61 protein-coding genes (2 of these 61 cut by a window edge) are annotated in these 55,192 nt (G+C 70.8%); 31 read left to right on the forward strand and 30 right to left on the reverse strand.

Translation table 11 applies throughout. The annotated features are described in order from the left end of the window. The 3 genes in view from DFR72_RS02255 to DFR72_RS02265 are tightly spaced (at most 13 nt apart) and all read right to left on the reverse strand, a layout consistent with a single transcriptional unit that may run on beyond the window. Positions 1–737 carry the 5' portion of an FAD-dependent oxidoreductase gene (locus DFR72_RS02255; RefSeq protein WP_090064264.1) on the reverse strand. The gene continues 388 nt to the left of window position 1, outside the view, so only the first 737 of its 1,125 coding nucleotides appear in the window; its start codon is at positions 735–737; its stop codon lies off the left edge, out of view. Positions 738–750: 13 nt separating this feature from the next. After that, positions 751–1,704, reverse strand: a complete 954-nt coding sequence (locus DFR72_RS02260) for a cyclase family protein (RefSeq protein ID WP_090064263.1) — start codon at positions 1,702–1,704, stop codon at positions 751–753. Then, positions 1,701–2,678: a fumarylacetoacetate hydrolase family protein gene (locus DFR72_RS02265; protein ID WP_090064262.1), complete on the reverse strand. Its 978-nt coding sequence runs from the start codon at positions 2,676–2,678 to the stop codon at positions 1,701–1,703. Before DFR72_RS02265 ends, DFR72_RS02260 begins: the two co-directional genes overlap by 4 nt. 106 nt (positions 2,679–2,784) lie before the next feature. Between DFR72_RS02265 and DFR72_RS02270 the strand changes: the two genes are divergently transcribed. Beyond that, positions 2,785–3,690, forward strand: a complete 906-nt coding sequence (locus DFR72_RS02270) for a LysR family transcriptional regulator (RefSeq protein WP_090064261.1) — start codon at positions 2,785–2,787, stop codon at positions 3,688–3,690. 41 nt (positions 3,691–3,731) lie between these two features. After that, complete coding sequence (locus tag DFR72_RS02275; protein ID WP_211335268.1) at positions 3,732–4,094, forward strand: VOC family protein; 363 nt, start codon at positions 3,732–3,734, stop codon at positions 4,092–4,094. A 195-nt stretch (positions 4,095–4,289) separates the two neighbouring features. Here the strand turns inward: DFR72_RS02275 and DFR72_RS02280 are convergent, their stop codons facing one another. Both DFR72_RS02280 and DFR72_RS02285 read right to left on the reverse strand, forming a co-directional pair. After that, positions 4,290–5,321: a beta-ketoacyl-ACP synthase III gene (locus DFR72_RS02280; protein ID WP_090064260.1), complete on the reverse strand. Its 1,032-nt coding sequence runs from the start codon at positions 5,319–5,321 to the stop codon at positions 4,290–4,292. A gap of 216 nt (positions 5,322–5,537) precedes the next feature. Further along, the gene (locus tag DFR72_RS02285) at positions 5,538–6,425 is read right to left on the reverse strand and encodes a LysR family transcriptional regulator (RefSeq protein WP_090064259.1); all 888 of its coding nucleotides are present in this window, start codon (positions 6,423–6,425) and stop codon (positions 5,538–5,540) included. 61 nt (positions 6,426–6,486) lie between these two features. On the opposite strand from DFR72_RS02285, the gene DFR72_RS02290 reads away from it, so the two are divergent. The 6 genes from DFR72_RS02290 (at position 6,487) to DFR72_RS02315 (ending at position 10,670) form a co-directional block, all read left to right on the forward strand. Next, positions 6,487–6,816 (forward strand): DoxX family protein, encoded by a 330-nt coding sequence (locus DFR72_RS02290; RefSeq protein WP_090064258.1) that lies wholly within the window; start codon positions 6,487–6,489, stop codon positions 6,814–6,816. 43 nt (positions 6,817–6,859) lie between these two features. Then, positions 6,860–8,416 (forward strand): HD domain-containing phosphohydrolase, encoded by a 1,557-nt coding sequence (locus DFR72_RS02295; RefSeq protein WP_170176096.1) that lies wholly within the window; start codon positions 6,860–6,862, stop codon positions 8,414–8,416. 77 nt (positions 8,417–8,493) lie between these two features. Beyond that, entirely contained in the window at positions 8,494–8,859 is a 366-nt protein-coding gene (locus tag DFR72_RS02300; protein WP_090064257.1) for a DsrE family protein, read from the forward strand. Positions 8,860–8,980: 121 nt separating this feature from the next. Next, positions 8,981–9,346, forward strand: a complete 366-nt coding sequence (locus DFR72_RS02305) for a hypothetical protein (RefSeq protein WP_177224514.1) — start codon at positions 8,981–8,983, stop codon at positions 9,344–9,346. After that, positions 9,343–10,230 (forward strand): WXG100 family type VII secretion target, encoded by an 888-nt coding sequence (locus DFR72_RS02310; RefSeq protein WP_090064256.1) that lies wholly within the window; start codon positions 9,343–9,345, stop codon positions 10,228–10,230. Before DFR72_RS02305 ends, DFR72_RS02310 begins: the two co-directional genes overlap by 4 nt. Further along, positions 10,227–10,670 (forward strand): hypothetical protein, encoded by a 444-nt coding sequence (locus tag DFR72_RS02315; RefSeq protein WP_090064255.1) that lies wholly within the window; start codon positions 10,227–10,229, stop codon positions 10,668–10,670. Before DFR72_RS02310 ends, DFR72_RS02315 begins: the two co-directional genes overlap by 4 nt. A 105-nt stretch (positions 10,671–10,775) precedes the next feature. Here the strand turns inward: DFR72_RS02315 and DFR72_RS02320 are convergent, their stop codons facing one another. After that, the gene (locus DFR72_RS02320; RefSeq protein WP_090064254.1) at positions 10,776–11,525 is read right to left on the reverse strand and encodes an SDR family oxidoreductase; all 750 of its coding nucleotides are present in this window, start codon (positions 11,523–11,525) and stop codon (positions 10,776–10,778) included. Between the two features lie 91 nt (positions 11,526–11,616). On the opposite strand from DFR72_RS02320, the gene DFR72_RS02325 reads away from it, so the two are divergent. After that, positions 11,617–12,216, forward strand: coding sequence for a TetR/AcrR family transcriptional regulator (locus DFR72_RS02325; protein WP_090064253.1), 600 nt, complete (start codon positions 11,617–11,619; stop codon positions 12,214–12,216). Positions 12,217–12,223: 7 nt separating this feature from the next. Here DFR72_RS02325 and DFR72_RS02330 read toward each other — a convergent pair whose 3' ends face one another. After that, entirely contained in the window at positions 12,224–12,511 is a 288-nt protein-coding gene (locus DFR72_RS02330; protein WP_170176097.1) for a DUF3040 domain-containing protein, read from the reverse strand. A 156-nt stretch (positions 12,512–12,667) separates the two neighbouring features. On the opposite strand from DFR72_RS02330, the gene DFR72_RS02335 reads away from it, so the two are divergent. The 7 genes from DFR72_RS02335 to DFR72_RS02365 all read left to right on the forward strand — a co-directional run bounded on the left by DFR72_RS02335 (position 12,668) and on the right by DFR72_RS02365 (position 18,613). Continuing rightward, the gene (locus DFR72_RS02335) at positions 12,668–13,048 is read left to right on the forward strand and encodes a hypothetical protein (RefSeq protein ID WP_090064251.1); all 381 of its coding nucleotides are present in this window, start codon (positions 12,668–12,670) and stop codon (positions 13,046–13,048) included. Then, positions 13,041–13,445 carry a hypothetical protein gene (locus DFR72_RS02340; protein ID WP_090064250.1) on the forward strand — a complete coding sequence of 135 codons (405 nt, stop codon included), beginning with the start codon at positions 13,041–13,043 and terminating at the stop codon, positions 13,443–13,445. The genes DFR72_RS02335 and DFR72_RS02340 overlap by 8 nt, the downstream gene beginning before the upstream one ends. Before the next feature lie 213 nt (positions 13,446–13,658). Then, a complete protein-coding gene (locus tag DFR72_RS02345) occupies positions 13,659–14,567 on the forward strand; it encodes an ABC transporter ATP-binding protein (protein WP_211335332.1) in 909 nt (302 codons plus the stop codon). Further along, positions 14,564–15,352 carry an ABC transporter permease gene (locus tag DFR72_RS02350; RefSeq protein WP_090064248.1) on the forward strand — a complete coding sequence of 263 codons (789 nt, stop codon included), beginning with the start codon at positions 14,564–14,566 and terminating at the stop codon, positions 15,350–15,352. The genes DFR72_RS02345 and DFR72_RS02350 overlap by 4 nt, the downstream gene beginning before the upstream one ends. Positions 15,353–15,354: 2 nt before the next feature. Further along, entirely contained in the window at positions 15,355–16,476 is a 1,122-nt protein-coding gene (locus DFR72_RS02355) for a hypothetical protein (protein WP_245982437.1), read from the forward strand. After that, a complete protein-coding gene (locus DFR72_RS02360; RefSeq protein WP_170176098.1) occupies positions 16,455–17,165 on the forward strand; it encodes a response regulator transcription factor in 711 nt (236 codons plus the stop codon). The genes DFR72_RS02355 and DFR72_RS02360 overlap by 22 nt, the downstream gene beginning before the upstream one ends. Beyond that, complete coding sequence (locus DFR72_RS02365; RefSeq protein WP_245982439.1) at positions 17,159–18,613, forward strand: sensor histidine kinase; 1,455 nt, start codon at positions 17,159–17,161, stop codon at positions 18,611–18,613. Before DFR72_RS02360 ends, DFR72_RS02365 begins: the two co-directional genes overlap by 7 nt. On the opposite strand, the gene DFR72_RS02370 is transcribed toward DFR72_RS02365, so the two are convergent. Continuing rightward, on the reverse strand, positions 18,614–19,093 hold the full coding sequence (locus tag DFR72_RS02370) for an FHA domain-containing protein (protein ID WP_090064246.1): 480 nt from the start codon (positions 19,091–19,093) through the stop codon (positions 18,614–18,616). It abuts the gene before it with no gap. Between the two features lie 163 nt (positions 19,094–19,256). Here DFR72_RS02370 and DFR72_RS02375 point away from each other — a divergent pair, with 163 nt between their 5' ends. The 4 genes from DFR72_RS02375 to DFR72_RS02390 all read left to right on the forward strand — a co-directional run bounded on the left by DFR72_RS02375 (position 19,257) and on the right by DFR72_RS02390 (position 23,950). After that, positions 19,257–20,249: a BtrH N-terminal domain-containing protein gene (locus tag DFR72_RS02375; RefSeq protein WP_090064245.1), complete on the forward strand. Its 993-nt coding sequence runs from the start codon at positions 19,257–19,259 to the stop codon at positions 20,247–20,249. 349 nt (positions 20,250–20,598) lie between these two features. After that, complete coding sequence (locus DFR72_RS02380; protein ID WP_090064244.1) at positions 20,599–22,296, forward strand: RICIN domain-containing protein; 1,698 nt, start codon at positions 20,599–20,601, stop codon at positions 22,294–22,296. A 171-nt stretch (positions 22,297–22,467) separates the two neighbouring features. Continuing rightward, a complete protein-coding gene (locus tag DFR72_RS02385) occupies positions 22,468–22,965 on the forward strand; it encodes a GNAT family N-acetyltransferase (protein WP_245982440.1) in 498 nt (165 codons plus the stop codon). A gap of 130 nt (positions 22,966–23,095) precedes the next feature. Further along, a complete protein-coding gene (locus DFR72_RS02390) occupies positions 23,096–23,950 on the forward strand; it encodes a DUF6585 family protein (protein ID WP_090064243.1) in 855 nt (284 codons plus the stop codon). A gap of 9 nt (positions 23,951–23,959) precedes the next feature. On the opposite strand, the gene DFR72_RS02395 is transcribed toward DFR72_RS02390, so the two are convergent. The 6 genes from DFR72_RS02395 to DFR72_RS02420 form a co-directional block, all read right to left on the reverse strand. Beyond that, a complete protein-coding gene (locus DFR72_RS02395) occupies positions 23,960–25,021 on the reverse strand; it encodes a glycerate kinase (RefSeq protein ID WP_090064242.1) in 1,062 nt (353 codons plus the stop codon). Continuing rightward, positions 25,009–25,818: a sugar phosphate isomerase/epimerase family protein gene (locus DFR72_RS02400; RefSeq protein WP_090064241.1), complete on the reverse strand. Its 810-nt coding sequence runs from the start codon at positions 25,816–25,818 to the stop codon at positions 25,009–25,011. Before DFR72_RS02400 ends, DFR72_RS02395 begins: the two co-directional genes overlap by 13 nt. Then, the gene (locus DFR72_RS02405) at positions 25,815–26,963 is read right to left on the reverse strand and encodes a dihydrodipicolinate synthase family protein (protein ID WP_090064240.1); all 1,149 of its coding nucleotides are present in this window, start codon (positions 26,961–26,963) and stop codon (positions 25,815–25,817) included. Before DFR72_RS02405 ends, DFR72_RS02400 begins: the two co-directional genes overlap by 4 nt. Further along, entirely contained in the window at positions 26,960–28,111 is a 1,152-nt protein-coding gene (locus DFR72_RS02410) for a Gfo/Idh/MocA family protein (RefSeq protein ID WP_090064239.1), read from the reverse strand. Before DFR72_RS02410 ends, DFR72_RS02405 begins: the two co-directional genes overlap by 4 nt. 142 nt (positions 28,112–28,253) lie before the next feature. After that, complete coding sequence (locus tag DFR72_RS02415; RefSeq protein ID WP_245982441.1) at positions 28,254–29,207, reverse strand: glycoside hydrolase family 6 protein; 954 nt, start codon at positions 29,205–29,207, stop codon at positions 28,254–28,256. 117 nt (positions 29,208–29,324) lie between these two features. After that, complete coding sequence (locus DFR72_RS02420; protein ID WP_245982443.1) at positions 29,325–31,538, reverse strand: glycoside hydrolase family 9 protein; 2,214 nt, start codon at positions 31,536–31,538, stop codon at positions 29,325–29,327. Between the two features lie 307 nt (positions 31,539–31,845). Here DFR72_RS02420 and DFR72_RS02425 point away from each other — a divergent pair, with 307 nt between their 5' ends. The 4 genes from DFR72_RS02425 to DFR72_RS02440 all read left to right on the forward strand — a co-directional run bounded on the left by DFR72_RS02425 (position 31,846) and on the right by DFR72_RS02440 (position 36,309). Beyond that, complete coding sequence (locus DFR72_RS02425; RefSeq protein ID WP_090064236.1) at positions 31,846–33,129, forward strand: ABC transporter substrate-binding protein; 1,284 nt, start codon at positions 31,846–31,848, stop codon at positions 33,127–33,129. A gap of 65 nt (positions 33,130–33,194) precedes the next feature. Further along, positions 33,195–34,166, forward strand: coding sequence for a carbohydrate ABC transporter permease (locus tag DFR72_RS02430; protein WP_245982444.1), 972 nt, complete (start codon positions 33,195–33,197; stop codon positions 34,164–34,166). A 2-nt stretch (positions 34,167–34,168) separates the two neighbouring features. Next, positions 34,169–34,990, forward strand: coding sequence for a carbohydrate ABC transporter permease (locus DFR72_RS02435; RefSeq protein ID WP_090064235.1), 822 nt, complete (start codon positions 34,169–34,171; stop codon positions 34,988–34,990). Beyond that, a complete protein-coding gene (locus tag DFR72_RS02440; protein WP_090064234.1) occupies positions 34,987–36,309 on the forward strand; it encodes a GH1 family beta-glucosidase in 1,323 nt (440 codons plus the stop codon). The genes DFR72_RS02435 and DFR72_RS02440 overlap by 4 nt, the downstream gene beginning before the upstream one ends. Before the next feature lie 15 nt (positions 36,310–36,324). Here DFR72_RS02440 and DFR72_RS46680 read toward each other — a convergent pair whose 3' ends face one another. Beyond that, the gene (locus DFR72_RS46680; protein WP_245982446.1) at positions 36,325–37,581 is read right to left on the reverse strand and encodes an RNA-guided endonuclease InsQ/TnpB family protein; all 1,257 of its coding nucleotides are present in this window, start codon (positions 37,579–37,581) and stop codon (positions 36,325–36,327) included. Between the two features lie 164 nt (positions 37,582–37,745). On the opposite strand from DFR72_RS46680, the gene DFR72_RS02450 reads away from it, so the two are divergent. After that, positions 37,746–38,747: a LacI family DNA-binding transcriptional regulator gene (locus tag DFR72_RS02450; RefSeq protein ID WP_090064233.1), complete on the forward strand. Its 1,002-nt coding sequence runs from the start codon at positions 37,746–37,748 to the stop codon at positions 38,745–38,747. Here DFR72_RS02450 and DFR72_RS02455 read toward each other — a convergent pair. The 6 genes from DFR72_RS02455 to DFR72_RS02480 all read right to left on the reverse strand — a co-directional run bounded on the left by DFR72_RS02455 (position 38,731) and on the right by DFR72_RS02480 (position 44,598). Continuing rightward, positions 38,731–39,429, reverse strand: coding sequence for a DsbA family oxidoreductase (locus DFR72_RS02455; RefSeq protein ID WP_090064232.1), 699 nt, complete (start codon positions 39,427–39,429; stop codon positions 38,731–38,733). The two genes, DFR72_RS02450 and DFR72_RS02455, sit on opposite strands and share 17 nt — an antisense overlap. 18 nt (positions 39,430–39,447) lie before the next feature. After that, positions 39,448–40,659 carry a zinc-dependent alcohol dehydrogenase gene (locus DFR72_RS02460; protein WP_090064231.1) on the reverse strand — a complete coding sequence of 404 codons (1,212 nt, stop codon included), beginning with the start codon at positions 40,657–40,659 and terminating at the stop codon, positions 39,448–39,450. 86 nt (positions 40,660–40,745) lie between these two features. Beyond that, positions 40,746–41,123 carry a sensory rhodopsin transducer gene (locus DFR72_RS02465; protein ID WP_090064230.1) on the reverse strand — a complete coding sequence of 126 codons (378 nt, stop codon included), beginning with the start codon at positions 41,121–41,123 and terminating at the stop codon, positions 40,746–40,748. Between the two features lie 10 nt (positions 41,124–41,133). After that, on the reverse strand, positions 41,134–41,541 hold the full coding sequence (locus DFR72_RS02470) for a four-helix bundle copper-binding protein (RefSeq protein ID WP_245982447.1): 408 nt from the start codon (positions 41,539–41,541) through the stop codon (positions 41,134–41,136). A 72-nt stretch (positions 41,542–41,613) separates the two neighbouring features. Beyond that, positions 41,614–42,585: a Ppx/GppA phosphatase family protein gene (locus tag DFR72_RS02475; protein WP_090064229.1), complete on the reverse strand. Its 972-nt coding sequence runs from the start codon at positions 42,583–42,585 to the stop codon at positions 41,614–41,616. 450 nt (positions 42,586–43,035) lie between these two features. Then, on the reverse strand, positions 43,036–44,598 hold the full coding sequence (locus tag DFR72_RS02480; RefSeq protein WP_484169025.1) for an aminotransferase class I/II-fold pyridoxal phosphate-dependent enzyme: 1,563 nt from the start codon (positions 44,596–44,598) through the stop codon (positions 43,036–43,038). Between DFR72_RS02480 and DFR72_RS02485 the strand changes: the two genes are divergently transcribed. Continuing rightward, entirely contained in the window at positions 44,597–44,989 is a 393-nt protein-coding gene (locus DFR72_RS02485) for a hypothetical protein (protein WP_425459865.1), read from the forward strand. The genes DFR72_RS02480 and DFR72_RS02485 overlap by 2 nt on opposite strands. Before the next feature lie 73 nt (positions 44,990–45,062). On the opposite strand, the gene DFR72_RS02490 is transcribed toward DFR72_RS02485, so the two are convergent. The 3 genes from DFR72_RS02490 to DFR72_RS02500 all read right to left on the reverse strand — a co-directional run bounded on the left by DFR72_RS02490 (position 45,063) and on the right by DFR72_RS02500 (position 48,256). Continuing rightward, positions 45,063–45,860, reverse strand: a complete 798-nt coding sequence (locus tag DFR72_RS02490; protein WP_090064227.1) for a hypothetical protein — start codon at positions 45,858–45,860, stop codon at positions 45,063–45,065. Positions 45,861–46,058: 198 nt separating this feature from the next. After that, positions 46,059–47,546 carry a PP2C family protein-serine/threonine phosphatase gene (locus DFR72_RS02495; protein WP_245982449.1) on the reverse strand — a complete coding sequence of 496 codons (1,488 nt, stop codon included), beginning with the start codon at positions 47,544–47,546 and terminating at the stop codon, positions 46,059–46,061. Further along, positions 47,534–48,256 (reverse strand): GAF and ANTAR domain-containing protein, encoded by a 723-nt coding sequence (locus DFR72_RS02500; RefSeq protein WP_090064226.1) that lies wholly within the window; start codon positions 48,254–48,256, stop codon positions 47,534–47,536. Before DFR72_RS02500 ends, DFR72_RS02495 begins: the two co-directional genes overlap by 13 nt. Positions 48,257–48,553: 297 nt before the next feature. Between DFR72_RS02500 and DFR72_RS02505 the strand changes: the two genes are divergently transcribed. The 4 genes from DFR72_RS02505 to DFR72_RS02515 all read left to right on the forward strand — a co-directional run bounded on the left by DFR72_RS02505 (position 48,554) and on the right by DFR72_RS02515 (position 50,561). After that, positions 48,554–49,330: an ANTAR domain-containing protein gene (locus DFR72_RS02505; RefSeq protein WP_342768627.1), complete on the forward strand. Its 777-nt coding sequence runs from the start codon at positions 48,554–48,556 to the stop codon at positions 49,328–49,330. Positions 49,331–49,335: 5 nt separating this feature from the next. Further along, positions 49,336–49,464 carry a hypothetical protein gene (locus DFR72_RS47415; RefSeq protein WP_256238188.1) on the forward strand — a complete coding sequence of 43 codons (129 nt, stop codon included), beginning with the start codon at positions 49,336–49,338 and terminating at the stop codon, positions 49,462–49,464. A 103-nt stretch (positions 49,465–49,567) separates the two neighbouring features. After that, positions 49,568–49,933: a hypothetical protein gene (locus DFR72_RS02510; RefSeq protein ID WP_090064225.1), complete on the forward strand. Its 366-nt coding sequence runs from the start codon at positions 49,568–49,570 to the stop codon at positions 49,931–49,933. A gap of 61 nt (positions 49,934–49,994) precedes the next feature. Further along, positions 49,995–50,561 (forward strand): DUF2231 domain-containing protein, encoded by a 567-nt coding sequence (locus DFR72_RS02515; RefSeq protein WP_245982451.1) that lies wholly within the window; start codon positions 49,995–49,997, stop codon positions 50,559–50,561. 37 nt (positions 50,562–50,598) lie between these two features. On the opposite strand, the gene DFR72_RS45300 is transcribed toward DFR72_RS02515, so the two are convergent. The 6 genes from DFR72_RS45300 to DFR72_RS02540 all read right to left on the reverse strand — a co-directional run bounded on the left by DFR72_RS45300 (position 50,599) and on the right by DFR72_RS02540 (position 54,055). Then, entirely contained in the window at positions 50,599–50,757 is a 159-nt protein-coding gene (locus tag DFR72_RS45300; RefSeq protein ID WP_170176099.1) for a hypothetical protein, read from the reverse strand. 251 nt (positions 50,758–51,008) lie between these two features. Beyond that, positions 51,009–51,485, reverse strand: coding sequence for a MarR family winged helix-turn-helix transcriptional regulator (locus tag DFR72_RS02520; RefSeq protein ID WP_211335269.1), 477 nt, complete (start codon positions 51,483–51,485; stop codon positions 51,009–51,011). A gap of 4 nt (positions 51,486–51,489) precedes the next feature. Next, positions 51,490–52,083 carry a nitroreductase family protein gene (locus DFR72_RS02525; protein WP_090064223.1) on the reverse strand — a complete coding sequence of 198 codons (594 nt, stop codon included), beginning with the start codon at positions 52,081–52,083 and terminating at the stop codon, positions 51,490–51,492. A gap of 21 nt (positions 52,084–52,104) precedes the next feature. Next, positions 52,105–52,746, reverse strand: a complete 642-nt coding sequence (locus DFR72_RS02530) for a GTP cyclohydrolase II (RefSeq protein ID WP_090064222.1) — start codon at positions 52,744–52,746, stop codon at positions 52,105–52,107. 93 nt (positions 52,747–52,839) lie between these two features. Beyond that, on the reverse strand, positions 52,840–53,547 hold the full coding sequence (locus DFR72_RS02535) for a YqjF family protein (RefSeq protein WP_090064570.1): 708 nt from the start codon (positions 53,545–53,547) through the stop codon (positions 52,840–52,842). A 67-nt stretch (positions 53,548–53,614) separates the two neighbouring features. Then, the gene (locus DFR72_RS02540) at positions 53,615–54,055 is read right to left on the reverse strand and encodes a hypothetical protein (protein WP_090064221.1); all 441 of its coding nucleotides are present in this window, start codon (positions 54,053–54,055) and stop codon (positions 53,615–53,617) included. A gap of 137 nt (positions 54,056–54,192) precedes the next feature. Between DFR72_RS02540 and DFR72_RS02545 the strand changes: the two genes are divergently transcribed. Further along, a protein-coding gene (locus DFR72_RS02545; RefSeq protein WP_425459866.1) for a cytochrome P450 crosses the window boundary here: on the forward strand, positions 54,193–55,192 show its 5' portion. 209 nt of this gene lie beyond the right edge of the window; the window shows 1,000 of its 1,209 coding nt (coding positions 1–1,000); the start codon lies at positions 54,193–54,195; the stop codon falls past the right edge of the window.

Raw genomic sequence — 55,192 nt, forward strand, 5'->3', positions numbered from 1 at the left:
TACCCCTGCGCCAGTCGCAGCATCTCCTCGGCGTGGGCCGACGGGTCGATGGTGTCGCGGTCGCGGTTGCGTTCGACCAGGTACGCGTAGGCGGTGTCCGGGCCGGTCGGGCAGCAGCCGGCGATGAAGCAGTGCCCGCCGTAGATCATCTGGGTGTGTTCGAGGCCGGTCGGTCGAGGCACCGGGGCGCGCCAGATGGCCATGCCGGTGGGCACCGGCCGTTCCTCGATGCCCATCAGCGCGCGGGTCGCGGAGTTGAGGCCGTCCGCGCCGGCGACGAGGTCGTAGCGGCCGGTCGTGCCGTCGCTGAAGCCGACGTCCACGCCGTCGCCGTCCTGGTCGATGGTGGTGGCGGTGAGGCCGAGGCGCACCGAGGCGCCGGACGCGCGGACGGCGTCGATGAGGATCTGCTGCAGGCGCGGGCGTTGCATGCCGAGGGTGCCGGGCAGGTCGTCGCCGCCGATGCGGGCGGTCGGCTGCACGGTCAGCACCGCGCCGGTCGGGGCGAGGATGCCCAGCTCGTCGAACGGGAACCCGTCGCCGAGCACCTCCTCGATCACGCCGACCTCGCGCAGGACGCGCAAGGCGTTGCCCTGCAGGGTGATGCCGGATCCGGCGGTGGCGTTCCAGTCGGGCCTGGCCTCCACCAGGTCGACGGCGAGTCCGGCGCGGCGCAGCAGGACGGTCAGGGCGTTGCCGGCGGTACCACCGCCGAGGACGAGCACGGTGCGGGTCATCAAGGCTCCTCGGTCACTTCACGGCGACGGGGTTCACCGGCGAGCCGACGGCTCCCGTGATCGGCAACGGCGCGGCGGTCAGCCAGAACTCGTGCACGCCGTCCTCGGCGCAGTCCGCGGCCAGCGCGTCCAGGTCCCACATCTCCCCCACCAGCAACCCGATGTGCGGGATGACGACCTGGTGCAACGGCTGGAAGGCGTCGTCGAACTCGTTGGGCCGCACCTCGAAACCCCACGTGTCGGTGGCGATCGCGGCGATCTCGGTGCGGTGCAGCCACGGCGCGGTGGTGAACGACAGGCCGGGCGCCGGCCCGCCCGCGTAGTCGCCCCAGCCGTCCCGCCTGGCGCGGGCCAGTTGCCCGGTGCGGACGAGCACGATGTCGCCGGGTCCGACGTCGACGCCGTGGGCCTCGGCGGTGGCGGCGAGGTGGGTCTCGGTGATGGCGAAGCCGTCGGGCAGTTCGCCACCACCGACGACTCGGCCGACGTCGAGCAACACGCCGCGGCCGGCCACGTGGGCGGCCATGTGCTCGATGCCGGTGATCAGGTCACCCGCGGACGTCACGGTGGTGGCGGCGTCCCGGCCGTTCCAGGCCCTGCCGTGGTCGAAGATGTGCCCGAGGCCGTCCCACTGCGTCGAGCACTGCAACGGCATGGAGATCACGTCGTCCGCGCCGCCGATGCCGTGCGGGAAGCCCTGCAGTCCCGCGGCCGCGTCGGTCCCGGTGTCGAGCATCGTGTGCACAGGGTTCGTGCGGCGGCGCCAGCCCTTCTGCGGGCCGTCCACGTCGAACCGCTGGGACAGCGAGAAACTCACGCCCCTGCGGATCAGCGTGGCGGCGGCACGACGCTTGTCCTCGGTGAGGTGGTTCAGCGTGCCGAGGACGTCGTCCTCGCCCCAGCGGCCCCAGTTGGAACACTTCGCGGCGGCCTCGGCGATGGCGGACTCGGGATCGGCGCGGTTCACGCCCGCTCCTCGGCGACGCAACGGGTGCGCTGGGCGCCCAGGCCGGTGATGGTGCTCTCCATGACGTCGCCGTCACGCAGCAGACGTCCGTGGTGCATGCCGTTGCCGGCCGGAGAACCGGTGAGGACGAGGTCGCCCGGCAGCAGCGTGGTGGTCTGCGAGACGCAGGAGACCATGCGGGCGACGTCGAAGATCATGTCCTTTGTGGACTCGTCCTGCATGGTGTCGCCGTTGAGCTTGAGGGTCAGCCGCAGGTCCGACGGGTCGGGCACGAACTCCACCGGCACGAGGTACGGGCCGAGCGGGGTGAAGCCGGGCGCGTTCTTCGACCGCAGCCAGTCGGTGCCGATCTCCCGCATGTCCTTGCGGAACACCAGATCGCGGGCCGTGAGGTCGTTGGCGATCGTGTAGCCGGCGACGTGCCGCAACGCTTCCTCCGGCGACACGCGGTGGGCCGGAGTACCGATCACGGCGGTCAGCTCCAGTTCCCAGTCCGGCTGCTCGCACCACGACGGCAGCACGACGTCGTCGTGGGGTCCGGTGATCGCCGACGGCAGACCGATGAACACGTACGGCTGGTCTTCGCGTGCACGACGGTCCATCAGCTCCGCCGCCCGCGCCCGTGCCTGCTCCTCGCTCTCGGCGGAGTCCGCCGGGCGGTGCGCGACCACGAGGTCGATGACGTGCTGCCGGTAGTTGGCCCCCGACTGGAAGACCTGCCGCGGCGCGACCGGCGCGTGCACGCGCAACCCGTCCAGCGGCAGCCACTCCCGCGCCTCGCTCGCCAGGCGGCGCAACGAGGGCAGCACCTCCGTCCACCGCTCGAGGACGTCGAGCGTCGAGGCCGGCCGCCACTGCAGGGCCTGGCCGAGGTCGGCCACGCGGTCGTCCACCACGAGGCCGGGGAACGGCGAGCCGCCCGCCGCGGAGAAGGTGCCGAGCGCGAACCGGACGGGTTGCGGCGGTGTTGCCATGAGGTGTCCTCCCGTGTCGTGAGGACTACTGTGGCCGCCACCCGAGGATCACGGAAATGAATGTTCTTGATGCTCTCCATCCACAGCGTGGATGACTGGAGGTGCGGTGAACCTGTCGAATCTCGACCTCAACCTGGTTGTGGCCCTGCGGGCCCTGCTGGAGGAACGCAACGTCACCAGGGCGGGGCAGCGGATCGGCCTGACGCAGCCGGCCATGAGCGCGGCCCTGGCGCGCCTGCGCCGCCACTTCGACGACCCGCTGCTCTCCCGCACCGGCTCGCTCTACAGCCTCACCCCGCTCGGCGCGGTGCTCCGCGACCGCGCCGCCACCGCCTGCGACGTGCTGGAACGCGTGTTCACCAGCCAGGCCACGTTCGACCCCGCCACCGACACCCGCGAGTTCACGCTCGTCAGTTCCGACTACGGCGCCACGGTCCTCGGCGTACCTCTGGCCCGAGTGCTGCACGACGAGGCGCCCGGAGTGCACCTGACCTTCCACCAGACGTCCCCGACGTTGCTCGACAGCCTCGGCACGCTGCTGAGCACGGTGGACGGACTCCTGCTCCCGCACGGCGTCATCGACGGCTTCCCCGCGGTCGAACTGTTCAGCGACCAGTGGGTGTGCCTGGTGGCCGCCGACAACCCCGAGGTCGGCGACGAGCTCACCCTCGGCCAGCTCGCGGACATGCCGTGGGCGGTCTACCAACGCGCCTACGACGCGCCCGTCACCCGGCAGCTCAGCATGCTCGGCATCAGTCCCCGCGTGGACGTCTCGGTCCCGTCGTTCCACCTGCTGCCGATGCTGGTCGCCGGCACCAGGCGGGTCGCCCTCGTGCAGCGACGGCTGGTCGAGCTCTCCCCGATGCCCGGTGTCCGCGTCCTTCCGTCGCCGTTCCCCTCGGTGCCGCTCCAGGAAGCCATGTGGTGGCATCCGGTGCACGCCCAGGACGCGGGACACGCGTGGTTGCGCCAGGTGATCAAGGAAGTCGGTCAGGCCGTGGACAAGGGGTGAACCGCTACCTCAGCGGTGGATGCGGCGCGTACGGTGTGGCCGTGGCCGACGCCGTACTGCGAGGGGTGACCCTGGACTGTGCCGACCCGCGGACGCTGGCGGGGTTCTACGGCGCACTGACCGGGATGCGCGAACTCTTCAGTTCGGACGAGTTCGTCGCTCTGACGGGCGGCTCCGGTTGCGACCTGGGATTCCAGCGAGTCGACGGCTACCGGGCTCCGCAGTGGCCGGGTCAGGACGTGCCGCAACAGTTCCACCTGGACCTCCGCGCCGACGACCTCGACGCGGCGGAAGCGCTGGCGCTGGAACTCGGAGCGGCCAAGCCGGACCACCAGCCCGGCGACGGGCGCTGGCGGGTGCTCCTGGACCCGGCCGGCCACCCCTTCTGCCTGACGTCGTCCTGACACCACGGCCCGTCAGACGCCGGAACCGCAGGGCTTAGGGCGTGTCCCGTAAGTCCGTTCGATGAGAGTCACGGTCGAGAGACCCGGAGGCGGTGCCGCCGCAATGCCCTCATACCGGGCGTATTCGGGCTCTGCGGCGGTGCCGCCTCCGGGGCCCTCGACCACGACTGTCGCGGACGAGACTTACGGAACGCCCTAGCCGACCTCCGGCCACACCAGCACGGCGGAGCCCCAGGTGAGGCCGCCTCCGAACGCGGTCAGCAGCACCTTCTCCCCGGCGTGGATCTCCTGACGTGCCACGGCATCCGCGAGTGCGAGCGGGATGGACGCGGCACCGGTGTTGCCGACCCTCTCGATGTTGCCGACGACCTTCTCGTCCGGAATGGACAGCCGGCTGCCGACCGACGAGAGGATCCGGGCGTTGGCCTGGTGTGCGACGACACGATCGACGTCCGCCGTCGTCCACCCCGCGCTCTTCAGCACGGCGAGGGAAGATTCGGTCATCCGGGCGACGGCGTGCTGGTAGACCTCGCGCCCGCTCATGCGGAAGTGGCGGTCCTGCTCGCCGAACCGGCCCGGCTCCGCCCGGTCGCGCGCACCGCCGCCCGGCACGGTGATGAGGTCGTGGCCCGTGCCGTCGCTGCCCAGGTCGAAGCCGAGGACCTCGCCCGGTTCGCCGCGCTCACCCGCGCGCAGGACCACCGCACCGGCTCCGTCGCCGAACACCACGCCGGCGCTGCGGTCGTCCGGGCCGATCAGCGTCGAGTAGACGTCGGCCGCGACCAGCAGCACCCGTTGGGCGATTCCCGACGCGATCATCCCGCTCGCCGTGGCGAGCCCGTACACGAAACCGGTGCACACCGCGGAGACGTCGAACGCCGCGACGCCGGCCAGCCCCAGTTTCGCGGCCAGCGCGGGTGCCATCGCCGGGATCGGGTGGTCGGGCGTGGACGTCGTCACGAGCACCAGGTCCACCGACCTGGTCTCGCACTTGGCCAGCACGGCTTCGGCAGCGGTCAGCGCCAGGTCGCCCGTGGACGTGCCCTCCCCCGCCCAGTGCCGGGTGCCGATCCCGGTGCGCCTGCGCACCCAGGCGTCGCTGGTCTCCCAGTGCTGCGGCAGTTCGTCGTTCGACACCGCCCTGGGCGGCACGCAGCCCGCTACGGCTTCCAGGACGGGAATCGGGCGCGGGGCGTGCTCGGTCAACGGGTCGTCTCTTCTCAGCATGTGGATGAACCAAGGCCGAAAGTACCCGAGCCGGACGGGGTGGGGGCACGCCCGGTGCGGTTCATCACGTGGCGACCGGTGGTTACTCGTCGGTAGCGAATCCGTTGGCGCACAAGGAATGCCGACATGAAAGCCACTCAGGTTCGTGTCGTCCACAGTGCGACAGACACCCCTACTCGCCGGTACGACTCCCTGACGTGCACGCCTGCCCGCCGGTCACACCTCGGCGCCTGCCCGGGCGAGTGCCAGGCAGCACCGGACGAAGTCGGCGACGGTCTCGTCCGCGTCCGGTTGCCACGCCACACCGGCCTCGCTGGGGCTGACGCCGGTTACCGGGCGGTACACCACACCGGGCCGCGCGTAGAAGCGGGCGGCGGACGCGGGAACCAGCGCGACGCCGTACCCGTGGGCGATCGCGCTCAGGAACTCGTCGGGTTGTTCCGTCACGGCACCGACGCGCACTTCACGACCCTCCCTTTCGGACATCGCGAGCCAGTGGTCGCGCCAGACCCCGTCGCCTCCCGGCGCGGCGACGACCGGCTCGTCCAGCAGCTCGGCGAAGGCGATCTCGTCGCGTCCCGCCAGCGGATGCGTGGAAGACAAGGCGGCACAACGAGGTTCGCGGAACAGCGACCGCACGCCGAACGACTCCTGGCCGGGGAAGGGCAGGCGCAGCAACGCGACCGGCACCTCCGCGGCGGCGAGACCCGCCGTCGGATCCGACCACGGCGCCTGCCGCATGTCGACCCGCCAGCCCTGCCGCCGCTCGCGGAACGCCGCGACGATGTCCTGGGTCGCCTCGTTCGCCGCGCTGGACAGGAACCCGACGCGCAGCACGCGGGCGGCCGTCCTCGTCTCGGCCACCGCCTCGTCCCAGGCACCGAGCAACGCCGGCACACGGGCGGCGAGCGCACGGCCCGCGCCGGTCAGCGTCATGCCCGTGCTGGACCTCGTGAACAGCCGCACGCCCAGGTGGGACTCCAGGTGCTTGAGCTGCTTGGTCAGCGCCGGTTGTGACACGAACAGGCATTGCGCCGCGCGCGTGAGGTTGCCCTCCTCGGCGATGGCGGTGAAGTAGCGCAGCAGCCTCGTGTCCACGTCCATTCCGCCAGGTTATGGCGGCGGGTATTGGACGGGCACCTGATCCCCCGCCGACAGTGGGACCATGATCGTCGAACTGGTCACCATCGCACTCAACGCGGCCGCGGCCACCGCGGACTTCGCGGGCGCCGAGTTCGTGCGGGACAACGCGAGGAAGCTGGACCTGCCGTCCAGGTGGATCCTGCCGCTCGGTGTGCTCAAGGCCGCCGGCGCCCTGGGGTTGGCCGCAGGACTGGCCGGGGTGCCCTGTGTCGGTGTCGCCGCGGCGGGCGGGCTGACGTTGTTCTTCGTCGGCGCGGTGGCGTTGCACGTGTGGCGCAAGGCGCTGCGCGACATCGGCTACCCCGCCGCGTTCCTGGGGCTCGCCATCGCGTCGCTCGTCAGTCAGTGGTGACGTCCACCCGGTCGGAGCGACGTCGCGGAGCTACCCTTCGCCGATGGAGGTTGCCGACCGGGACGCCGGGATCCACCTGGCCGAGCTGCTCGCGGCGTTCTCGCTGGCGACGGACCTCGGGCTGGGTCAGCCGATGGAGCACGTGCTCCGGTCGTGGCGGATCGCGGAACGGCTCGCCGGGCGCATGGGCCTGCCGGAGGACCAGCGGCAGTCGCTGTTCCACGTCTCGATGCTCGCCTGGGTCGGCTGCGTCGCGGACTCCCCGGAGGTGGCCGCGTCGTTCGGCGACGACATCGCGTTCCGCGCGGACAGCTACGGTGCCGATCTCGCCGGGCTGGAGGGGTTCGGCTTCTTCCTGCGCCGGGCCGGTCGCGGCGGGCCGACGTGGCACCGGCTCCGGGTGGCGGCGACGATCCTGACGACCGGCGGCCAGAACGTCGTGCGGGGCATGCAGTCGCACTGCACGACGACGTCGACGCTGGCAGATCGGCTCGGGCTCGGCCCGGACGTGGTGACGGCGCTGCGGCAGTTCTTCACCCGCTGGGACGGGCGCGGGGTGCCGGACGGGGTGGGCGGCGAGGACATCGCGCCGATCGTCCGCCTGCTGCACCTGGCCGACGTGGTCGAGGTCCGGTACCGGACCGGCGGGATCGACGCCGCGCTCGAGGTCGCCCGAGCACGGCGGGGCCGCCAGTTCGCGCCCGGCGTGGTCGACGCGTTCGTCGCGCACGCGCCTGAGGTTCTGGCCGGCGCCGGTGCCGGGATCGACGTGCTCACAGCGGATCCACGGCTGCGGCGCCCGCTGACGGAGGGCGAGCTCGACACGGCGCTGGAGGCGTTCGCCGACTTCACCGACCTGCGCTGCGCCTCGCGGGCCGGGCACTCCCGTGGTGTCGCGGACCTCGCCGGCGCGGCGGCCCGGTCGATGGGGCTCCCCGCCGGCGACGTCATCGCCATCCGGCGCGCGGGCCTGCTGCACGACATCGGCCTGCACGGCGTACCGGCGACGATCCTGGACCAGCCGGGACCGCTGTCGGCCACCGACTGGGAACGCGTGCGGCTCAGCTCGTACTACACCGAGCGCGTCCTCGCCCGTCCGGCGGCGCTGGCCAGGCTGGGCGCGATCGCGGCGACGGCCCACGAACGCATGGACGGCAACGGTTACCACCGCGGCCTGTCCGGCGCGGCGGTGCCGATGACCGGGCGCCTGCTGGCCGCGGCGTGCGCGTACCGGGCGATGCTCGAACCGAGGGCGCACCGACCGGCGTTGACGGACAAGCAGGCCGTCAGCGCGGTGCGGGACGCGATCCGGAGCGGCGCACTCGACGGTGACGCGGCCGAGACCGTCCTCGCCGCCGCGGGCAACGGCGCCCGGCGGCGGGTGTCGGGCCCGGCCGGGCTCACCCCGCGCGAGGTCGAGGTGCTGGTCCTGATCTCGCGCGGCGCCCAGACCGGCGAGGTCGCCGAGCGGCTGGGGATCTCGCGCAAGACGGCGGGCACGCACATCGAGCGGATCTACACCAAGACCGGGGCGTCCTCCCGCTCGACCGCGACGTTGTTCGCGCTGCGCAACGGTCTGCTCGACCCGCTCGATCTGTAGGGAGAACGCCCGACGACACGGGGTCTTCCCACTCCTAGCGTTCTGCTTCCGACGAACGACGAACCAGGGAGCGGACCATGTCGAACAAAGCAGTCATCAGCCTGTCGACGGGACTCGAGGACGCGGAGAAGGTGACCGTCGCGTTCCTCGTCGCGATCGGCGCCGCCGAGACCGGCCGCGAGACGCTGATGTTCCTGTCCAAGGAGGCGGCACGCCTCTCGGTGGCCGGCACCGCCGCCGGCGTCGCGTGCGACGGCTGCCCTCCGCTGAGAGACCTCTTCCAGCGCTACGAGGCGGCCGGCGGGCGCTACTACGTCTGCCCGCTCTGCTTCAACGCCAAGCAGCTCGACGCCGGGCAGCTCATCCCCGGCGCGGAGGTCAACGGCACCATCCCGCTGTGGAAGTGGATCGGCGACGAGCCCGCGACCACGTTCAGCTACTGAAGGTGCCGGCAGCAGGCGGAGAGGCCGTCGTGCGGACGGCTTCTCCTCTTCGTCGTGACCGCGCGATTCGAGTTGCCTATGGGGCTGAATGCGAAGGAACCACACATCGGGGTCAGGCGTCATGAGCGCCATGGGAGAGAAGTTCCACGTCGAGCCGGACGAGCTGCGTGGCTACAGCGGGCTGCTGGAACGTCAGGCCGAGCACTTCCTGACGATCCGGGAGCACGCGATCGTCAAGGGTGGGGACACGTCCGGGTTCACCGGGCTGCTGTCGCTGCTCGACCCCGTCGTGACCGGGGTCGCGCAGTTGTACGGGGAGACGCTCGAGGCCGCCAGCAAGAAGATGGGCCAGGACGCCGAGGCGTTGGTCAAGTCGGCACGCGCCTACGAGAAGGCGGACGAGGTCGGGGTCTGCCTGATCGACGTCGCGGGCAGCAGGATGGAGCCGCCGTCCTGGCTGGAGCGGTTCCTGGGGGTGGGCGAATGACCGGCGGGGTCTGCAACGGCTACCAGGACGTCGAGGATCCGAACGTCGCGCTGCGCGCCGCGCCCGACGACCGGCCCGGCCGGCAGTCCGTCAAGGAGCTGATCGAGGCCGCCGGGTGGAAGATCCAGGGCGTCAACTGGATCTACCAGCAGGTCACCGGCGACGACCTGGTGCGCGACCTGGTCATGCCGCTGGCGGGCGACTTCGAGAAGATCGACGCGAACGCCGCGGCGTGGGACCGGATCGCCAAGTCGCTCGACAACGTGCGGCACAACGTGAACAACGGCATCGAGGAGCTCTCGCCGAGCTGGGACGGCGGCGCCGCGCAGAGCTTCGAGAACCGCATGCGCCGCACGTGGACCACGGCGATCGAGTGGGACTCGCAGGTCGCGAAGTTCATCGGTGACCGGTTCAAGAACATGGCGAGCTCCTGCCGGTCGGCCGCGAAGCTCGCGCTGACCCTGCTCGACAAGATCTGCGACAAGCTGATGAAGGCCGCGATGACCGCGTGGATCCCGCTCGTCGGCTGGGGCCGCGCGGTGTGGATGGTCTACGACGTGGTCAACATCGTCGACCAGGTGCGCAAGCTCATCCAGTCCATGAAGACCCTCATCGAGGGCGTCCAGGGCATGATCAACGGCATCAAGCTGATGGGCACCGCGCTCGCCAGGATCCCGGACGTGCGGGACGTCAACGACTTCTTCGACGTGGTCGACACCTGGCAGGACGGCACGGAGAAGTTCGGCGACGGCGCGGCCGCCGCGGGCAGTGGCGCGTGGGGCATGGCCAAGGGCGCGTACAAGGCGCACGACAAGTACGTCGACGCGTCGAAGGAGAAACGCTGGGCGGAGCCCAGTCCTTCGAGTTCGGGTGGTGCGGAATGACGTTCCCGTACGACAGCGCCCGCCGGCAGGTGCAGGCGTGGCAACAGGATCTCGACGCCAAGGGGGCGCGACTGGAGAAGGTCGCCCTCGAAGCGTCCCAGGTGCAGACCCGCGGCGGCGACCTGTCCCCCGCGGACATCGCCGCGATCGAGAAGTTCGCACGCTCGAAGGACGCGCCGAACGCGCTGAAAGACCTGCAGCGCAAGGTCGACTCGGGCGCGATGTCCTGGCAGGACATCGCGTCGGGCAGGGCTGTCGGCGATCCCGACGTGCAGCGTGCGATGCAGACCAGCATGCCGTCGCTGAAGCGGGCGTACACGGCGATCAAGGAGGGCCAGAACCTCGACGAGGTCGTCGCGGCGGGTCAGCAGCGCACCCGGCGGTCGCACGGCGACTTCGACGACGACATGCCGAGCGACTTCACCGAGGACGCCTTCTAGGCCGAGCGGTACAGCTTCCGCGTCCCACGCGCGCCGGCCCGTCGTCACGGGATGGCGCGCGTGGGACGTTTCCGCGACGCTCAAGCGCTCCGTCCCCGGGCCGGGTCAGATCTGGTTCTCGCCACCGTCGACGTAGAGGTTGGCGCCCAGCATGAAGCTGCTGTCCGCGGAGGCGAGGAAGGCCACCGCGGCCGCCACCTCGTCCACGTGCCCCATCCGCCCGATGGCGATCCGGGCGGCCTCGCCCGCCTTGAACGCGGTCGCGTTCTCCTCGCCGACGAGCTCGGTGATCCCGGAGGTGTCGGTCGGTCCCGGCGAGATGGCGTTCACCCGGACACCGCGCCCCTTGAGCTCGTTCGCCCAGGTGCGCGTGAACGTCCGCAGGGCCGCCTTGGAGGCTGCGTAGGCGCCGAACGACGCGGTGCCCCGGTCGGCCGCGGTGGAGGCGTTGATGATCACCGAGGCGCCTTCGTTGAGCAGCGGCAGCGCCTTCTGCAGCGTGAACAGGGTGCCCTTCACGTTGACGCCGAAGACCTGGTCGAAGTCCTGCTCGGTGATCGTCTCGATGGTCGCGAACGACGCCGTGGCCGAGTTGGCGAACAGCACGTCCAGCCCCTGACCGCGAGCGGCGACCACCTCGTAGAGCCGGTCCAGGTCGGCCATGTCCGTGATGTCGCCCGGCACCGCGGTCACGTTCTCGCCGATGACCTCCACCGCCTCGTCCAGCTCGGTCTTGCGTCGGCCGGTGATGAACACGTGCGCGCCCTCGGCCACCAGCCGCGCCGCGGTGGCCCTGCCGATCCCCCGCGTGCCGCCACCGGTCACCACTGCGGTCCTGCCTTCCAGCCTGCGCATTCCCTGACCTCCACGCTTTTGTGCACCGATCGGTGCATAATCCGACCGTAGCACTTCAGCACCGATCGATGCAGAAGGGTAGGATGCGGAGGTGGAGAAGGCGCAGATCGGTCGGCCGCGTGAGTTCGACGCCGAACAGGCCCTCCAGAAGGCGGTGGTGGTCTTCTGGGAGCAGGGCTACGAGGGCGCGAGTCTCGCCGCCCTGACCGAGGCGATGGGCATCTCCCGCAAGAGCATGTACGCGGCCTTCGGCAACAAGGAGGAGCTCTTCCGCAAGGCGTTGCAGCGCTACTCGGAGGGCACGGTCTCCTACATCGTCGACGCACTCGAGGCGACCACCGCACGTGAGGTGGCGGAGGTGTTCCTCACCGGCTCGGTCCGCGCCAACACCCGGCCCGGCTGCCCCGCCGGCTGCCTCGGCGTGCAGGGCGCGCTGGCCGTCGGCGAGACGGGCCGGGTCGCGCGCGACGTGCTGACCGAGTGGCGCGCCGGGGGCCAGGAGCACCTGCGCGACCGGTTCCAGCGGGCCGTCGAGGAGGGCGACCTGCCCGCGGGCTCCGACCCGGACCTGATCGCCCGCTACGTCATGACGATCGCGAACGGCATGGCCGTGCAGGCGGCGGGCGGTGCGACGCGCGAGGAACTGCTGCGCGTGGCCGGCGCCGCCCTGCTGAACTGGCCGCCTGCCTGAGCCCTGGTCAGACCTGCTTCTCGCGCTCCCGCCAGACCCGGACCGCGAACCCGCCGAACACCCCGAGGACCACGCAGGCGCCGACCGCGACGAGCACCACGGAGGACGTGGTCACCCCGGCCATCACGAAGAGCAGGCCGATCACGTGCAGCGCCAGCAGTCCGCCGACGACCATGGTCCGGCGCGGCACCTTGGGCGCCGGGCGGGTGAGCTTGGCGGCCAGCTTCGGGTCGTCCTCGGCGAGACGGCGCTCGATCTCGTCCAGTTCCTGCTGCTCGTGGTCCGGCAGTTTCACGTCCGGTCCTCCCGCTGGGTTGCTCAGGGCTTCACCAGAGTCAACGCACGGGACCGGCCAAGGTTCCCGGCCGCACGTGACTGTCACGCTGCACATCGGTCCGGCAGCGGCGGACGCTACATTCCGCGGTAGATCCTTCGTCGTCGGAAGAGCCCCATGATCGATGTCCTGCCCACGGTCCTGACCGTGCTCGCACTCCTCGCCGCCGCGTGGTCGGTGCTGCTGATCGCACTCGACACGCCGTTGCTGCCGCTGAAGAAGCTGTCCTGGACCCTGGTGGGCGGCCTCGCGGTGCTGGAACTGGGCCTGCTCGTCCAGGCCGTCGCCGGCATCGTGTCGTTGCTCGGCACCGACCGCGACATCGAGCGCTGGTCGTTCATCGGCTACCTGGCCGGCCCGGTGGTGATCCTGCCCGTCGCGGTCCTCTGGTCGGCCGCCGAACGCACCCGGTGGAGCGCCGGTGTGCTGGTGGTGGCGTGCCTCAGCGTTCCTGTGATGATCCTGCGCCTCGGCCAGATCTGGGCAGGTCATGCCTGACACCCGCCAAGGCCCCGGCCGGATGCTGATCACCGTCTACGGCGTCTTCGCCCTGGCCGCCGCGTCCCGTTCGGCCGTGCAGATCGGCACCCGCTTCTCCGACGCACCGGTCGCGTACGTGCTGTCGGCGTTCGCCGCCGTCGTGTACGTGCTGGCCACCATCGCCCTCGCGCGGGACAGCCGCCGGATCGCGTACGTCGCGTGCTCCGTCGAACTGGCCGGCGTGCTGCTGGTCGGGGTGGCCAGCCTCCTCGTACCGCAGGCGTTCCCGGACGCGACCGTGTGGTCGTCCTTCGGCATCGGGTACGGGTTCGTGCCGCTCGTGCTGCCGGTCCTCGGCCTGTGGTGGTTGCGGAAGACGGCCTCGTCCGCGCCGCCTGTTCGAGGAACTCGGTGAAGCAGACGTAGAGGCCACCGGTGAGCCGGGAGTACCCGCCGAGGTAGCGCCGCCGGAGTGGGCCGTCGTCCACAGTGCACCGGCCAGCGCGCGCCTCTGGGTGTTCTCTGTGAATGCGCCGGCACGACCGTGACCGGGAGCGGATTTCTCCGGGTTCTCACAGGACTTCCCAGGAATCGGTCAGGCCGGGTGGCGAGGCTCGGTGCCATGACGATGATCGACGTGCGGGGGCTGACCAAGCGGTACGGCCTCGACACCGTGGTGGACGACCTGTCGTTCACCGTGGAGGCCGGCCAGGTGACCGGGTTCCTCGGGCCGAACGGCGCGGGCAAGTCCACGACCATGAAGATGATCCTGGGGCTGGCCGCGCCCACCGGGGGTTCCGTGACGGTCGGCGGGCGCCGTTACCGCGACCTGCCCGTGCCGCTGACCGAGGTCGGCGCACTGCTCGACGCGGGTGCCGTGCACGGTGGGCGAAAGGCCCGCGACCACCTGCTGGCGCTCGCCGCCGGCAACGGCCTGCCGCGGCGCCGGGTGGACGAGGTGCTCGCCAGGACAGGGCTGGAAGGCGTGGCGCACAGGCGTGCGGGCGGGTTCTCGCTCGGCATGCGGCAGCGGCTCGGCATCGCGGCGGCGCTGCTCGGCGACCCGCGGGTGCTGATCTTCGACGAACCGGTGAACGGGCTCGACCCCGAGGGCATCCGCTGGATCCGCGACTTCATGCGTTCCCTGGCCCGCGAGGGTCGCGCGGTGCTGGTCTCCAGCCACCTCATGAACGAGATGGCGCAGACCGCCGACCACCTGGTCGTGATCGGCCGCGGCAGGCTCATCGCCGACACCGGCGTGGACGAGTTCCTGCGCGGCCGCGGTGAGGGCACGGTGCTCGTCCGCACTCCCGAACCCTCCGAGTTCGCGCGGCGGCTGACCGCGACCGGCGCCACCGTGCGGGAAGGACCGGACTCGTCGCTGGTGGTCTCCGGCCTGGCGAGCGAGGAGATCGGCAAGCTCGCCGCCTACCACGGCACCGTGCTCGGCGAGCTCACCCCGCAACGGCCCTCGCTGGAGGAAGCCTTCATGGAGCTGACCCAGGACAGCGTCGAGTACCACGGGGTGACCGCATGAGCGCGCGAGTGGTGTTCTTCGGCCATGCCCTGCACGCGGAATGGGTCAAGCTGCGCAGCCTGCGGTCCACTTGGTACACGCTCGCGTGCCTGTTCGGCGTCGGGCTCGGCATCACGGTCCTCGCGACGGGACGGGCGGGCGAGGTGTACGGGAGCGCGTCGGCCGCCGAACGGCTGGCGTGGGACCCGACGGAACGCAGCCTGACCGCGTACCTGGTGGCACAACTGGTGATCGGCGTGCTCGGGACGCTGGTCGTGACCTCCGAGTACGCGACCGGGCTGGTGCGGACGTCCCTGGCCGTCACTCCGCGCAGGCACCGGTTGCTGGCGGCCAAGGTGGTGGTGGCCGCCGCGGTCGCCGTGGTGGCGGGCCAGGTGCTGATGTTCGCCACTTTCCTCGTGGGCCAAGGGCTCTTCGCCTCTCAGAACGTGCCGCACGCGCGGCTCGGCGATCCCGGTGTGCTGTCCGCCGTCGTGGGCGGCGGGCTCTACCTCGCGGCGATCGCGGTGCTCGCGATCGGTCTCGGCACGATCATGCGTGCCACGGCGGGCGCGCTCACCGCGGTGGTGGGCATCGTGTTCCTGGTGCCCGCCCTGGCCGGTCTGTTCCCGTCGTGGTTCCAGGGCCTGCTCGACTTCTGGCCGTCGCAGGGCGCCGCGGCGGTGTTCGCGACGGTGCCGAATCCCGCCTACCCGCATCCCTGGCTGAACCTGGGCGGCATGTGCCTCGGTGTGGCCGTCGTACTGGCGTCCGCGTTCGTCGTCTTCCAGCGGCGTGACGTGTGATGGTGACGAAGAGGGACGTGGGGCACGGCGTGACGGCGGCGGTGGCGGCTCTGGGAGCCATGGCCGCCACCGCCGCGGCCGGGGTGCTGCTCCTCGACGCCGGCCGGTTCGGCGGGTTCGGCAGGGTGACGGCGGCGATGGTCGCCGTGGCCGTGGGCGGCTCGGCCGAGTTCGGCGCCGTCCCGGCTGGTGGCACGCCGGTCGCGGTGAGCGGCAGCGTCGACGTGATGCCCCTGGGCGTCGCGCTGGCCGGCGCCGTGGCGCTGGGGTGGCTGTTGCTGCGGCACCGGGACGGGCTGCTCGTGCGTGGCGCGGCGGCGGCCGTGGCGTTCCCGGCCGGCGCGATGGCGGTCGCGATGGCGGCTCGGGGCGAGGTGATACCGCCCGGTGCGGCGGCGGCGGGTGGGATCTCCGGTGTCTGCGGGCTTCCCGCGATCGGGCCGTTGGGCCGTGGCAGGTCCGTGGACGCGCTCAGCGTCGGGGTCTCCGTCCCCGTCTGGCCGGTGCTGGCCGGCGCGGTGGTCGGGGTGCTCGCCGTCGTCGGCGTGTGCCGGCTGGTCGTGCGGTTCCAGATTGCCGCGCATCGTGCTTTGTGGACGGTGGGCGGGCTCGTTGCCGCATGCCTGCTCGTCGCGTGGGCGTTGGGCGGCCCGGCGGTGGCGGGCGGCGTCCTGCTCCTGTTGCCGCACATCGTGTTCGGTGTGCTGTCGCTCGGGCTGGGCGTGCCGTGGACGGTCAGTTCGGAGGGCGCGCTCGCGTGCGTCCTCGACGGTGTCGCGCCGCCCTCGCCGGGTGGACCGCTGACGTGGGTCGCGGCTGCTTTGTTGCTGGTCCTCGGCGCTCTGACCGTCCGGGGTGGTCGTCCGCTGCACCGGGCCGCGTGGCTGGGCGCGGTGGTGGGTGTGGTGCTGGGAGGCCTGGCGTTGTTGTCACGGGTGTCGGTGCGGCTGGGCATCGGCGCGTTCGGGTTCTCGGTGCCGGTGCTCGACGCAGGGGTGGCGGCGAACCCGCTGGCCGCGCTGGCGCTGGGGGGTGCGGGTGCTGCCGCGGCGGGTCTGCTCGCCGGAGGGCTTCTCAGGTTGGCGTCCGTATCGTGGCCCGCGTGGAGGGATCGGGCCAGGTGACGACGCTGCTGGTGGTGGACGACGAGGCCACGGTGCGCGAGCTGCTGTCCGCGACGCTGCGCTTCGCGGGGTTCCAGGTGACGTCCGCGGCGACGGGTGCGGAGGCGGTCGCCGCGGCCGTCGCGGAACCGCCCGACCTCGTGCTGCTCGACGTGATGCTGCCCGACGTGGACGGGTTCGAGGTGGTCCGGCGGCTGCGCGAGCAGCGCGCACAGGGGCGCCGCGGACCCGTGCCCGTCCTGTTCCTCACCGCCAGGGATCGCAAGTCGGACAAGGTGACCGGCCTGTCGCTGGGTGCCGACGACTACGTGACCAAGCCGTTCGACCTGGAGGAGCTGATCGCCCGGATCCGGGCGATCCTGCGCCGCACCTCCGGCCACCGGGAGGGCCTGCTGACCGTGGACGCGCTCGCGCTCGACACCGAGGGCCACCGGGTGACCAGGGCCGGGTTGCCCGTCCGGGTGTCGCCGACGGAGTTCCGGCTGCTGCGCTACCTGATGGAGAACGCCGGGCGGGTGGTGTCCAAGACGCAGATCCTCGACCGGGTGTGGCGCTACGACTTCGGCGGTGACGCCGGCATCGTGGACACCTACATCTCGTACCTGCGGCGCAAGGTCGACGCCGAGGACCCGAAGCTGATCCACACCGTGCACGGCGTGGGGTACGTGCTGCGGGACCCCGCGTGCTGAGCAGGTTCTCCCTGCGCACCAGGCTGTTGCTGCTCACCGCGAGCCTGTTGCTCGCCGGGCTCGGCCTGGTCGGTGCGGTCGTGTCCGACCAGCTGGAGCGCTACCAGCTGGACCGGGTCGACGCCCAGCTGCGGTCGCTGGGCGAGATCCTCTCGCGCGTGCCCGCCGCCGGGCCGCCCGGCGCCGTCGGTTCCACGCCCCGGCCCGACCTCCTCGACCCCGCCCTGCGGCTGATCGGCGCGCCCTACCTCGTGTACCTGGGCGCGGACGGCACCGTGGCGGGCGGGCTGCACTCCAGCCGCCTGGACGGCGCCTCCCTGCCCGGTCCCGGTGAACTGCGCACCGTGCCCTCCAGCGGCGAGCCCGCCGACCTGCGCGCCGCGGACGGCTCGGGACGCTGGCGCGCGACCGCGCGGCCCACCACCGGGTGGGACGGGGTGGTCGTCATCGCGGCATCGCTGGCCGAGGCCGACGCCACCACCGCCCGGCTGCGGACGACGAGCCTGGTCAGCGGCGCGGTGCTGCTCGCGCTGCTGACGGCGGCCGGCTGGTTCGCCCTGGGGCGGGGCCTGCGGCCGCTGCGCCGCATCGAGCACACCGCCGCCGCGATCGCCGACGGCGACCTCACCCGGCGCGTCCCCCTGCTCGCGGCGCCCACCACGGAGGTCGGGCACCTCGCGACCTCGCTCAACACGATGCTCGGCCAGCTCGAACGAGCCTTCGCCGACCGGTCCGCGTCCGAGGCGCGCATGCGGACGTTCCTCTCGGACGTGAGCCACGAACTGCGCACCCCGTTGTTCGGCATCAAGGGCTCGACCGAGCTGTACCGGATGGGCGCGATGCCCGAGCGCGCCGACGTGGACGAGGCGATGCTCCGCATCGACCGCGAGGCCACCCGGCTCACCAGCCTCACCGAGGACCTGCTCCTGCTGGCCCGGCTGGACGAGGCGCCGGAGGCCCAGCTGGACCCCGCGCCGATGGACCTGCGCACCCTGGCCAACGACGCCCGGCACGACCTGCGCGGCCTCGACCCGTCCCGCCCGGTCGAGCTCACCGGACCGGGCGGCCTCGGACCACCGGGGCCCGCCCCCTTGCACGCCGACGAGGACGGCCTGCGCCGGGTCGTCACCAACCTGATCGGCAACGCCGCCACGTACACCCCGCCGGGCTCCGCGGTCCGGATCGGCGTGGGCACGGCGAACGGCCGCGCGGTGCTGGAAGTGGCCGACCGCGGTCCCGGCCTGCCCGCCCACCAGGCGGCCCGCGTCTTCGACCGCTTCTACCGCGCCGACCACTCGCGCAACCGCGCGGACGGCGCCAACGCCGGACTGGGCCTGGCGATCGCCCTCGCCCTGGCCCGTGCGCACGACGGGACCGTCGAGCTCGACACGACCCTGGGCGAGGGCGCCTGCTTCCGCCTCGTCCTGCCGCTGCTCGACCGGCAGTGATCAGGAACAGGGACTTCCCGCCGGCCTCGGCGCGATGTCGCGGGCGAACTCGGGCAGGACCGTGCGGTGCGTCCCGCTGTTCGCCTCGGGTGGACGAGGAGAGGGGACGGCCGTGTCCCAGGCCGGCAGACGGAGCAGCCGGGGCCCGTTCGCCGCCGGCGGCGAACGGAAGGTCATCCGGTGGTCGCCGATCCAGATCGTGTCGCCGTCGTGCACCACGGCGCTGTCCACCGGGATCCGGTTGAGATAGGTGCCGTTGAGCGAGTCGAGGTCCGAGAGGACGACCACGCTCCCCTCGCGGCGCAGTTCCGCGTGCCGCCGGGACACGGTGATGTCGTCGAGAACGACACCGCAGTCACCATCACGCCCGATGACGACGACCGGCTCGGTCAGCGCGACGGTGACCGGCTCGTGGCCCGCGATCGTCAACGACGGCGTCGCGACGCCGGTAGGCCCTGTCTCCGTGGCTTCACCGATCATGCCGTGCTCCCCGCGGTTCGCTTTCTGGCACTCTCCACGTTCGAGTGCCAAGCGTAGTCGACGAAGACCGGTTCCAGGTGGATCGGGGTTGACCCTCACACGGTGTCAGGGCCGAGGGTGATCAGCCGGACGACCCAGCCGCCACCAGACCTCCGGGGAACACATGATCATCGACAACGTCTCGTTCCCCGGCGGCCGGCACTGCGAGACCACCGCTCTCGGCGCCGTGCTGCACCACGCGGGCGTCGAGGTCTCGGAGCCGATGCTGTTCGGCCTCGGCGAAGGCCTGGGCTTCGTCTACTGGGACGCCAAACACCTGGACTTCCCGTTCCTCGGTGGCCGCGTCAAACCGATGGCGATCACCCGGACCGCGGCCGACCGGCTGGGCCTGACGCTGCACGTCCAGCAGACGGCCTCACCGCGCAAGGCGTGGCAGAACGTCACCACCGCGCTCGCCGAGGGACTGCCCGCCGGCTTGCAACTGGATTCGTACCACCTGGACCACTTCACCGAGAAAGTCCACTTCGGAGGCCACTTCGTCGCCATGTACGGCTACGACGACGAGCACGCGTTCCTGGTCGACACCGCGCAGCAGGGTGGTGCCGTGAAGACCACGCTGGCAAGTCTGGAACGAGCCCGCGGCGAACGCGGACCGATGACCGCCCGCAACCTCTCCTACACCGTCACCGGTGCCGGCAGCCCGCCCGACCTGGCCGCCGCCGTCCGGACCTCCATCGCCGCCAACGCACAGACCTTCCTGAACCCGCCCATCGCGAACCTCGGCCACCGCGGCATCGGCAAGGCCGCCCGGCAGGTGACGCGGTGGCTCGACCGCTCCGGCGACCCGGCGCGCGACCTGCCGCTGACCGGGACGCTGATGGAACGCGGCGGCACCGGCGGCGCGCTGTTCCGCGCCCTGTACCGCGACTTCCTCGCCGAGTGCACCGAGATGGTCGACGACGACAACCTCCGTCTGGGACATCGGCTGTACGCCGAGATCGCTCCACTGTGGACCGAGGTCGCACGCCTCATCACGGCCGCCGGCCGAACAGAGGACCAGGAGCCGCTGACGCACGCCTCGGCGATCCTCTTCGACCTCGCGGACCGGGAACGCCGTGCGATGCAGGTCCTGGCCGGGATCACGAGCTCGGCGTGACCTCGCGGAGACGACTCAAAGACCACCTCGGTCTTTCGGGATAAAACCGCGGCACCGGCCACGAAGAAGTCCCGAAGATTCACGTTCATGAACCGGAAATAGTCCTTTCAAGGACCTCGACGGCCGCGACCTGTTCACAAGTATGACCATTACTAATTCGTCGAACGAGCCGGAGATCAATTCGACGCGCACTGACCTGACCATTCGACTCATTCGACTTCGAGCGGTCACCGAACTCGGCCGATCTCGCCGTTGACCAGCACTTGGATAGCCTCCTAGCATCCGATGAGAAATGGCCTTCACCTCCGGCCGGAACTCTTTCTCACTCAGTGTTGGAAGCGGAGTCTCCATGGGAATTTCAGAACAGCCTGCCCGCCTGGCGAGAAAACGCCGCGTGCGCGCTGGACTGGTGTCCGGAGGCGCGGTCGTCGCGCTGGTCACCACGCTCGCGGCCTGGCCGGGCACCGCCGCACTCGCCAACGCGGCGGCGGGCACGTACGTGCTGAAGAACGCCGGCAGCGGGCAGTGCCTCGACGCGGGGACGAGCCCGGCGAGCGGCACGCAGCTCCGGCAGCAGGCGTGCGCCGACCAGGCGTGGGTGCTGACCGAGGTCAGCGGCGGGTTCCGGATCACCGCGGGCGACCTGTGCGTCGGCGTGCGCGACGGGTCGACCAGCGCGGGCAAGCCGGTCCAACTGGAGGCGTGCAACGGTTCCGCGAGCCAGGTCTGGGCGCTCACCGCCAGCGGCGGCAACCACCGCCTGGTCAACGCCAACGGCGGCAAGTGCATGAACGTCAAGGACAACGCCACGACAGCGGGAGCCTTGGTGCAGACCAACTCCTGCGATGGCGCGGCCACCAAGCAGTGGACTCTCGCACCGGCCGGCGGCGGGCCGACCAGCACCACGACGTCCACCACCACGACCACCACGACAACGACCACCACCACGAGCGTGCCGCCGTCCGACGCGCTGTACGCGGCGCCGACCGGTCGTGACGCCGCTTCGGGCACGCTCGCGGACCCGACGACGCTGACGTCCGCTCTCACGCGGGTGGCCACCGGTGGCACGATCTTCCTGCGCGGTGGCACGTACAGCTTCTCGCAGACGGTGACGATCCCGCCCACCAACAACGGCACGGCGAGCGCGCGCAAGAAGCTGACGGCCTACCAGGGCGAGAAGCCGGTGCTGAACTTCTCGGCGCAGGCCGAGGACCCGGCCAACCGCGGCCTGGCCGTGAACGGCTCGTACTGGCACGTCCAGGGCGTCGTCGTCGAACGGGCCGGGGACAACGGCATCTTCGTGGGCGGCAGCAACAACATCTTCGAACGCACGATCACCCGCTTCAACCGCGACACCGGTCTGCAGCTCTCCCGGATGCTGTCCACCACGCCGAAGGAGCAGTGGCCCGCCAACAACCTCATCCTCGGCGCCGAGTCGCACGACAACGCGGACTCCGACGGGGAGGACGCCGACGGGTTCGCCGCCAAGCTCACCTCCGGCCCCGGCAACGTGTTCCGCTACTCGGTGGCGCACAACAACATCGACGACGGCTGGGACCTCTACACCAAGTCGGACACCGGCCCGATCGGCGCCGTCACCATCGAGGACTCCCTGGCGTACGAGAACGGCACGCTGAGCAACGGCGGCCAGGCGGGCAACGGTGACCGCAACGGCTTCAAGCTCGGCGGCGAGGACATCGGCGTCAACCACGTCATCCGCCGCACCATCGCCTACGACAACGGCAAACACGGCTTCACCTACAACCGCAACCCCGGCACCATGACCGTGTCGAACAACCTCAGCATCGACAACACCGAACGCAACTTCTCCTTCGACGCGGGCAGCTCCGTCTTCCGCGGCAACACGTCCTGCCGCAGCGGCAGCGGCAGCAACGACAAGACGGTCGGGAACGCCGACACCTCCAACCAGTTCTGGGCGGGGACCAACGGCTCCCGGTGCGCCTCCTACACCGGCGCGCTCGGCTGGTCGTTCGCCTCCGACGGCAGGCTCGTCGTCACCCTCGGGGGCAAGACCGTCGCGCTCTGACCTTCCACACCGCCGCCACCCTGAACCAGGCCGGGTCCGCACGTCAGCCGCGCGGGCCCGGTCTGGCCGTCGCGTGCCGGCTGAGCCAGCCGCCGTTAAATGGATGGTGACCGGAGGAGGCGACCTGCAGGATGAGTCCCGTATCGACGGACCGGTTCGAGCGGAGACACAGTGGCCGGCACCTTCGCCATCCGCGAAGCGCAAGAAGACGACTGGCCGCAGATGTGGCCGATCATCCAGGACGTCATCACCGAAGGGCGGACCATCCCCTACGACCCCGCCATGAGCGAGCACGACGCCAAGCGGATGTGGCAACTGCCCGCACCGGCGCGAGTGGTCGTGGCCGCCGACGAGCACCGGGTGGCCGGTACCGCGAACATGTACGCCAACCGCCCAGGCCCCGGAAACCACGTCGCTTCCGGCACCCTGATGGTCGCCGAGGGAGCACGGGGCGCCGGCGTGGGGCGGGCCCTCACCACCGACATGATCGACTGGGCCAGGCGGACCGGGTTCGCGGCCCTCCAGTTCAACGCCGTCGTCGACACGAACACCGCCGCCGTCCGCCTTTACGAGGATCTGGGGTTCGTCACGCTCGGCATCGCTCCCGGAGCGTTCCGGCATCCCGCGCAGGGAATGGTCGGTCTGCGCATCATGTGGCTCGACCTGTGACAGAACGGCCCATCAACGCCGTGAATGCTCCTATAGGACTTCCCACTGGTTCGGCCATCCCGAACCGCCGACCGGCGCGCTCGCCCCGTGGTTCGATCAAGGTTTCGCCGAACGCGGTAGTGGAGCACGGATGTCGATTCAGTTCTTGGGGAACCACGCGATCCCGCCCGAGGTGACGGTCGCGGCCTCCAACAGGGGGTTGGGCCAGGCCAAAGCGGTGCACCGGGTGCCGCACCGGATCGGCACCGAAGAGGAGGCCGCGAAGGAGAAGGGTGCCGATCGTCTCAAGGCCGTGCTCGTCCTTGCCGCGGCCGCCACCCCTCTGACGATCGGCCTGCTCCTCTGGTGGGCCACCGAGATCCCCGGCCTGGGCATCGGCGTGGCCGTGGTGCTGGTGCTCGTGGGGTGGGGCGCGAGCGTCCACTACATGGATCGGGACGACGACGAAGGCAACGAGGACCGCGAACGCGTCTACGTGTTCAGCGAGGGTTTCGCGCTGCCGCCGCGGGACGGGGCTCCCGCCCGCGCGTTCACCTGGGACGAGGTCGAGGCGATCCACCGCTTCGTGACCGACAACTACGTCGCCGGCCGGCTCGTCATCACCGTCCACTCCTACCGGCTCGTGCTGGCGGACGGCGAACTGGTCGTCTTCCGGGGCACCGAACAGCCGGACGAGGTGTCGACCACCGAGGTCCTGCAACTGGGTCCGCTGCTGCAGGAGAAGATCTTCGAGCGGCGCCTGCCTCCGGCGGTGGAGGCGATCAACGCGGGCCGGACCGTGACCTTCGGCCCGCTGGCCCTCTCCGCGACCGGCATCACCACCCCAGGCGGTCTCGCGCCGTGGGACACGGTTCGGGACCTGTCGACCAGCGCGGGTCACGTGGTGATCGCCGCGGGGGGCAGGCCGGGGAGCTACGCGATCGGCGACATCCCCAACTTCGAGGTGTTCTGGACACTGGCGCAGAACCTGCACGCGCAGAACTGACCACGTCGCTCACCCCTCCCACCGACCGGCGAGGGCGCCTCCCGCCGCCGAGAGCCAGCGGGCGGGCTCCCGCCGGGCCAGGTCGCCGTCCCCCGCGAGTTCGGTGAGAGACGCGCACGCAACGCCGGCGGGCACCGCCGTGGCGCACGACCCGACGACCAGGGCCACGTCGTCGAAGCACGCCAGGGCGTGACCCACCACCTTGCCGGACCAGCTCTGCTCGTCGAGCCTGCCCTCCCCGGTGATCAGCAGATCGGCCCACTCGAGTGCGGCGGGCAGTCCGGCGAGGTCCGCGACGAACCGCGCACCCGGCACGAGACGGGCGCCCCAGGCCGCGGCCAGTCCGAACGCCGTGCCTCCCGCCGCACCGGCACCGGGGGCGTCGCGGTCGCCGCCGAGCACAGCGGCGAACCTGGCCAGCCCTGCCTCCAGCAGTGCGACGGCGCCGTCGTTCGCGCCCTTCTGCGGAGCGAACCTGCGGGCGGCGCCGGTGGGGCCGAGCAACGGGGTGTCGACGTCCACTAGGCACACGACGTCGCCCGGCGGGATCAACGCGGACAGGTCCGCCGAAGCGATCGTGTTCAGGCCGCCTGAAGCGATCGGGATGCCCTCGGCGGTGCGGAACACCGCGCCGAGTGCGGTCAGCGCGCCCGCACCGCCGTCGGTGGTGGCCGAACCTCCCAGTGCGGCGACGATCCGCCGAGTGCCGGGGTGTCCGGCCGCGGCGCGCAGCAACTGCCCGAAGCCGAAGGTGCTCGCGGTCAGCGGAGCGGGTTCCGCGAGCAGGGGCAGACCTGCCGCCGAGGCCAGCTCCACCAGGGCGGTCCCGTCCCGTGTCAGCGCCCACTGGGCGTCGATCGCGCGACCGACCGGATCGAGCACACGAGCCGCAACCAGTTGCGTACCGACAGTGGTGAGCGCGGCGAGCGTGCCCTCTCCCCCGTCCGCAAGAGGAAGGCACCGGAGCTCGTCGTGTGGCCGCACCGCACGCCAGCCCGCGGCGATGGCTTCAGCGGCTCCGGCGGCGTCGATGGTGCCCTTGAACGAGTCCGGGGCGATCAGGACGCGCATGTCGCCGCGAAGCGTTCGGCGATCAGCGGCACCACCACGCCGGCCGGCTGCGCCCACAGGTCTGCGTTGAAGATCTCCACCTCGACGTCGCCGGTGTAGCCGGCCTTCGCCACGAGGCCGGCGATGTGGCGGAAGTCGATGTGGCCATCGCCCATCACGCCGCGGGCGAGCAGGGTGTCGGCGGGCAGCGGCGTGATCCAGTCGCACACCTGGAACGACGCGATGCGTCCTGCCGCGCGGTCGATCTGGCGTTCCAGGTCCGGGTCCCACCACACGTGGAACGTGTCGACCACGACGCCGACGACCCCGGGGTCGAACCGCTCCGCCAGGTCGAGCGCCTGCCCGAGCGTCGACAACACTCCCCGGTCGGCGCAGTAGATCGGGTGCATGGGCTCCAACGCGAGCCGCACGGACCGTTCCGCCGCGTAGGGCGCCAGTTCTCCCAGCACCTCGGCGACCACGGCCCGCGCACCGGGCAGGTCGCGCGACCCGTCCGGCAGGCCGCCGACCACGAGCACCAGGCAGTCCGCGCCGAGTGCGGCGGCCTCGTCGACGGCGCCGCGGTTGTCGGCGAGCACGGCCGCGCGGTCGGGGCCGGTGAAGAAACCACCGCGGCACAACGACGACACCCTCAGCCCGGCCTGCGCGATCAGCTCGGCGCCGCGTTCGACGCCCACCGAGGCCAGCGGCTCGCGCCACACCCCGATCGACTCGATGCCCGCGGCGACGCACGCGGCGACCGCCTCGGGAAGGGTGCTGGTGTCGATGGTCTTCTGGTTGAGCGACAGGCGGTTCATCTCACGACTCCGTGGAGGTCGAGCAACAGGGACATCCGGTGCTCCGCCAGCGACGGGTCCGGCAACAGGCCCGCCGCATCGGCCAGCCGGAACGTCTCGACCAGGTGCGGCAGCGACCGCGCGCTCTGCAGGCCGCCGACCATGGAGAAGCCCGGCTGCAACCCGGAAAGCCAGGCGAGGAAGGCGATCCCGGTCTTGTAGTAGTACGTCGGGGCGCCGAACACGTGCCGCGCCAGGGGAACCGTCGGTTCGAACGCCGCGTCGTACGCGCTCAGGTCACCGGCGTCGAGCGCCCGCAGGGCCGCTGACGCCGCCGGCGCGATCGCCGCGAAGATGCCGAGCAGCGCGTCACTCGCCACCTCGCCGTCACCCCTGATCAGCTCGGGGTAGTGGAAGTCGTCCCCGGTGTACAGCCGCACTCCCGCGGGCAGGCGCGCTCGCAACGCCTTCTCGTGCCCGGCGTCGAGCAGCGACACCTTCACCCCGTCGACCCGCGACGCGTGGTCGTGCACCAGCTCCAGGAACGCCTCGGTGGCGGCGGACAGGTCGGTGGTGCCCCAGTACCCCGTGAGCGCCGGGTCGAACATCGGCCCGAGCCAGTGCAGGACCACCGGTTTCTCCGCCTGGGGCAGGAGCCTGTCGTACACCCGCCGGTAGTCGGCCGGCCCGGTCGCGACACGTGCCAGCTGCCTGCTGGCCATCACGATCACCTGCGCGCCGGCCTCCTGCACGACGTCGAGTTGTTCGGAGTAGCCGCGCAGCACGGAGTCCACATCGGACACGTCGGCGGCGAGGTGGTCGGTACCGGCACCGGCGGCGATCCGTCCGCCCGCCCCCACGGCCTCGGCCGAGCTCAGGCGGATCAGCTGCCGCGTCGTGGCCCAGTCCAGGCCCATGCCGCGCTGTGCGGTGTCCATCGCCTCCGCGACCCCGAGGCCGTAGGACCACAGGTGCCTGCGGAACGCGAGCGTGCTGTCCCAGTCGACCACGGCCGGTTCCCCGGGAGCGTTGTCGCCCGACGGATCCGCGACGACGTGCGCCGCCGCGAACGCCACGCGTGATCTGATGGGCGCGGAGGGCTTGCCCCACGGGGTCGGCTCACGCAGCACGTACGGCTCTGGGGAGCCGGGCAGGAGGATGCTCATACCGCCAGGTCTCCCAGCACGATCCGCTTGCCCGCGTCCGACGACTTCAGCCCCGCCTCGGCGAGCCTGATGCCGCGGACGCCCGCGAGGAAGTCGTACGGGTGCGGGGTGCCCGCGACGACGTGCCGCACGAACTGCTCCCACTGCGCCTTGAAGCCGTTGTCGAACTCGCCGTTGTCCGGCACCTCCTGCCACTGGTCGCGGAACGACTGCGTCTCGCGCAGGTCCGGGTTCCACACCGGCCGCGGCGTCACCTCGCGCGGCTGGATCCGGCACCCGTGCAGGCCCGCGACCGCGCTGCCGTGCGTGCCGTCGACCTGGAACTCCACGAGTTCGTCGCGGTGCACCCGGACGCACCACGACGAGTTCAGCTGGGCGATCACCCCACCGGTCAGCTCGAAGATCGCGTACGCCGCGTCGTCGGCCGTGGCCTCGTACTCGGCACCCTGCTCGTCCCAGCGCGCCGGGATGTGCGTCGCGGTCCGCGCGGTCACGGCCTGCACGGCACCGAAGAGGTTCTCCAGCACGTAGTTCCAGTGGCAGAACATGTCCACGGTGATGCCGCCGCCGTCCTCGGCGCGGTAGTTCCAGCTCGGCCGCTGCGCCTGCTGCCAGTCACCCTCGAACACCCAGTAGCCGAACTCGCCGCGCACGCTCAGGATCCGGCCGAAGAAGCCGCTGTCGACCAGCCTCTTGAGCTTCAGCAGGCCAGGCAGGTAGAGCTTGTCGTGCACCACGCCGTTCTTCACCCCGGCCGCCGCAGCACGGCGGGCCAGGTCCAGCGCACCCTCGACCGACTCGGCGACGGGCTTCTCGGTGTAGACGTGCCGGCCGGCGTCCATGGCCTTGATGATCGACTTCTCGCGCACGGCCGTCAGCTGGGCGTCGAAGTACAGCGGGTACGCGTCGTCACCGAGCGCGGCGTCGAGGTCGGTCGTCCACTTGGTCAGGCCGTGGAGCTTCGCCATCCCGGCGAGCTTGTCCTCGTCGCGGCCGACGAGCAAGGGTTCCAGCTGCACGCGTGACCCGTCCGGCAGGAGCACGCCTCCCTGCTCGCGGATCGCGAGCACCGACCGCAGCAGGTGCTGCCGGTAGCCCATCCTGCCGGTGACTCCGTTCATCGCGACGCCGAGCGTGCGCACTGTCATCCTGCCTCCTTGGAAAGCGCTTTCCGCTTTACCGTACATGGTGCGAACCGACTGTCCACTAGGAAGGTAAGCGCTTTCCCGCTACAGTCCGCACCGCCGGGGGCACGCCGGCCTGGAGTCCTGCCGTGCCCCTGGCCCTCGATCAGGTGCCGTTGATCAGCCGGATGGCGAGATCAGGGTTGAACGTCCCGGCGGGCGTGTTCGGCGCGACGCCGCAGGGGCCGTCCGAGACGCCGGGCGTCTTCACCCACAGCAGCATGTCGGCGCCACCACCCCGCTGGGCGGTCACCCCGAGCCCGGCGCCCGCCGGGTTGCACCAGCCGTCCGGGTCGGAGTTGCGCCCGTTGGCGTTGCGGCTGGTGTCGATCACGAACGACCTCGCGGCGGGCAGGAAGCTGTTCACCGAGCCGGCGTAGGTGATCGACTGACTGGTCGTGTAGTAGTTCGACACGTTGACGGAGAACCCGCGGATGTCGGCCACGCCGGCCTCGTTCAGCCGGTACGCGATGGTCGACGGGGTGCCCCATCCGGCATTGCCCGCGTCCAGGTACGCGTAGGTGTTGGGCGCCTTGGCTTTGAACTGTTCAGTGGCGTACCTGAGCAGCCCGGCCATCTCGGTGCGCTGCGCCGCCGTCAGGCAGTCGTAGGCGGCGAGCGCGTCCGGTTCGATGATCACGACCGCCGGCTTGGTCCCGATCCCGGCCGCGAAGCCGGAGATCCAGGTCCGGTAGGCGGACGCGCTGCCGGCGCCGCCGCCGGAGTGCCCGCCGCAGGCATCCCGGTTCGGGATGTTGTACGCGACGAGCACGGGCAGCTTGTCCTGCCCGTCCGCCGCGCCCGCGTAGTTCGCGACGGTCGAACCGATGGCGGCGTCGTTGCCGAACCAGCGCGCGATCGGCTTGGAGCCGATCGAGGACTGGATCCGCGCGGACCTCGAGTCGTTCGGGTTGTTCCGGGCCCAGGTGGCGGGCGCGGAGTTCGGGTTGACGTGGAAACCGCTGGTCAGGTCGAGCGGGTTGGCTGCTGTGGCAGGGGTTGTCGGAGACAGCAGCAGGACCGCGCAGGCCGCGACCGCGCAACGGGCAATCCACCGCACTGTGGATCTCCTCTCGATGGGACTGTTCGTACTTCCTTCCGCCCACCGCGGGCCCGCCCGCACAGCACGGTGCGGGGGGGCGGCGGTGGGAGTTCCCGGGTGTTCGGGGCAGAGGGGTCAGCGGGTGTCGGCGAAGGCCGCGACCCAGGCGAGCGCCGAGTTCCAGTTGACGGCGACCTCGTTGGTCGACCACGAGCCCAGTTCGTCGACGTAGCACTTGGCGGGGGCGCAGCCGGGCAGGTTCTGCTGCGCGACGGGGTCCTGCAGACCCGAGTTCGGGCCACCGGCGAGCGACCCGGCGGGCGGGTTGGGCATCTTGGCGTCGACCTGGTTCGCCCAGTGCCGGTGGTGCTGGTTCCTGCTGGCCTTCTCGCCGTAGCCGCTGATGAACGACTGGTTGAGGCCGTTGCGGCCGAGCAGGTAGTCCATCGACTCCAGCACCGCGTCGCTGTACTTGCGGTCGAACGTGGTGTCGTAGGCCATCGCCATGATCATCGACGCGGTGAGCGTGGCACTGGTCGAACCCCAGGCGTACTGGCCGTCGGCGGGCTTGGACGGGTTCGGGTAGCCCTGGGACCGCAGGTCCCGCAGGTGGCCGTCCGCGACGTTGATGATCCGCGAACGTGCGGTGATCACGCGGTCGAGCGGGAACTTCAGCGGCAGCCGCATGATCGTGAGGTCGGCCAGGCCGCCGGTGTCCTTCCAGGAGAACCCGGCCGACGTCAGCTTCGTGGTGACCTTGCTCAGGTACTCGCGCTTGCCGGTCGTCGCGTAGAGCTCGGCTCCGGCCCAGGAGAACTCGTCGGTGACGTTCGTGTCGTCGTAGGCGCCGCCACCGACACCATCCTCCCGCGGCGCGTACTTGGCGGGGCTGGCCAGCGCGGCCTTCCACGCGGTCTCGGCCGCGGCGAGGCACCTGTCGGAGAAGGCGCGGTCCCAGATCCGGTAGACGCGGGCGCACTGGGCTCCGGCGGCGGCGAGGTTGAGCGTGGCGGCCGTCGACGGGGCGTGCAGGTACCGCGGCTGCGGGTCGTTGTGCGGCAGCATCGGATGCGCCGTCCAGGCCAGGTCGTGGATCTTGTGGTGGACCATGCCCGCGAGCGGCTTGCCGGCCGGGACCTGCATCTTCAGCAGGAACTCGACCTGCCAGCGCGCCTCGTCCAGCACGTCGGGCCGCTGGTTGTCCTGCTCCGGGACGGACAGCAGGCCGTCCCGGAAACCCTCGACGTCGAGCGTGTGGAGCGACCGTTCGTAGGTGTCCATCAGCTGCCACGCCGCCAGTGCGCCGTTCACGACGTACTTGCCGTGGTCGCCGGCGTCGTACCAGCCTCCGCTCACGTCCAGCGAGTAGTCGCACTCCCCCGGCAGACAGGGAACGGACACATCTCCCTTGTTCGGCGCCACACCGACATGTCCGGCCGGCCGCGCGTACGCCTCACCCACGTACTTCGCCTCGATCGGGATGCCGCTGCGGTTGTGGTAGAAGTACGCCAGCGAGTCGCGTCGCAGCTGGTCGTAGGGCTTGTCGGTGATGTCGAACGGGTAGCTGCTGTCGGTTCCGACGGTCAGTCTGTAACCGCTTCCAGCTTTCCTGTGGAGCGAGAAGTCGGCGATGTGCACGTCGTCGCGCGTCATCGCGTCCTTGCCCTTGACCTGCGTCTTCCCCGTCCTGACGACGGTGCCCGCGGCGTCGCGCAGCTGCCAGTCGAGCGGGGTCGTGGAGCTGTTCACGATCGAGGCGCGCTTGGTACCCACCGTCGGGTAGGCGTACTGGTTGGTGCGGACCGGTGAGCCGTAGTCCCACCCACCGCCGGGCGGAACGACGCCGCCGGTCAGCGACACGTCGTCGATGCACAGCGTGTACGGCTCGGCCGACGCACCGCCCGCCTGGATCGCGACCTGGCCGCCGGTGCGGGTGGCCACTGTGGACGTACCGGTGAACTCGAACGTCTGAGGAGTACCGGTCAGCGCGGCCGCCTTGTTCAGCACCGTCGTGTTCGGTGCCACGCCCAGCGCGACCGCCGCCCGCACCGTGACGTTCCTCGTCGCGGTCGCGGTGAAGCGCAGGGTGTAGGGCTGCCCCGCCTCCAAGGGGATGTCGTTCTGGCCGATCATCGCCGTCCACGGGTTCGCCGTGCCACCCGGGATCTGCGCGCACAGCCGGCCGCCGGCCACTGTGGACGGAGCGATTCCGCTGCTCCACCACGGGCTCTTCACACTCTCGAACTTGCCGTTGAGCACCCGCTCGTAGGCCTCGGCCGCGTTCGCCTGAGGCGTGATCGTGACGAGCAGGACCAGCGGCAAAGCGGCTGAAACCAGCCTGGTCTTCACGGACATACCGGAGCCCTCTCGGGTCGAAGGTCGTCCGGCACCACCGCAGCGTCGGAGCGAATGTTCACCCACCGGGCTCCCCGTGTCAACGACCCCGCGTCATCGAAATGTGACCGGCGCTACCTCTTCACATCCGGATGGCGTCGTGGTTACAGTCCTGTAAGCGCTCACAGTCTCCCCCGATCTTGATGGGCGCACACCGGCCGAAGCCGCAGCGTCGCAGCAGGTGAACGGTGTTTCAAGTGGTTGCGGAGCGCTCAAATTGTCTGTTAGCGCTTGCGGACCATCGCCAACTGGAGGTTCTTCGATGGGCGTTCGACCCAGGCGCGCTCTGCTCGCCACAACCCTGCTCAGCTCGCTCGTGGCCGTGTCCGCGTGCGGCGGCGGTACCGCCGATTCCGCGTCGGGGGACGTCACGCTGGTCGTCAAGACGTTCAGCCAGTTCGGCTACGACGAGCTCTACAGGGAGTACGAGGCGAGCCACCCCGGCATCAAGATCAAGGAAGAGAACATCGGCAAGCTCGGCGACTACACGCCGAAGCTGCAGCAGTGGCTCGCCACCGGCAAGGGCGCGGGCGACGTCGTCGCGATCGAGGAGGGCATCCTCTCGCAGTTCATGGCGAAGCCCGACCAGTTCGTGAACCTGCTCGACCACGGCGCCAAGGAACTCTCCGGCAACTTCCTGCCGTGGAAGTGGCAGCAGGCGTCCACATCGGACGGCAGCAAGGTCATCGGCCTCGGCACGGACGTCGGCGCGCAGGGCATGTGCTACCGCAAGGACCTCTTCGAGGCGGCGGGCCTGCCTGCCGACCGTGACGCGGTCGGCAAGCTCTGGCCGACGTGGGACGCCTACATCGCGACGGGCAGGCAGTTCAAGGCGAAGTCCCCCGCCGTCGGGTTCTACGACTCGACCGGTGGCCTCTACCTGAACATGCTGATGCAGTCGGGCGACCACACGTACTACGACGCCTCGAACAAGCTCGTGATCGACTCGAACGCGGCCGTGAGGTCGACGTGGGACAAGTCGATCGAGATGGTGAAAGCCGGCCTTTCGGCCAACATCGAGCAGTGGAGTCCGCAGTGGAACGCGGGCTTCAAGAACGGCACCTTCGCCACGATCCCGTGCCCGTCCTGGATGCTCGGCACGATCGAGAAGCAGGCCGGCCCGGAGAACAAGGGCAAGTGGGACGTCACGAAGGTGCCGGGCAACGGCGCGGTGCGCGGTGGTTCGTTCCTCGCGGTCCCCACGCAGAGCACGCACCAGGAGGAAGCCGCCGAGCTGGCCAAGTTCCTGACCAGCGCCAAGGGCCAGACCGCGGCGTTCAAGGCGAAGAACAACTTCCCGTCCTCACCGCAGGCCATCGACGACCCGGTGGTGCAGGACTTCAAGAACCCGTACTTCAACGACGCGCCCGTCGGCAAGATCTTCGGCGACAGCGTCAAGGCGCTCGAGCCCGTCTACCTCGGCCCGGACAACAACGCCATCGGTGACCGCGTCGGCAACGCGCTGCTCGCCGTGGAGCAGGGCAAGCTCCAGCCCGGCGAGGCCTGGGCCAAGGCCGTCGACGACGCCAAGCGCCTGGCCAAGTAACGACCTGGCGGCCGAGGCGAGGGGCACGCGCCCCGGCCGCCATTCCCACCTCGTGAGGACACACGTTGGCGACTGATCTGCGGCCGAGGACGGCCACGAGCACCCCGCTCGGGAGCACACCTCCCGAGCCACCACGCACCGGGCTGAAGGACCGGATCTCGCGCGTCGAGGTCAGGTGGTCGCCCTACCTGTTCATCGCGCCGTTCTTCGTGATCTTCGCGGTCTTCGGCCTGTTCCCGCTGGTCTACACGGCCTGGGTGTCGCTGCACGACTGGGACATCACCGGTGCCGGCGCGTTCGTCGGGCTCGACAACTACGTCACGCTGTTCGCGGACCCCGACTTCTGGAACTCGGTCTACAACACCCTCGGCATGCTCGTGCTCGCCACCGTGCCGCAGCTGCTGATGGCACTGGTGCTCGCCAGCCTGCTGAACCAGAAGCTGCGCGGGGTGACGTTCCTGCGGATGGGCGTGCTGCTGCCGATCGTCACCTCCGTGGCCGCCGTCGGCATCGTGTTCAGCCAGATCTTCGACCGCGACGCCGGCATGGTGAACGGCCTGCTGGGCCTCGTGGACGTCGACGCGGTCGACTGGCGCGCCGACAAGTGGTCGTCCTGGACCGCGATCGCCACCATGGCCAACTGGCGGTGGACCGGCTACAACGCGTTGATCTACCTCGCCGCCATGCAGGCCATCCCGAGGGACCTGTACGAAGCGGCCACTGTGGACGGTGCGGGCAAGGTCCGGCAGTTCTGGAGCATCACCGTCCCGAACATCCGGCCCGCCATCGTCTTCACCGTCGTCATGTCCACCATCGCGGGCATGCAGCTCTTCACCGAACCGCTGATCTTCGGCCAGGGCAGCTTCGCCATCTCCGGCGGCAGCCTGCGCCAGTTCCAGACCGTGTCGATGTACATGTTCGAGAAGGCGTTCCGGGACTTCGACTACGGCTACGGCTCCGCCGTGGCGTGGATGATCTTCCTGCTGATCACCGTGCTCGGCGTCGTCAACTTCCTGATCACGCGGAGGTCGAAGTAGCCATGCGCAAGACCCAGCCCCTCCTCTACGCCACGCTCCTGGTCGGCATCGCGCTCTCGGCGTTCCCGCTGTACTGGCTGTTCGTCGTCGCGACCCGCTCCAACGACGTCGTCGGCGACTGGCCGCCCCCGCTCGCGCCCGGCCCGAACCTCTGGGACAACCTCGGCAGGCTGTTCGGCGCCGAGGACGCGAACTTCCTGCTGGGCATGTGGAACTCGCTGCTGACGTCGGCGGTCGTCACCGTGTCGGTGGTGTTCTTCTCGTCGCTGGCCGGGTTCGCGTTCGCCAAGCTGAAGTTCCGCGGCCGCAACGGACTGCTGCTCGTCATCCTCGCCACCATGATGATCCCCGTGCAGATGGGCATCATCCCGCTGTACATGATCATGGTTGAGCTCGGCTGGCAGAACCGGATGGAGGCCGTCGTCGTGCCGGCGCTGGTGTCCGCGTTCGGCGTCTTCCTCATGCGCCAGTACGCCGAACAGGCCGTGCCCGACGAGCTCATCGAGGCCGCGCGCATCGACGGATGCAGCACGTTCCGCATCTTCTGGACCATCGTGCTGCCCGCGTTGCGCCCCGGCGCCGCGGTGCTCGCGCTGACCACGTTCATGGGTACCTGGAACGAGTTCCTCTGGCCGCTCGCCGTGCTCGAGGCGGACAACCCGACGGTCCAGTTCTCCCTGTCGCAGCTCTCGACCACCTACTACACCGACTACACGCTCATGTTCACCGGGGCGCTGGTCGCCACCGTTCCGCTGCTGCTCGTGTTCATCGCGTTCGGTCGCCAGATCATCGGCGGCATCATGGAAGGGGCCGTCAAGGCATGACCACGTTCGAACCCGGCTTCCTCTGGGGCGCGGCCACCTCCAGCTACCAGATCGAGGGCGCCGTCGCCGAGGACGGCCGCCGTCCGTCCATCTGGGACACCTTCTGCGCGACCCCCGGCAAGGTGGACAACGGTGACACCGGCGCGGTCGCCGCCGACCACTACCACCGCTACCCCGAGGACGTCGCGGTCATGCGCGAGCTCGGCCTGGGCGCCTACCGGTTCTCCATCGCCTGGCCACGGGTGCAGCCGCTCGGCTCCGGTGCCGTCAACGAGCGCGGCCTCGACTTCTACCGGCGGCTCGTGGACACGTTGCTGGACAACGACATCCAGCCGTGGCCGACCCTCTACCACTGGGACCTCCCGCAGCCGCTGGAGGACGCCGGGGGCTGGCCGGAGCGGGACACCGCGCTGCGGTTCGCCGAGTACGCGCAGATCGTCCACGAGGCACTGGGTGACCGCGTCGCGCACTGGACGACGCTGAACGAGCCCTGGTGCTCGGCGTTCCTCGGTTATGCCACCGGCCGGCACGCACCCGGCCGCCAGGACGCCGCCGCGGCGGTCCGCGCCGCGCACCACCTGCTGCTGGGCCACGGACTCGCGGTGCGGGCGATGCCGGACGCACGCATCGGCATCACGTTGAACCTTTCCCACGTCACCGCGGGTTCGGACTCCGCGGACGACCTCGACGCGGCTCGTCGCGTCGACGGCATGCAGAACCGGATCTTCCTCGACCCCGTCCTGCTCGCCGAGTACCCCGCCGACGTCGTGCGCGACCTCGAACCCGTCACCGACTTCGGTTTCGTGCGGGAGGACGACCTCAAGACCATCGCCGCGCCGATCGACTTCCTCGGCGTCAACTACTACTCCCCCATGCTCGTCGGCCACGGCGCGGAGACCCGTCCGTCCGCGTACGTCGGTTCCGGGCACGTCCAGCACCTCGACGGCGGCCGGGCACGGACGTCGATCGGCTGGGAGATCGACCCGCGCGGCCTGCTCGACCTGCTGCTGCGGCTGGACCGCGAGTACCCGGACGTTCCCCTGTACGTCACCGAGAACGGCGCCGCGTTCGACGACGAGGTGCACGACACGGGCCGCGTCGCCTACCTGGACGGGCACGTGCGGGCGTGCGCCGAGGCGATCAGCCGGGGTGTCGCGCTGAAGGGCTACTTCGCCTGGTCGTTGCTCGACAACTTCGAGTGGTCCTTCGGCTACGCCCAGCGGTTCGGCCTCGTGCACGTCGACTACGACACCCAGCGGCGCACCCTGAAGGACAGTGCGCGCTGGTACGCCGGCGTGATCCGGCGCGGCGGACTGTGAGCGCTTACAGAATTGCTACGCTCGACGCACGCCGACGCAAGCAGGGAGATCGCCAGTTGACTTCCTCTCCCTCGTGATCGAGGGAGATTCCCACGGCTCGCGCCGCGGGGTTTTCTGCTTCGTCGCCGACTGCCCGCCCGGAGGGTTCCGTTGAGGTCTTACACCGGCTCCACAGACTGTCGCCGCCGGCCCGGCGGCCAGGATGTTGCGTGCCGCGTTCACGTCCCGGTCGTGGTTCGTGCCGCAGTCGCAGGTCCACGTGCGGACCTGCAGCGGCATCGCCGCCGCGAGTGCGCCGCAGACCGAGCACAGCTTGGACGACGGGAACCAGCGATCAACAACGATCACGTCCCGCCCGTACCAGTTCGCCTTGTACTGCAGTTGTTGCCGGAACTGCCGCCAGCCCGCATCACTGATCGCACGGGCCAGGCGGTGGTTTCCGGCCATGTTCGACACGGCCAGGTCCTCGATCACGAGCGTTCGGGTGTCACGCACGAGCCGAGTAGTGATCTTGTGCAGGAAGTCGGTACGCCGATCGGCGATGCGAGCGTGGACACGGGCGACCTTGACGCGGGCCTTGTCCCGGTTGCCGCTGCCCTTGTGCTCACGGCACAACACCCGCTGGGCCTTCGCGAGCGCCGTGCGGTCGCGGCGTTCGTGCCGGGGATCGCCGATCTTCTCCCCGGTCGAGAGAACCAGCAGGTGGTCGAGACCGACATCGATACCGACGACCGCATCCGTAGCGGGCAACGGTGTCACGCCGGGGTCCTCGCACAGCAGGGACACGAACCAGCGCCCGGCCAGGTCGCGCGACACGGTCACCGTCGACGGCGCCGCGCCCTCGGGCAGTGGCCGGGACCAGCGGATGTCCAGCGGCTCGGCCATCTTCGCCAGCGTCAGCACACCATCACGCCAGTGGAACGCCGAACGCGTGTACTCCGCGCTGGCACGCGACTTCTTCCGCGACTTGAACCGCGGAAACCGCGCACGCTTCGCGAAGAAGTTGCCGAACGCGATCTGCAGGTGCCGCAGCGCCTGCTGCAGCGGCACCGACGACACCTCGGCCAGAAATGCCGGCTCCTCGGTGCGCTTCCACTCGGTCAGCAACGCCGAAGTGGCCTCGTGACCGACCCGCTCCCCACGCTTCGTCCGCGCCTCCGCGCGGGCCTGCAACGCCAAGTTGTAGACCTTGCGGACGCACCCGAACGTGCGCGACAGCTCCGCCGCCTGCGCCTCGCCCGGATGGAAGCGGTACCGAAAAGCCCGCTTCACCAGCCCGTTCACCGTTCACAGATCACCGAACCAGCATGTGCCCCTGTACGACCGGGTCGTGGACGCCGTCTCGCCCCGACGGCGACGCGGCTGTTCCCGCCCTGCATTACAGGGCTCCGATCCCTCCACGTCCAGAAGGACGAGATCTCCCCGAAGGACTTCAGATGAACACCCGACCTCCGACCCTGGAGGAAGTGGCGCAACGCGCAGGCGTCTCGACCGGCACCGTGTCCCGCGTCATCAACAACGCGCGCCACGTCAGCGAAAAGTCGAAGCGCGCGGTCCAGAGCGCCATCGCGGACCTGGGCTACGTGCCGAACACCGCCGCCCGCTCACTGGCGAGCCAGCGGCGCGGCGCCGTCGTCCTGGTGATCTCCAGCGACGACCCGGCGCTGTTCGCCAACCTCTTCTTCGCCGAGGCGATCACCGGGGTCAACGCGGTGCTGGAGGAGACCGACCTGCACCTGATGCTGCTGCTCGCCGCCTCCCAGCGCGGCAGGGACAGGTTCGCGCAGGTGCTCCAGTCGCGCGGCGCGGACGGCGTGATGCTGCTGGCGCTCAAGGAGAACGACCCGCTGTCGAAGATGGCGGAGGACAGCGGCCTGCCGGCCGTCCACGGTGGACGTTCGCTCGACCGCGCCCCCCAGTGGTACGTCGACGCGGACAACCGGGGCGGCGCCCGCACCGCCGTGGAGCACCTCATCTCGACCGGCCGTGCGAACATCGCCACGATCACCGGCGAGCTCGACACCCACGCCGGCATGTCGCGCTACATGGGCTTCCGCGAAGCGGTCGTCCTCGCGGGGTTGAGCGACAAGCGCGTGGCGCACGGCGACTTCAGCGAGTCCAGCGGTGCCGCCGCGATGAAGCTCCTGCTCGACGACCACCCCGACCTGGACGCGGTCTTCGTGGCTTCCGACGCCATGGCCACCGGGGCGCTCGCCGTGCTGCGCGAACGCGGCAAGCGCGTCCCGCAGGACGTGGCGGTCGTGGGGTTCAACGACATCGTCACCGCGCAGCACACCCAGCCCGCCCTCACGACGGTCCGGCAGCCCATCGAGGCGCTGGGCCGCGAGATGACCAGGATGCTGATCCGGTTGCTGAACGGCGAGCAGCCGACCTCGCTGATACTGCCCACCGAACTGATCATCAGGGACTCGGCCTGACCCTCGGCGCGGCTCTGCGCACGAGGTCCGCGGCGACGCCCGGGTCGTCGTGCTCCACCACGGGGAACCCCGCTCCCTGCTCGCCCACCCACTTCAGCTCGATGCCGGGGTTGTGCACGTCGTAGCCGTCGGCGAAGAACAGGTGCGGGCTGCCCTGCACGGCGTCGCGGTTCGCCCGGTAGTCGCGCATCATCGGGCCGCGGGCCCTGCCGTCGTCCAGCGCCTCGCCGAGCGCGCGGGCGTCCACGTGAGGACAGCCGCCGGCGATGTCGAGGATCTCGTGCCGCAGTGCGATGCACCTGCTGTCGCGGAAGAACGCCACCCGCAGCGCCATGTCGAGCTCTTCCGCGGCCTCGGGCGACTGCTCCTTGGCGGCGTGCACCGCCTCGTTCGCCGGCGCGGTCGTCACCGGCCACTCCGACGGGTCGGCCTGCCAGTTCTTCCACCCCATGTCCGGCTCCAGCGCGCCGACGACCGGGATCTCGGAGTCGAGGAACTTCTTCGGGATCGGGAAGGAGTTGACGTCCTCGAGCAGGAAGACCCGGTGGTCCAGGTGCACCTGACCGGTCAGCCCGAGTTCGGCGCGTGCCCGCAGCAGGCGGGCGATCAGCACCGTCGACCACGCGCACGCGATGTCGGTGTAGACGACGATCGTTCCCTCTCGCACCCCGGGTCGTGGCACGACCTCACCTCCGGCTGGTCACGCGACGTCCAGGACGGTCTTGAGCCAGCCGTCCTCGCGCCGGTCGAACATCTCGTAGGCCTCGATCGCGTCGACCGGGTCCTCGTGGCGGGTGATGAACGCCGTGGGGTCGACGGTGCCGCTCACGACGAGGTCCAGCAGTCCGGGCAGGTAGCGGCGGTGGTTGCAGTTGCCCATGTTCAGAGTGAGGTTCTTGTTCATCGCCTCCCCGATCGGGAAGCGGTCGAACCCCGCCGGGTAGACACCGATCACCCCGATCGTTCCCGCCTTCGCCACGGCCTGCACCGCCCACCGCAGCGCCAGGCTCGGCGCGTTGCCCGGCACCCACTGCTCGCCCCGCGGAGCTGCGTCCGGTGCCGCCTGGGCGCGTTCCTGCTCGAACTGCTGCGCCTGCTGCTCGTACTGCTCGGCGGCCGGTCCGCGTGCCGGGCGTTGCGCGTCCACACCGACCGCGTCGATCACCCGGTCCGCCCCGACGCCGCCAGTCAGCTCCTTCACCAGTGCCACCGGGTCCTCGACGTTGAAGTCGATGGTCTCCGCGTTCTGCTCGCGGGCCTTGTCCAGGCGCGACGCGATGCCGTCGACCACAAGCACGCGGCCCGCGCCCTGCCGTTTGGCCGAGGCGATCGCGAACTGGCCCACGACGCCGGCGCCCAGCACCAGCACGGTGTCGCCGTCGCCCACCTCGGCGAGCCGGGCGCCGAACCACGACGTCGGGAAGATGTCCGACAGCAGGATCGCCTGGTCATCGCTCACCGCATCGGGCACGCGCACCAGCGTCGTCATCGCGAACGGCACCCGCGCGTACTCCGCCTGCAGGCCGTCGACCGGGCCCGTCGTCTCCGGACCGCCGAAGAAGCACGTGCCCGCCGACGGACCGTTGGGATTCGCGGTGTCGCACTGGGCGAAGTACCCGGCACGGCAGTACGAGCAGGTGCCGCAGCCGACGGTCGAGGTCACCACCACCCGGTCGCCCGGCGTGAACCCGCGTACCGCCGGGCCGACCTCCTCCACCACCCCGACCGCCTCATGGCCCAGGATCGTGCCCTGCACCATCCCCGGCATCGTGCCGCGCACCATGTGCAGATCGGTACCGCAGATCGCGCTGCGGGTGATCCGCACGATCGCATCGGACGGTTCCAGGATCTTGGGATCGGGCACGGTGTCCAGACGGATGTCACCGATGCCGTGCCACACCACTGCCTTCACTGCGCTTCCCCTCGTTCGCCGGCGTCCTACTGGGCGAGTTCCCGCTGAAGGGCCGGCAAAACACGGTCCACAGTGGAGTGATCGCGTCAGCCCGCCGGCCAGGCGATGGTGGACAGCAGCGCCAGCTCGGCCTGGCGGGAGTCGAGGCGGCTGTGCTGGACGACGACCGGGACGTCGCTGTGCAGCACCGTGGCGAAGTCGGTGTCCCGCGGGATCGGCTCCGGGTCGGTCAGGTCGTTGAACCGCTGGTGCCGCGTGCGTCGCGCGGGGACCGTGAAGCGGTAGGGGCCGACCGGTTCCCTGTCGGTGAAGTAGACGGTGATCTCCACCTGCGCGTCCGTGTCGGACGCGTTGAGGATGCACGCGGTCTCGTGGCTTTCGAGGGCTGGGCCTTCACCGTGGCCGCTTCCGGGGATGTGCCCCTCCGCGATCACCCAGGTGCGCTGTCCCACTGCGTTCTGCAAGTGTGCTCCTTCAGTTGATGGTGGAGAGCAGGTCCCGGCAGGCGGTCTCACACGCGCGGCAGGCCTCGGCGCAGATCCGGCAGTGCTCGTGCATGTCGGCGTGCGACCAGCACTCGTCTCCACATGCCTTGCACGCCACCGCACACGCCTCCAGCAACGCCCGGCTGACGTTGGCGTCGTAGGCGGTGTGCCGCGACAGGACACGGGCCGTGGCGCCGCAGACGTCCGCGCAGTCCAGGTCCGTGCGGATGCACTTCGTCAGCTCCGCCACCGAACTTTCGCTCAGACATGCGTCGGCGCAGGCCGTGCACGCCTCGGCACAGGCGATCAACGCGTCGATCGCCGCTGCCAGCTTTCCCCGGTCCACGTTGATCTCCGCCGGGTAGCTCTCCAGCATCGGCAGCGTCGTCGTGGTCACGTCAGCCCTCCTCGGTCGGCATCGCTCCCGACACGGCTACCCCGGGACGTACCGCCGAACCACGCGACGACGTCAGGCGACGGCGACCAGGCCGGCGCCCGCGTGCTGCGGAGGCTGCTCCAGCAGGGTGGTCAGCAGCCCTTCCCTGGTGGACCACGGGCAGATGTCCACGACGTCGTGGCCGGTGGCCTCCATGAGCGCCCGCGCGGCGATCGCACCCGCCAGCGACTGGTGGGCGCGGTGCTCGGAGATGCCGGGGATCCTTGCGCGCTCGGCCGCCGGCAGTTTCGCCAGCCGGGGAATCCACTTCTCCAGGTCGGCGGCACGGAGCTGGCGCGCGACGAAGAGCCCGTCGCGTTGCGGGCGCGCGCCGGTCATGCGTGCCAGCTGCTGGAAGACCTTGGAGCAGCCCACGGCACGGCACCGGGCGCCGTCCGGAAGGCCGGCGGGGAGGTCGGCGTTGATCATCTGGACCAGGTCCGCCGTGGTGCGGCGCAGCCTCTTGCCGGTGAGCTTCTCCGACTCCCACTGCCTCGTCAGGGTTCTCGCTCCCAGCGGCAGCGAGTGTGCCGCCACGGGTTCCGTACCCTCGCCGACGGCCATCTCCACGGTGCCGCCGCCGACGTCGAGCACGGTGAGCGGTCCGGCCGACCAGCCGTACCAGTTCCGCGCGGCGAGGTAGGACAGTCGAGCCTCCTGCAGTCCGGACAACGTGCGCAGCTCCACACCGGTCCGCGCCGCCACCAGGTCGACGACCTCTCCGGCGTTGGCCGCGTCCCTGATGACCGAGGTGGCGAACGGGACGACGGTCGCCACACCGGCACGGCGGACTGCCTGCTGCGCCTGTTCGACAGCGGCGGCGACGCGCTCCATGCCCGCCGCGCTGATCCGCCCGTCAGAGTCGACGGCCTGGTCCAGCCGCAGCCTCACCTTGTGCGACACGACCGGGTGCAGCAGCGACCCCTGGTGGCGGTCGACCACGACCAGATGTGCGCTGAAGCAACCGACGTCGAGAACGCCGACCCGGCGGGGCTCCTCGGACACGCGCCATCACCTCGCACCTCGTCGTCAGGGCCCACCAGATACCCGGGATCGGGGCAGGCAAACGGAACTTCCTTTCACAGAACCGAAGTGGTTCGTTCCGCTTTCGGCGAGAATTCGCGGACCACGGTCGTCCCGCCGGCAGGACACGCGACGAGGCTGGTCGAGGCGGCACGGAGAACCGGTGGCGAGCACGCCTTGGCCGCCGTGCTGGACATCCCCCGGATGCTGCGCGATCCGGTGTGGCGGCGAGAAGACCCGGAGCTCGGCCGGGGATCGGGTGCGGTGCTCGTCCCCGGCTTCGGTGCCGGCGACACCAGCCTCGCACCGACCCGGATCTGCTTGCGGCGCCGGGGGTTCCGTCCCGCCGGCACCCGCATCGGCCTCAACGTGGGTGCACCACCGAGCTGGTGCACAAGGTCGACCGCAGGCTCGAGCAGCACGTCCGCGAGATCAGCGCTTGCGGGCCACCACCCGGAAGGACTTGAGCTCGGAGTCGGCGGGGTCGGGCAGTTCCATGCCGGCGTCCAGGCCGCTGCGCACGTAGTCCACGACGGCCTGGGTGATCACCTCGCCGGGCAGCACGGCCGGCGCTCCCGGCGGGTAGGGGGTGACCATCTCGGCGCTGATCCGGCCGGCCGCCTTCTCCGCCGGCACCTGCTCCACCTCGGCGAAGAAGGCGTCGCGGGGCAGCATCGCCGTCTCCAGCCGCAGCTCCTCCGGCGTGGGCAGGTCGACGGGCGGTGGCTCGGGCATGTCGTCGGCGGCCTTGACCAGTGCGCTCAGGGCGTCCAGGAGCACGGTCGCGGTCCGGTGGTCGTCCGCGTGGGTGAGCTGGGCGACGATGTGGCGGTGGTCGGACAGGCCGACGGTGACGCGCTGGTGCTCGCGCAGCCAGTCGGCGGCCTGGTAGCCGCTGATGTTCAGGCCGGCCAGGTCGACGACCACCTTGAGAGGGTCCAGGGCGTGCGCCAGGCCGGGGCCGGTGAACTCCTCCTCGCCCATGACGCTCAGCCCGGGAAGCTCGTTGATCGAGGCGCGGGTGGCGTGCGCCAGAGCCAGGGCGGCGGTGAACATGGCCTTCCCCTGCTGGACCATGTGGCGGCGCCAGCCGTCGAGGGTCGCGTACACCAGCGACGTGGGACTGGTGGTGCCCAGGAGGTCCTCGCGGTTCTTGAGCGCCGACGGGTCGACCAGGTCGCCCTGCAGGTGGAACACCGAGCTCTGCTCCACCGCGGCACCGGACTTGTGGACGCTGGTGACGACCACGTCGGCGCCCGCGTCCATGCCCCACTGCGGCAGGTCGGGGTGGAACGGCAGGTGCGCGCCCCACGCCTCGTCCACGATCAGCGGCTTGCCGAACTCGTGGCAGACGTCGGCGATGGCCTTGATGTCGCCGCACGTGCCGTAGTCGTTCGGCGTGACCAGCAGCATGCCCTTGGCCTCGGGTTCGGCCTCGAACAGCTCGCGCACCTCCTCAGCGCCCGGCGGGTGGGACAGGTGCCGCTCGGCGTCCCAGTGCGGGGACAGCCACACCGGCGACACGCCGCTCAGGATCAGGCCCGCCACCGCGGACTTGTGCACGTGCCGCGGAATGATGATCTTCTCGTGCGGTCCGGCGACCGACAGCATGGCGCTCTTGACCGACAGCGAGCTGCCGCAGGTGGAGAAGAACGCCTGGTCGGCGTCCACGGCGTCGGCCATCAGCTGCTGGGCCCGCTCGATGACGCCGTCCCGCATCAGCCGGTCGTCCAGGCCGTTGACCGAGATGACGTCCGAGGCGAACACCGCCTCACCGACGACGTCCAGCACGCGCGGGTCCACTCCCCGCCCCTGGCGGTGGCCGGGCGGGTTGAACGGGGTGAACCCCAGGTCGCGAAATGCCTGCAACGCTTCCAGCACGGGTGCTTTGCCGTGGTCCATGCGAACGGAGTAACCGGAACACCACCACTTGAACACTTCCCGCGCCATGATCGAGGCGATTGGGCGAACGCCTGCCGGGTACACGACGGTCATGGCGACACATGACATGGATTCGGGCGACGACCTGGCGTCCTACGCGCCGCCGCACGACACGGGACCACCCGACGCCGTCGAGACCGACCCGGCGGCGCTCAACAGCGCGGAGGACCTCGACGAGGACCGGCTGCGCCTCGACCCGCTCGAGGCCGGAATGGACCCGCCGGAACGGTGGAGCGGCGTGGACAAGTACGGCATGACGCCGTACGAGCAGGCCCATCCCCGTCCGCTGGAGGACCGGCTCGCCGAGGAACAGCCCGACGTGCCGGTCGCCGAGGCCCCGCTGGACGAGGAGGTGCGGTCGGAGGCCGCCGGACGCGGACAGCTCGCCGACGAACCCGGCGGCTCGGTGGCCGGCGCGGCACGCACGCCCGAAGACCCGATCTGACCTCGTTTCCGGGCGACGAGCACGGTCCCGTGTGGACGGAACCGTGCTCGTCGCGGGCGTGCACGTCGTCCGATCAGCTGTGAACGGGCTCGCGGGTGTGGCGGATGACCTGCACCGGCACCACGGGTCCCACTTCCTGCGCCTCCTCCGGCAGAGGACACAGCAGCGGTTCGGTGTCGGCCAGGAGTGCCTGTGCCGCACGGAGGTCCGCGGCGATGCGGTCGCGCTGCCCGCGCAGCGCGTCGATCCGTGTCTGCACGCGCCGCTGTTCCTCGGCCAGGGCGCGCATCGCTTCCGCGCGGCGCTGCGCCATAGCCTGCTCGAAGTCTGCCTCGATCTGCTGACGCAGCCGCGCGGCCTGTTCGTCGAGCTCGCGCCGGCGGCGTTCGGCCTGCCGGGTGGTCGCGTCGATCTGGCGGTGCGCGCGGTCCATGAGCTCGCGGTGCTCGGTCTCCACCTCCGCGCGCCGCCGATCGAGGTCGGCCACGAGCTGTTCGGCCCGATGCCGCACCCGGCCGGCGGCCCGCTCGGCGTCCGCCCAGTGCTGCTCGGCGGCCGCGCGGGCGCGGGTGGTGATCTCGTCCGCTTCGGCGTGGGCGAGTTCGGCCCGGCGGCGCAGGCGATCGGTGAGCGCGGCCGGATCGATCGGGGTGCGGCAGATCCGGTCGACGAGGGCACGCAGCTCCGCGTTCCGCGTGCGGGCTTCTTCCAGTTGCCGGGCAAGGGACTCCGCGTGGGCGAGGGCGGCGTCGCGATCGGCGGCGAGCAGCCTCAGCTCCTCCTCGGTCCCTCGTACGTAGTCCTGGACCTGGTCGCGGTCGTAGCCGCGCCGCCGCAGGTCGAAATCGGTGCGCAGCGGCAACAACTCCACTGCTGTCCTCCCTCCGGTCACCGGTGGCGTCCGGTGTCACTTGCCGAGAGCCCAACGATTTTCCGATCTTCTAGACGCACTCGCGCTCGCCGTTGTTCCCGGACGTGAGCCTCTCGGACTCGGTCATCCGGGTGATCCGTGCCACGGCCCGGGCGAAGCGCGGTGAGTCCGGAGTGGACGCTGCCGTGGCCGGCCTCGTCACAGCCCCGGTTCGCCGCTCTTCATCCAGCGGGCCAGCAGGATGGACGCGTCGTCCCGCAGCGCACCGTTCTGGTGCGCCAGCACGGCTTTGACCAGCCGCCGGGCCGTCTCCGGCGGTGGGTTCTGCGCCGCGGCCTCCCGTTCGAGGAAGTCCGTCAGCCGCCGCTCGCCGAAGAGCTCCCCGGCGTCGTCGCGCGCCTCGGTGATGCCGTCGGTGTGCAGGACCAGCCAGTCGCCGGGCTGCAACGTCTCCTCGGCGATGGTGAGCTCGCCGGTTCCCCGGCCGAAGGGCAGGCGCCGTCCGCCGGTGAGGCGTTTGACGACCTTGCCGGACCGCAGCACGAGTGGTGGCGGGTGGCCGGCGTTGAGGTACCGCAACCGCCCGCTGCCCAGGTCGAGCTCGGCCAGGACACCGGTGGCGAACGCGCCGTCGGGGAACTGGCCGGAGATCGTCTCGTCGATGGCGCGGGCCTGTTCGAACAGGCCGTGGCCCACGCGGCGGTTGCTGCGGCAGGCGGCCAGCGCCGCCGCGGCCACGAACCCGCTGCGCAGCGTGTGCCCGACGGCGTCGAAGATGGCCAGTGACGCCGTCGTCGGCGACAACGTGTAGTCGAAGGCGTCACCGCCGACCTCGTAGCAGGGCTCCAGCACGCCGGCGAGGACGAAGCCGTCGGTGGCCGCGGTGAGCGGGGGCAGCAGCTGCCAGATCAGGTCCGCCGCCGGGGCCCTCTGGCGCTGGAGGCGGATCGCGTCCAGGCCGTCGCCGTAGCCGGTGCTGATGGTGACGAGGTGGCCGATGAGCGTCGACAGCCAGCGGCACCACAGGTGCAGCTCCGGGTCGTGCAGGTCCGCTCCCCCCGTCGGAGTCACGCCCAGCACGCCGAGTCGTTCCACCCCGTCGAGCAGAGGCACCCACAGCTGTGGGTGGCCGCCGGAGTCGCTGGTGAGCGTCTGCACCGTGCGGAACGCCCGCCCCGGCAGGCTCGTGTCCACTCCGAGAGGGACGCGGTGCGGGTCTTCGGGATCGTGCAGCGGATGCAGGGTCTGCTGGTCGTAGTCGACGAGGTAGATCGCGATCCGCAGCCCCAGCGCCCTGCCCGCGCGCGCCGCGGCCGCGGGGAGGCGCTCCGGTGGCGCCTTGTGCATGCCGTCGAGCAGGCCGACCAGGCCCGCCAGCGGTCCTGTCCGCGGACTGCTGCCCCGTGCCGGGAAGGTGTAGGGCACCCGCTGCGGCCAGGTCAGCTCGTCGAGGCGCTCGTTGATCGCGTGCGCCAGCATGTCGCGTTGTAACGCGGGCAACGGCATCAGGCCGTGCAGGTACGCCTCGACCTCCATCAGCCCTGCCGCTCCGCCGAGAGCGAAGTACCGCGTCCACAACTGTTCCGGTGTCAGGCCGGCCCTGCTGAAGGCGAGCGCCAGCGCACGGCGCTGCTCGTCCTGGTGTGACGCCTGCCGGTCGGAGGACATGGCGATCAGCGGTCCCACCGGACGGTGGAGCGCAGGAGGGTGCCGGCCAGGTCGCGGAGCTTCCCGTTCTCCTCGCGGGCGTTGCGCGCCAGCAAGGCGAAGGCGGCTTCCTCGTCGACGTGTTCGCGCGCCATGACGATCCCCTTGGCGATGCTGATCATGTCACGGCCGCGCAGCGCGTCCGCGAGTGCTTCACTGAGCTTCGTCGCGTTCTCGAACGTCCGCACGTTGGCCACCAGGATGGCCGACTGCGCGGCGAACATCGTGAGCAGGTACTCGTCCCGTTCGCCGAACGCGCCCGGCTCGCGGCCGTAGACCTTGATCGCACCCAGTGCGTCGCCTCCCGCGACCAGCGGTGCGCTCAACGCCGACCGCATGGCCGAGTCCCCGGCAGCGGCTGACCAGCGCGGCCACCGGTCGTCCCCGGCGATGTCGTCGACCCTCAGCACGTGACGCCCTTCCCACGCCGTCAGGCACGGTCCCTCCCCCATCTCGTACTGCAACCCGTCGAGGTGTTCCACGAGCGGGTCGGTGGCCGCCGCGGTCGTCCTGCGGCCGTGCTCGTCGAGCAACGACACACCGGCGCCCGTCGCGCCGGGAAGCGCTTCCCCCGCCAGGGACGTCACGAGGTGCAGGGCCGTGCCGACCGTCTCCCGCGACAGCAGCAGGCCCGACATCCGCGCGGACACGGCCGCCAGTTCGTCGGCCAGCGGCAGGTCGTGGTTCATGGGCGTCGCACCTTCGGCACTGACTGGTCGCCTCTCCGGTGAAGGACGTGCACCGATGCCCACGGCTTCCCAGCCCCCACAGCTCCAAACCGCCAGGCGGCGCAGCGATGCCGGGCGCGCTAGGGTCGTGAGGTCTGTGGCCCTCCGTGCGCCGAGTCGCGGCACACGCCCCGGATGCGTTTTGCGGTGGACGAGCACACCCGACGTCGTCGCACGTGTTGTCCGGTTCAGCCATGTGCCGGTGGGAGCAGTCCCGCCGTGTGTTTCGTCTGGGAGTCCTCGTCAGTGGACGGGGAAATGACCATGGAGACGTCGAACCACGTTGACCGGCCGCTGCCGGTCGTGCTGGACGAGGTGACGACCGCACTGGAGCGCCTTTCGGAAGCCCTCAGCCGCGAGGACGACCTGCGGGTGCTGATGCACCAGGTCTGCGAGCAGGTCGTGCAGGCGGTGCCCGGTCTGGACGAGGCGACCGTGACACTGCTGGACGGCGGCAAGCCCTTCACCGCCGCGAGCACCAGTGAACTCGTGACCCGCCTGGACGGTGTCCAGTACGGCGCGGGCGCGGGCCCTTGCCTCGACGCCGCCGCGACGAGCCGGTTGGTACGGGCGACGATCGAAGAGGCGCAGGACCGCTGGCCCGCCTTCGGCGCCGAGTCCCGCGCCGCCGGGATGGGCAGTTTCCTGTCGGCGCCGCTGACCGTGGACGACGAGCACTTCGGTGCCATCAACGGCTATTCCCAGCAGGGCCACGGCTTCCACGAGCTGGACGCTCCGCTGCTGACCCTCTACAGCACCGCCGTCGAGACGGCCCTGCGCAGCCACAGCATGTACCTGCGGGCGTTCAAGCTCACCGAGCAACTGCGCTCCGCGCTGCGTTCCCGGGCCGTGATCGACCAGGCCAAAGGCGTTCTCATCGCCGTGCACGCGATCACCGCGGACGAGGCTTTCCGGCTGCTGGTCGAACGGTCGCAACGCGAGAACGTCAAGTTGCACGTGCTCGCCGACCGGTTCATCAACGACCTGATCGCCCACCGCGGCTCGACGGAGGCCGGATCCGGGCAGGAGGTGTGATGGGCATGCGGATCGCACTGGTGACCAGTCACATCGGCAGGACCTCCCGCGGAACCGTGGTCACCGGGCTCGCACGCGCGTTGGTCCACGGTGGGCACGACGCCGTCGTCTACACCCGCAGGGACGCGACGTAACTCGCAGAGCGTCAACTCACCGCTGACGGCTACGAACTGGTGCGCGTGACTCTCGGACCCGCCCGTCCGATGTCGGACCGACCTCCTCACGCTGCTCGGGGCGGTGCCTCCCGGCCACGTCCTGTTCGGCAGCGACGTGCCGTACTCCACGCCGACCTGGGGAGCGCATGCCACCGCCCGCGGTGCCCGGTACCTGGGGCTGAACCGCGCCCAGATCGCGAGCGTCATGGGCGGGCAGGCCCGCAGGCTCGTCGCCCGTGCCGAACCGGCGGACCTGGGCCCGGCTCTGCTGCCACGTCCGGCCGGATCACCCGCACCACGCCGTCTTCGACTCCGGAACGAACTGCTCGACCGCTACGAGAAGCACGTCCCACACCTCGACACCGGCAACGAGTACGCCGGGTGGGACCTGATCGCCACCGCGGCTCTGATCGTCCGCACCCCGGGCCCGCCCCTGCCCACGACCTGATGGTCGTTCACCGGGATGGGTGGTGCGCGGCGGGGTATCCGCAGCCATGAACCTTCATGAGGTGTTGCGGAAGGTGGAGGACCTGCGGGCCGCTGACCGGCCGGCGGCCTCGGTGGCGGCGGTCGCCCGGCGGCTGCTGCGGCCACCAGGTCTCCGTCAGGTGTTGCGCGGGTCCTGGCTCGGCCATCCGCTGCATCCGCTGGCGGTCACCGTGCCCATCGGTGCCTGGGCCTGCGCGTCGGTGCTGGACGCCCGAGCGGGCAACGAGGGGGCGTCGCGGCGGCTCACCGGCATCGGACTGGCGGCGGCACCACCGGCCGTCCTCCTGGGGCTGGCGGACTACGACCGGTTGAACCGGCGGCAGCAGCGGGTCGGCGTGGTGCACGCGATCGCCAACACCGCCGCGCTGGCCTTCTTTGCCGCGTCCTACGCCGCGCGACGGCAGGAGGCGCACGCCAGGGGGAAGGTGCTGAGCCTGATCGGCATGTCGGTGCTGGGCGTCGGTGGCGCGCTCGGCGGGCACCTCGCCTACGCCCAGGGTGCCGGTGTGTTCCGCTGGCAGCGCCCGGCGGAGGACGACAACGTGTACGCCTTCGAGACGCGGCGGTCCGCGCGACGCGTCCGATGACCGTGTCCGGACGCGCCGTTCTCGTCCTGAGCAGTGGTCAGCCGTCGTCGTCGCCGTAGCGGCCGCCGCCGTCCAGACCGGCGCCCGGACCGCTCGACGCCTGCTTCGACGCCTCCTCCTCGGTGGGCGTCAACGGCGCACCGCTCTGCTCCTCCGCGGCGCCGCGTTCGACGTCGTCATGCTCTGGTTCGGTCACAACGCACTCCTTTCCTCGGTGTCGGCCTCGTCCGTCCCGCCTCCTCCAATGAGGTGCGGCTCGCTTCGTCGTGGTCCTGCTGAGGGTTCTGCCGTCCGGTGTTCGTGCCGGTCGGCTACCCCGGCACCGCCCGGGTGAACGTCCGCCCGGGGTCGAAGGCGGAAGACCGAGCGGACGCAGTCGTCCTCCTTCGCCGGCCGGACGCTGACTCGACCTACCGGGCGCTGCTGAGAAGTGCCCGGCGGCAGCGGTCACAGATCGGTGAGGGACGGGAGGAGCTTGGCGGTGATCTCGCGGAGGCGGGCGACGTCGTCGTCGGTCAGGTGGTCGAAGACGAGGCGGCGGACCTCGGCGACGTGACCGGGTGCGGCGGAGCGCAGGAAGTTCCAGCCTTCGTCGGTGAGTCGCGCGACCTGGCCGCGCTTGTCGGTCGGGCAGGCGGACCGCTCGACCCAGCCGCGTTCCTCCAGCACGGACACCGCGTGCGAGAGCCGGGTCGTGGTCGTGCCCGCCCTGCGCGCGAGCTGTGTCATGCGCATGCTGCCGTCGCGCTCGGCGCTGAGCATGGTCAGGACGCGGTAGTGGGCGTGCGGCAGGCCCGCGTCGTCACGCAACTGCCGGTCCAGCGCGGTCGGCAGCAGCATCAGCACCTGCGTGACGTTCAGCCAGGCGTCCATCTCGGCGCTGGTGAGCCATCGTGGTTCGGCTGCGGGTCGTGCGTCGGTCACCACGTCATCCTGCCTGCTGTGGCCGCACCGGGAGCAGCAGCTCGCCGACGGGCAGGCGCACGCGTGCGGCGGTCTCCCTCTGTGCGAACGGTTCGGTGAGCCGGGCGGGCTCGCTGCGCAGACCGATGGCGACGACGACCAGCGGCGTCACGCCGGACCCCGCGAGCACGGCGGCGAGGCGGTCGCGGTCGAACCCGCCCATCTGGTGCACCGCCAGCCCTTCGGCCTGGGCCTGCACCGACAGGTGCGCCACGGCCTGGCCGGCGTCGTAGACCGCCCACGGTTGCGCGGCGCCGTCGGCGCCCGTGGTGCGCGCCGCCACGACGACCAGTGCCGACGCGGCCCGCGCCCACACCTGGTTGCCGCCGGCCAGGGTGTCGAGCACCGCCGCGTGCTCGGCGGTGCCGCGCCTGGTCACGGCGAAGCGCCACGGCTGGGTGTTGGACGCGCTGGGCGCCCAGCGGGCGGCTTCCAGCAACGCGGCGAGCTGCTCGTCGGTGACCTCGTGGTCCGGGTCGAACGCCCGGGAGCTCCACCGCGCCGCCAGCAACGGGTGCAGCGGCACCACCGTCGGCGCGATCTTGTCGAGCGTGGTCATGTCGTTCCCTCCCAGGGGTGGTCAGCCGGCCAGCGGCAGGTCGATGGTGTGGTGGGTGTGGGCGACCTTGGCCGACAGGTAGGCGGCGTTGGCGGCGGTCAGGTGCACGCCGGTCGGGACGCGGCCGGCCACCCGCACGCCGAGCGCGTCGAGCTGCAGCGCCTTGTCGGGGTTGTTGCTCAGCAACCGGATCCGGTCGGCACCCAGCGCGTGCAGCATCTGCGCCGCCGCCGAGTAGTCGCGCTCGTCCTCGCCGCGCCCGAGCGCCAGGTTCGCCTCGTAGGTGTCGAGCCCGGCGTCCTGCAGCGCGTACGCGTCGAGCTTGGCGTACAGCCCGATGCCGCGGCCTTCCTGCCGCAGGTAGAGGAGGAAGCCGCCCTCGCCCGCGATCCGTTCCACCGCCTCGCGGAGCTGAGGACCGCAGTCGCAGCGCTGGGACCCGAACACGTCGCCGGTGAGACACTCGCTGTGCGGCCGCACCAACGGCGCGTCGCCCCCGGCCACCGCCGTCCGCCAGTCGCCGAGTCCCAGAGCCAGGTGTTCGAGGCCGTCGACGAGACCGGTGAAGGTGAAGACCTCCGCGGTGGTGGCGTACCCGTCCGGGAACTCCAGCGGCACCGTGACCTGCGTGCGCACCGTCGCCTTCAGCTCCGTGCTCGTCATCCAGGCCTCCGCGTTGTTGAAGCTTCACGTACTAGTCTGCGACCTCACTATTGAAAGTTCAACAAACTCGGGCATGGTCCTGATCACAGGACTTCAGGCCGCGCAGGACGGAACACCGAACCTGGCCTGCACGCCCGGCGAGTACAGAACACTCATCGGCTCGCCGAAGACCTGGATCGCCGCCGAAGCCACGAGGTCGTCGTCGCAGCGGACGATCGTGGCGCGACTCAGGTCCCACGGAGCGTGATGGCTCGGCAGGTATGTGGTCCGGCCGAGCAAAGACGTGTGCAGGCCCCACCTGGCCGTCAGGAACTCCTCCAGCGGACTCGGCCGGACGATCCGCTCCCCCGCCCGCACGGTGAACGTGCTCGTCACATCCGGACGATGAGGCCACCTGCGCCTGCAGGTGTAGGTGACCTCGTCGCCGTCGCGGCGCACCGCCATGTCCGACAGCATGTACGGCAGTCCCGCGAGAGCCCGTGCACCCAGAACGAACGGCAGGCTCGAGGCGTCCATCGAGAGGAACACGACACCACGCCGTCCCCGCCGGTCGACCGTGTACAGCCGGACGTTGGTCTCCGGGAAGCTCCAGCGCCCGGTCAGCGCGGGCCAGCCCAGCGGGCACAGGCGGAAGGCGACCAGCCCGACGAACGTGTCACCGCCGACCACGTCCGGGCTCGTCCCCGCAGGCAGCAGATGTTCCACCGCCACAGGACAAACCCGCCAGTGCAGGAACGTCACGTCGGTCCACCACTGCGTCAGCACCGACCGGTCGACGCGCCGCGGTGAGCCGAAGGTCATGCGCTGATTGAAGCGCAGCACAGCTGAGAGTCCGCGCCGAATTCCTCAAGCGACGCAACTGTTCCGGTCAGCGGCGTCCCGCAGCCAGGACGACGAGGAACTGGCCACCACCCGGCTCGACGGCGGCGGTCACCGGCAGCCCCGGCACCAGCCGGGAGAACCGGTCCACCAGCCACTCCGCCACCTCGTGAGCGTCCTTTCTGGTCGGACAGCGGCCCACCATCTCGCGGCCCCCCTTGCGTTCCAGCCGCCCGGCCACGGTGATCAGCGGCGCGGGTTCGGCCACGTGCAGGTGGTCCGGCCAGGCGATGACGACCTTGACCGCGCCCTTGCGGCTGTTGCACCCGCGGTGCGCCAGCCGTTCGGCGACCTTGGCCTTGCGGTCGGCCGTTCTGCTGTCGACGCTGGGTCCTCGCCCGTCGTTCACCGACATGTCGGGGTCGACCGGTTCGTCGCACACCCAGCACCGCCAGTTGTCGCGCTCGGCCACGTCATCGAGTTGACTCACCTGCGCAAACTAGCCTGCCCAACCCTCGCGACCCCGCGGCGACCTGCGCTTTAAGTCAGTCGCTTGACTTAAAGTCGCCTGATCTCCAAGCTGTGGGTGAGCGGCCGAACACGGGCCGCAGCGAGAGGAGGCGTTCGTTGACGCAGGTGGAAGAGCCGTTGCGGTACCCGATCCCCGCCGGGAACGCGTTGGACCCGCCCGAGGAGTGGGCACGGCTGCGTGATCGGTGCCCGGTCGCGCACGTGACGCTGCCCAGCGGTGACGGGGCCACGCTGGTGACCCGGTACGACGACGTCAGGCAGGTGCTGTCCGATCCTCGCTTCACCAGGACGGGGCCGGGCCGCGGCGCCAGGGTCTCCGCCGAGGACGGCGGGGTGTTCGACAGCGAGATGGCGTCGGTGCTGCCGCAGCACGGTCCGGAGCACCTGCGCTGGCGGCGGATGATCGGCAAGTGGTTCACCGCCAAGCGGATGAACGCCCTGCGGCCCGGCATCGAGGCGATGGCCGAGCGGCTGGTCGACGACATGGTCGCCCAGGGCGGACCGGCCGATCTGAAGGCAGGCCTGGGTTTCCCGCTGCCGGTCTGGGTCATCTGCGACATGCTCGGGGTCCCGGACGCCGACCGCGACAGGTTCGCGCACTGGTCGGACATGTTGCTCAGCATGACCCGCTTCTCCCAGGAGGAGATGAGGGCGGCGCACGCCGAGTTCGGTGCCTACCTGGCGGCGCACATCGCGGCCAAGCGGGCGGAACCCGGCGACGACATCCTCAGCGCGCTCATCGCGGAGACCGACGCCGAGGGCAACCCGCTCTCCGACGTCGTCCTCATCTCCACGGGCATCGGGCTGCTGGTGGCGGGGCACGAGACCACGGCCAACATGATCGCCAAGATGGTCGCGATGCTGCTCGCCGACCGGAGTCGCTGGGAAAGGCTACTGGAGGACCGGTCGCTGGTGCGCACCGCCGTCGAGGAGGCGTTGCGGATGGACGCCAACTCCGGTTTCGGCATGGTGCGCTACTTCGACGAGGACGTCGAGCTCGCCGGAACGGTCCTGCCCGCCGGTACGACGGCGGTGTGCAGCATGGCCGCGGCCAACCGGGACGAGAGCGCCTTCGCCGACGCCTCGGAGATGGACC

The organism is Lentzea flaviverrucosa (genome assembly GCF_003350445.1).
Taxonomy (GTDB): Bacteria; Actinomycetota; Actinomycetes; order Mycobacteriales; family Pseudonocardiaceae; genus Lentzea; species Lentzea californiensis.

What these genes read in the sequence shown, in the direction of transcription:
- DFR72_RS02265 (WP_090064262.1), bottom strand. Translation starts at nt 2,678, where the DNA reads ATGGCAACACCGCCGCAACCCGTCCGGTTCGCGCTCGGCACCTTCTCC.
- DFR72_RS02280 (WP_090064260.1), bottom strand. Translation starts at nt 5,321, where the DNA reads ATGCTGAGAAGAGACGACCCGTTGACCGAGCACGCCCCGCGCCCGATT.
- DFR72_RS02285 (WP_090064259.1), bottom strand. Translation starts at nt 6,425, where the DNA reads ATGGACGTGGACACGAGGCTGCTGCGCTACTTCACCGCCATCGCCGAG.
- DFR72_RS02290 (WP_090064258.1), top strand. Translation starts at nt 6,487, where the DNA reads ATGATCGTCGAACTGGTCACCATCGCACTCAACGCGGCCGCGGCCACC.
- DFR72_RS02295 (WP_170176096.1), top strand. Translation starts at nt 6,860, where the DNA reads ATGGAGGTTGCCGACCGGGACGCCGGGATCCACCTGGCCGAGCTGCTC.
- DFR72_RS02300 (WP_090064257.1), top strand. Translation starts at nt 8,494, where the DNA reads ATGTCGAACAAAGCAGTCATCAGCCTGTCGACGGGACTCGAGGACGCG.
- DFR72_RS02305 (WP_177224514.1), top strand. Translation starts at nt 8,981, where the DNA reads ATGAGCGCCATGGGAGAGAAGTTCCACGTCGAGCCGGACGAGCTGCGT.
- DFR72_RS02310 (WP_090064256.1), top strand. Translation starts at nt 9,343, where the DNA reads ATGACCGGCGGGGTCTGCAACGGCTACCAGGACGTCGAGGATCCGAAC.
- DFR72_RS02315 (WP_090064255.1), top strand. Translation starts at nt 10,227, where the DNA reads ATGACGTTCCCGTACGACAGCGCCCGCCGGCAGGTGCAGGCGTGGCAA.
- DFR72_RS02320 (WP_090064254.1), bottom strand. Translation starts at nt 11,525, where the DNA reads ATGCGCAGGCTGGAAGGCAGGACCGCAGTGGTGACCGGTGGCGGCACG.
- DFR72_RS02335 (WP_090064251.1), top strand. Translation starts at nt 12,668, where the DNA reads ATGATCGATGTCCTGCCCACGGTCCTGACCGTGCTCGCACTCCTCGCC.
- DFR72_RS02340 (WP_090064250.1), top strand. Translation starts at nt 13,041, where the DNA reads ATGCCTGACACCCGCCAAGGCCCCGGCCGGATGCTGATCACCGTCTAC.
- DFR72_RS02345 (WP_211335332.1), top strand. Translation starts at nt 13,659, where the DNA reads ATGATCGACGTGCGGGGGCTGACCAAGCGGTACGGCCTCGACACCGTG.
- DFR72_RS02350 (WP_090064248.1), top strand. Translation starts at nt 14,564, where the DNA reads ATGAGCGCGCGAGTGGTGTTCTTCGGCCATGCCCTGCACGCGGAATGG.
- DFR72_RS02370 (WP_090064246.1), bottom strand. Translation starts at nt 19,093, where the DNA reads ATGATCGGTGAAGCCACGGAGACAGGGCCTACCGGCGTCGCGACGCCG.
- DFR72_RS02375 (WP_090064245.1), top strand. Translation starts at nt 19,257, where the DNA reads ATGATCATCGACAACGTCTCGTTCCCCGGCGGCCGGCACTGCGAGACC.
- DFR72_RS02380 (WP_090064244.1), top strand. Translation starts at nt 20,599, where the DNA reads ATGGGAATTTCAGAACAGCCTGCCCGCCTGGCGAGAAAACGCCGCGTG.
- DFR72_RS02390 (WP_090064243.1), top strand. Translation starts at nt 23,096, where the DNA reads ATGTCGATTCAGTTCTTGGGGAACCACGCGATCCCGCCCGAGGTGACG.
- DFR72_RS02395 (WP_090064242.1), bottom strand. Translation starts at nt 25,021, where the DNA reads ATGCGCGTCCTGATCGCCCCGGACTCGTTCAAGGGCACCATCGACGCC.
- DFR72_RS02400 (WP_090064241.1), bottom strand. Translation starts at nt 25,818, where the DNA reads ATGAACCGCCTGTCGCTCAACCAGAAGACCATCGACACCAGCACCCTT.
- DFR72_RS02405 (WP_090064240.1), bottom strand. Translation starts at nt 26,963, where the DNA reads ATGAGCATCCTCCTGCCCGGCTCCCCAGAGCCGTACGTGCTGCGTGAG.
- DFR72_RS02410 (WP_090064239.1), bottom strand. Translation starts at nt 28,111, where the DNA reads ATGACAGTGCGCACGCTCGGCGTCGCGATGAACGGAGTCACCGGCAGG.
- DFR72_RS02425 (WP_090064236.1), top strand. Translation starts at nt 31,846, where the DNA reads ATGGGCGTTCGACCCAGGCGCGCTCTGCTCGCCACAACCCTGCTCAGC.
- DFR72_RS02435 (WP_090064235.1), top strand. Translation starts at nt 34,169, where the DNA reads ATGCGCAAGACCCAGCCCCTCCTCTACGCCACGCTCCTGGTCGGCATC.
- DFR72_RS02440 (WP_090064234.1), top strand. Translation starts at nt 34,987, where the DNA reads ATGACCACGTTCGAACCCGGCTTCCTCTGGGGCGCGGCCACCTCCAGC.
- DFR72_RS02450 (WP_090064233.1), top strand. Translation starts at nt 37,746, where the DNA reads ATGAACACCCGACCTCCGACCCTGGAGGAAGTGGCGCAACGCGCAGGC.
- DFR72_RS02485 (WP_425459865.1), top strand. Translation starts at nt 44,597, where the DNA reads ATGGCGACACATGACATGGATTCGGGCGACGACCTGGCGTCCTACGCG.
- DFR72_RS02480 (WP_484169025.1), bottom strand. Translation starts at nt 44,598, where the DNA reads ATGACCGTCGTGTACCCGGCAGGCGTTCGCCCAATCGCCTCGATCATG.
- DFR72_RS02500 (WP_090064226.1), bottom strand. Translation starts at nt 48,256, where the DNA reads ATGAACCACGACCTGCCGCTGGCCGACGAACTGGCGGCCGTGTCCGCG.
- DFR72_RS02505 (WP_342768627.1), top strand. Translation starts at nt 48,554, where the DNA reads ATGACCATGGAGACGTCGAACCACGTTGACCGGCCGCTGCCGGTCGTG.
- DFR72_RS47415 (WP_256238188.1), top strand. Translation starts at nt 49,336, where the DNA reads ATGCGGATCGCACTGGTGACCAGTCACATCGGCAGGACCTCCCGCGGA.
- DFR72_RS02525 (WP_090064223.1), bottom strand. Translation starts at nt 52,083, where the DNA reads ATGACCACGCTCGACAAGATCGCGCCGACGGTGGTGCCGCTGCACCCG.
- DFR72_RS02530 (WP_090064222.1), bottom strand. Translation starts at nt 52,746, where the DNA reads ATGACGAGCACGGAGCTGAAGGCGACGGTGCGCACGCAGGTCACGGTG.
- DFR72_RS02535 (WP_090064570.1), bottom strand. Translation starts at nt 53,547, where the DNA reads ATGACCTTCGGCTCACCGCGGCGCGTCGACCGGTCGGTGCTGACGCAG.